We start from the raw sequence: 57,671 nt of genomic DNA, 5'->3' as shown, positions 1-57,671 counted from the left end.
ACACCTAGCATTCATCGTTTACAGCGTGGACTACCAGGGTATCTAATCCTGTTCGCTCCCCACGCTTTCGAACCTCAGCGTCAGTTACAGACCAGAGAGCCGCTTTCGCCACTGGTGTTCTTCCATATATCTACGCATTTCACCGCTACACATGGAGTTCCACTCTCCTCTTCTGCACTCAAGTCTTCCAGTTTCCAATGCACTTCTCCGGTTAAGCCGAAGGCTTTCACATCAGACTTAAAAGACCGCCTGCGTTCCCTTTACGCCCAATAAATCCGGACAACGCTTGCCACCTACGTATTACCGCGGCTGCTGGCACGTAGTTAGCCGTGACTTGCTGGTCAGATACCGTCAGCGTCATAGCAGTTACTCTATCACGTGTTCTTCTCTGACAACAGTATTTTACGATCCGAAGACCTTCTTCATACACGCGGCGTTGCTCCATCAGACTTGCGTCCATTGTGGAAGATTCCCTACTGCTGCCTCCCGTAGGAGTTTGGGCCGTGTCTCAGTCCCAATGTGGCCGATCAACCTCTCAGTTCGGCTACGTATCATCACCTTGGTAAGCCGTTACCTTACCAACTAGTTAATACGCCGCGGGCTCATCCAAAAGCGACAGCTGACGCCGTCTTTGCCCGGCCGACCATGCGGTCAGCCGGTTGATGCGGTATTAGCACCTGTTTCCAAGTGTTATCCCCCACTTTTGGGCAGATTGCCCACGTGTTACTCACCCGTTCGCCACTCGCACTTTGACCGCTGAGTGCAAGCACTCATTAGTCAAAGATTGCGTTCGACTTGCATGTATTAGGCACGCCGCCAGCGTTCGTCCTGAGCCAGGATCAAACTCTCATTTTAAAGTTTGTGACTCATAAATTTTACTAGCGAATTGACTTCGCAAATGTTGTTTGCACTTATCGTTAAGATAAGCGACCTCACACATTTGATTTGTCGAAACTTTGTTCAGTTTTCAAAGATCTACTTGATTATTACTTGCTGTGTTGCCGAAATGATAACTTTATTAGTTTACCACGCTGAGCAAAAATGTCAACAATAATTTCAAAAAAATTTAATTGAATATTTACTGGGCGTGAAGAAAAATCAAAAACTTAATAACTAATCAATCAGCATATATAAATATACCGTTTCTCTTTGCCTTCGTCAAGACGTCTTTTAACAGACTAAATCATTCACTGATCAAAAAACCAAACTTAAGTTAAATATCACGGTCAATAATTCGTGTTAGAGTCTGATTCAATCAGTGTAACTACTTCTCACCAAATAAAAGTAAGTGGAATCACAAACATAAAAAAATTGGCTTTTATTTTAAACGATCTGAATAAAAACATAAATCAAGGTTCTATTTTTCCAAAAAAATACCGCTGATCATGAGAACGATCAACGATATTTTTTAAAATATGAATTTATTTGTTTTCTTCAGGTCTCAAAGTTGGGAACAAAAGAACATCACGAATAGAGTCCGCATCGGTCAGAAGCATAACCAAACGATCCATACCAATACCTAATCCACCAGTAGGAGGCATACCATACTCCATGGCTTCAAGATAATCTTCATCGATCCCCTCAGCTTCATCGTTACCTTCTGTCCGTTCTTTAGCTTGGGCTTCAAAACGTTGACGTTGATCAATTGGATCATTCAATTCAGTAAAAGCATTAGCATACTCATTACCTAAGATGAATAATTCAAACCGATCAGTAAATCTAGGATCATCTGCATTCTTCTTAGCAAGAGGCGAGATTTCGACCGGATGACCATAAACAAAGGTTGGATCAACGATATTATCTTCACAGAAATCTTCAAAGAATTGATTAATGATATGACCGACCTGCCAGTATGCTTCATAATGAACATTATTTTCATCGGCTAATTTACGTGCATCTTCTAATGACATTTCCTGCCAAAAATCGATACCAGTAACCTCTTTGATCATGTCTACCATATGCACACGACGGAAAGGTTTGTTAAAATCAACCTCATTGCCTTGATATGTTATTTTGTTATCGTCAGAAACAACTCGGCATGCAGCCTTAAAGATCCCTTCAGTTTCATTCATAACATCCGTAAAATCAAAATACGCAGCATAAGACTCAAGCATTGTAAATTCTGGATTATGCTTAGTATCAATACCTTCATTCCTAAACACGCGGCCAATTTCATAGACACGTTCCATACCGCCCACGATCAAACGCTTCAAATGTAATTCCAAAGCGATACGTAAGTAAAGCTCAATGTCTAGCGCATTATGATGAGTTTTAAAAGGTCTAGCAGAAGCGCCGCCAGCTTGGTTATGCAAAACAGGTGTTTCAACTTCTAAGAAACCTTCTGTATCCAAATAATTTCTAACAGCAGCAACGATTTGACTGCGGTGTACAAAACGATCATAACTTTCTCGATTAGTAATCAGATCCAAGTATCGCTGACGATAAATCTGTTCAACATTTTGTAAGCCATGATACTTATCAGGTAGTGGACGTAAAGCCTTAGACAAAAATGTTAACTTACTAACACGTAATGTCAGCTCCCCCATATCTGTCTTAATAACTTCTCCTGTAACACCTAAAAAGTCGCCCAAATCAGAACGTTTAAAAACATGGTAATTATCTTCACCTAAAATATCTTTACGGACATACAGCTGCATCTTACCTGTCCGGTCTTGTAAATCAGCAAAACCAACCTTGCCTTTTCCACGTTTAGCAACCATCCTGCCAGCAATCGTCGCTGTGACTCCCTGGTCATTTAATTCCTCTTTAGTAAGCCCTTCGTATTTTTGATGAAGATCCTCATTATATGAATCTCTATCAAATCTATGTCCAAAAGGCGCAATACCTTCATCACGTAACTCATCTACTTTTTGACGTCGAACTCTTAATTGGTCATTCATTGACTGTTGATTAGCCATCGATTACCCTCTCTTTCCACTTTTACATACAAAAATAGTATAGCACACCAACCTTTTAAATATAAACTAACTTATTGATCCTTTTGCGCGGTGGCTACTTCTTATTTTAATAATTTGCCATATCTTCTCAAATTTAGCGACTAAAATAATTATGCCTGTGCCTTTTTCTCTATTTCTAACAACTCTTCTTCTGAAAATTGATATTTTGTTCCACAAAACTGACAAACTGCTTCAGCACCGTGATCTTGTTCGATCATTTCATTAATTTGAGAACTAGGTACTGACGCAAGTATTTCGGCAAAACGTTCCTTGCTGCAATCACATTCAAACTTAACAGGCATCGTGTCCAAAACTTGCACATTTTCTTTACCTAAAATCTCATATAGCATTTCCTCAGGTGTTTTCCCTGCCTGCATCATTTTTGAAACCATCGGGATCTCGTTTAATCTTTGCTCCAAATGATCCAACACTTCATCACTAGCACCTGGCATTACTTGAATCATAAAACCGCCAGCTGTTTCTATCGAATTATCATTTTGAACAAAAACTGACAACCCAACGGCAGATGGGATCTGTTCGGATTTAGCCAGATAATAAGTAAAGTCTTCACCCAGTTCCCCCGAAACAAGCGGCACTTGCCCGGTAAAAGGCTCTTTTAAGCCCATGTCCTTAGTAACTGACATCATCCCCTGTGTGCCAACTGCCCCTTTAACATCAATTTTATGTTTGTCATTTAAAGGTAAATGAACATGAGGATGCTGCAAATAACCTTTCACTGTCCCATTTGCATTACCGTCCACCACGATCCCGCCAACAGGACCATTTCCTTGGATCTTAACAGTCAGCTTGTCATCCCCAGACAAAGAAGCAGAAGATAAAAGAGCTGTTCCGATCATACTTCGGCCCAATGCCGCAGAAGCAGCACTCCAAGTATCATGAACACGTTGTGCATACGCCACTGTATTTGTAGCATCTAATGCATACGCCCGCAACTGTCCATCATAAGCTAAACTTTTTACTAAATAATCACTCATGAAAATTCTCCTTTTTATATATAAATCAACAAAAAGCAGTATTACTCTAACGAAACAAATGAGACTACTGCCTATTTAAATTCCCTTGAAAAAATATACTTACAAATTGTAGCATATTAAGTTTTACAAATAAAAAGAAATAGCGAACAGTTTTGCTATTCACAAAAACCGTCCACTATTCTAAACTTACAAATTCAATTTAACTATCATTTTCATGATGATCATCTTCATGAGGATAGAAAGTCTCAGTTTGATCAGAAGATGAAGTTTGATCATCATTTTGACGATGTTCAGCCTTCTTTTCTGCTTCTTTACGTTCAAGAGCTTTCTTAGACTCTTCGAAAGTAGCAGCTTCCTTTTCACTAGGGAACTCATTGCTTTCATCGGATGGCATCTTTCCTGTATTATACAAACTCAGGATCTGCTTTTCATCCAATGTTTCGTATTGTAACAAAGCTTCAGCAATTGTCTTATGCTGCTCTCTGTGTTCCTCAATGATCTTCTTAGCTCTTTCCATCTGTTCATTTGAGATGCGAATAACTTCATCATCGATCACATTGGCTGTTTGACCGGAATAATTCGGTTGTCCAGCATATTGACCAGGAGTCATACCACTTTGTCCTTCATACTGAACAGGACCAAGTTTGTCACTCATACCATACTGAGCGACCATCGCGCGAGCCAACTGAGTAGCTTGCTGGAAGTCATTTGACGCACCAGATGACTGAACATGGAAGATAATTTCTTCGGCAGCACGGCCACCCATCAAACCAGCAATTTGATCTTCAGCATCTTTTTTCGATAACAAGCCCTGATCTTCCTTAGGCAACATGATAGCGTAACCGCCGGCACGTCCACGAGGAACGATAGTGACCTTATGGACCACACGAGCGTCATTTAAGACCAAACCAATGATCGTATGCCCAGCTTCATGGTAGGCAACAGTCTGACGTTCCTTCTTGTTAACAACTCGATCACGTTTAGCCGGCCCAGCGATCACACGATCTTCTGCTTCGTCTAAGTCACTAGCGTCAACGGCCTTTTTATTACGCCGTGCAGCTAACAAAGCAGCTTCATTCAGTAGGTTTTCCAAGTCAGCCCCTACGAAACCAGGAGTTTGTTTAGCAATCATCTTCAAGTCGACATCTTTAGCCAAAGGTTTGTTCTTAGCGTGAACTTTCAAAATTGCTTCACGTCCCTTGACGTCAGGACGGCCAACTAAGATTTTTCGATCAAAACGACCTGGACGAAGCAAAGCCGGATCCAAAACATCAGAACGGTTAGTAGCGGCCATAACAATAACGCCCTCGTCGCCTTGGAAACCATCCATTTCAACCAGCAATTGGTTCAAAGTTTGCTCACGTTCATCGTGACCGCCGCCCATACCGCTGCCACGTTGACGTCCAACAGCGTCGATTTCATCGATAAAGATGATAGAAGGAGCGTTCTTTTTGGCATTTTCAAAAAGATCACGTACACGACTTGCACCAACACCAACGAACATTTCAACGAAGTCAGAACCTGAGATCGAGAAGAAAGGAACCCCAGCTTCACCAGCAACAGCCTTAGCCAGCAAAGTTTTACCAGTACCAGGAGGTCCCTCTAGCAAAACACCTGAAGGGATCCGGGCACCCAGTGATAAGAACTTACGTGGATCACGCAAGAATTCAACAACTTCAACTAACTCCTGTTTTTCTTCCTCTTCACCAGCAACATCGGAGAAGCGAACCTTATTGTTCTTTTTCTCGACTGGCTTAGCCTTGGATTTACCAAAGTTCATTACTTTGCCATTGCCGCCGCCTTGACCAGCCTGACCGATCATCATATAGAAGAAGAAAATCATAAAGACTACCGGCAACAAGTAAACCAGTAACTGGATCCAAATACTACTCGACTCTTCTTCTTTGGCTCCATTTTTGACTTTATTTTTCTGCGCATATTTCTGTATTTGATCAACCGAGGAATCGTTAGTCAAAATATTAGTCGTAAATGACTTAACTTGAGGGGATTGAACACTGCCAAGACCATTAAAACTATTGGACTTATTTTTAGCCTGATGAGGTTTTTTATAAGTACCAGTGATTTTATAAGTGCTGCCAGATGGCTGCATCGTAAAATCTTTGACATTATCCTTCTGAAGTTGAGTTACGAACTGACTAGACTGGATCTGCTCTGTACTTGTATTCGATTTACTACCGAAGAAGTAGTACATCACACCCATTATTCCAAGGAAAATCACAATATAAAACAGACTATTTTTTAGTAGTCCATTTTTCTTGTTGTTCATATTTTTCCTCCTTAAGCCTTTTCAACGCGTCAAAAGACGGCCGTTGAAGTTATGATAACACATTTGACCTTATTTGACTATTATTGACGTTCAATTATCAGAATAAATTTTTGGTTTTAAAACACCGACATAAGGCAAGTTTCTGTAATGTCCTAAATAGTCCAAACCATAGCCGACCACAAATTCATTTGGAACTTCAAAACCAACGTAATCCGAAGTGACCCCTTCGACCCGCCGTTCTTTTTTATCAAGCAAAGTGCAGATCTTAACGGAATTGGCTTTTCGGTGTTCAAACAAATCGACCAGAGTCTGTAAGGTCCGCCCAGTATCGATAATGTCCTCAATTATCAAAACATTGCGTCCCTCAACAGAAACGTCAAGATCTTTGATGATCTTGACAGAGCCTGAAGAAACCTGAGCGTTACCATAACTAGAAACTGACATAAAGTCTAATTCACAGTATGTATCGATCTCACGTACAATATCAGACATGAACAAAATCGCACCCTTTAAAATACACACAACGAGTGGATTTTTATCAACGTAATCTTTTGTGATCTGTTGTCCTAACTTTTTTGCAACTTGCTGGATATCTTCTTTGCTATAAAGAATCTTTTCGATATCGTCATTCATGAAGCTACCTCTTTTCCCCGCTTATTTTCCTATAAATCACTATGTAATGAATTTTATCATTTACATCTTGTCGTGACAAATTTGATTTCTTGTGCCCTACTATCCACAAAACCTCATTATTTTCATTACCAACTACCCACACCTTTGCTCTTTGGTCAGCCGGCACTTTTCTATCGATCAAAATCTTTTTTACTTTTTGCTTGCCGATCGATGTGCACAACTTGTCGCCAAAAAGTCGATGGCGCACATCTAAAGGCAAAAATTCAGCAGTTATTTCTAAAACATCGTCATTTTCCGCCGTCAACGTCCCCGCGGGAAAAAGGCCTATTTTTTCATTTGGACTCAAGTCTACCCATTGTCCTAAAGTCAGTCTTTGTTTGAAAGTGCCAATTTCGTCTGGCTGAGCAACAGTTTTGACTCCAAATAAATGATAATTTTTATAAAAGACTTTTTGGCCTTTCACGTCTATTTTCCCTTGAGGACGTCGTTCATTTTCCAGCAGTTCGATCATTTCGTTTACCTGCCCCTCATTGATCTCACCTACTTGTTGTTCACAAATCAAGCGCAACGTGGCTTTCTTTTCAGCAACAGGCCACATAAGCCATGTTTCTGTTCGATAGCCCTCAGGAGTCGAAATATCAGTGATCAACTTGCTAAGACTACGTTTGGACACTGAGAATAATTCATTCAATTGCTGTTGATAAGAATTCAAATGTTCAAGAAAGTGCGGAGATTCCTGTTTAAGCAATGGGACGACCTCATGTCGAATTCTATTTCGCAAGAATTCATCTGAACTATTTGTTTGATCTTCGAAAAAAGTCAACTGCCGTTGATTAGCATATGCATACAAACTTTTTTTTGCAAAGAATAATAATGGTCTTGATAAATAACGATCACTCATAAAAGATCTCTGGAATTGAATCCCTTTTAATTGACTCAGATCACCACCACGGATGAGTTTCATCAAGAACGTTTCTGCTTGGTCGTCTGCATGATGCGCCGTCAGCAAATGTTTGATCCCGAAGCTTGTCATGATATCCGCAAAAAAGCGATAGCGAAAATGACGACCAGCTTCTTCGATCCCTGCAGATGGATGTGTGTGTTTAGGCCATTGAATTGTATGAAAATTCAGGTCATGATCTAAACAATATTGCCGCACATATTCTGTTTCTTGCACGCTTTCCGGACGCAGACAATGATCGACTGTTGCCACGTGGATCACCGGCCTGATCGAATAAGGCAGTTGCCCTAGCAAATCTAATAAGACCATAGAATCGACTCCACCAGACACGCCTACTAAAACTGCCTGTTGTCCGATGTTTAGCTGTTCCCAAATTTGTTTAAATTTTAAGTTTAAATCCATTTTTGTCACTCTCGCATAAGATAATTTGCTTTAAATTGATTCGCTAATTAATGAATTAGGAGGCACAACATAGTTCATCCAATGTTGTACCTCCTAAAATTACTATATAAAAACGAACTTAGCTGCGTCGACCGCCGCGCCCGCCTCGTTTTCCTTCAGTATTGCGTTTCAATGAAGTTAGTCGTTCATCGCTTTGTTTCATAAACCCAGCTAGTAAAGAATCAAAATCATCCTTTTTATGTGAGTCATTTTTATGAGAACTAAAACTCCTCTTTTTATTATTGTTATGACTTGGCCGATCATTGAAATTCTTGCCGCCATTATTGTGTGTATGGGGCTTAGAATTATGTTCATTTTGATGAGACTGATGGCCATGGTTCTGAGATGAGGCGGATGCCTTTCTAATCGAAAGTGCGATCTTGCCATCGTCAGAAATAGACAAGACCTTGACTGTCACCTCATCGCCAACTGAAAGAACATCGTGAATATCTTTGACGAACCCATCTGAGATCTCACTAATATGAACCAAACCATTTTTATGCTCACCTAGATCAACAAAGGCGCCAAAGTTTGTAATACCTGAAACTTTACCAGTTACTTTTGAACCTACTTCAATTGACATATAAAATTTTTGTTCCTCCTAAGAAAATGTCTACAACAAGTATACCACGACGTTCAGCTGAATTGTAAAAAAAATAAAAAGATACCATTCAACAGCATGAAAGTTCCGACCTTTACTAAATCATGGTTGAACAACCGATGCTCAGAGCGTCAATTATCGTTCGTCACACTTTTAGACCGGTCTTCAGGTAAATTGTAGATCGTTTCATGTTTCTTAGAATAAAAATAACGTTCTCTAATATATTTCTGCAGATATTCAGGATCTTTAAGCTGTTTGACCTGCAATTTGAGATCTGCATTTTGAGATTTTTGGCCAGTTAATTCTTTTTGTGCGGTCCTTGTCTGTGTGTTAATCTGACGTGCTTGGGTATAATTTTTCACGATCTGCACAGAACAAATAAGTGTTACTATCAAGGCAAACGCCACCAAAATATGCATGTGCCGACGGTGCTTTTTCTCAACTAAGTATTCTTGCTGTTTTTTATCATTGGAAGAGGTTTGCTGACGATAGTATTCGTTATTTAGGACCTTAACATTCGATTTTTTCTGCGCCATTAAAAGCGCCCCCTAAATTTACTGATAGTAAGTTTCCACGTTAGTCTGATTATATCAAGAACCGTAATAAAATTCTATTAAGTGCTATTAAATTAAAAAACTATTTCAAACTCACTCGTGCAAAGTGAGTTTGAAATAGCCTATTATAATATGCAGAATTTAAAAAAAGCAAACATTACATCCGATAATCCTCTTTATAATCTTCTGAAATTATTTCATATAATTCTTCTGCTTCATTCTTTTTTGTTGTATCTTTTAAATCCCTGACCTTAACGGTTAAAGTTTTATTGCCGAAATTAATCACCAAAGTATCACCAACTGCTACCTCACTTGACGACTTAGCTGTCTTACCATTGATCGAGATCCTCTTTTGATCAGAGATCTGCTTAGCAACCGGACGTCTTTTAATAATGCGGGCAACTTTTAAAAACTTATCCAATCTCATATTCTCACCTCATTTATTAGAAACAATAATACTACATTAACGTACTTTAAGCTTTGCTACTATTTTACTACCACCTGGAAGCGTTGCCCACTCTTCTTTAGTAAACAACTGACTTTTTATCGCTCCTGCGACAAATAAAAATACTCCTAATAAAACATCTGCTGGAACAATGACCAGCAAACTAAGACGCGTGGTTTCAAAAAACATTGAGCACGTAAAGCTTAGTAGCCAAATACCTGCGATCATCAGCAACGTGCAGCCTGTTAACCGCATTGCAAATTGTGCCAAGGATCTGGGCTGTTGTCGAACTGACTGGGGTAAAATCAAAACTAATACCAGCAAAGCAGCACCTAAGCTTAAAAGCGTACAAAGCGAAGCGCCGCTTATGCCATAATGTCTGACAAACCAACTGTTTAAGATGACTTTGATAAACAGTGCCGCTATAACAGCCACAAACGTGCCCCAAAAGTTATCTTCGCTTTGCAAAATAGAATTGTAAATACTGATCACAGAGATCAACGGCACACTTAAAACATAAATCTCTAACGTAAAACTTAACTTGGAGTCGCCAAATAATAAGGTGTTGATCTGCGGCATCAAGATCATCATTCCCGCGGCAGCTGCCACGGATAAAGCAACGCCCACATGCAGCATTGTTTTCGCGATCCGTTGGTATTCTTGAACCTTTTTACTTGCTAAAGCAGTAGTTAAGGACGGCAAGAGCGTCGAGGAAAAACTGATCGCGATCGTCATTCCTAATTGAACTAACGGTTGTCCGCGATCATAAATCCCCTTAGTATATTTAGCCAGCGAATCTTGCAAACCAAAATCTCTTAAGGAATTCATAACTGTAAACGAATCTACTAACTGTAACAGCACCATCAATGACGAAAACAAACAAATTATCAGACCATCCTTAAAAATAAGACGGGCAACAGCTCGATAGTTTATGCGACCAGCAGTGAAATCATGCTTTTGAAAAAAATATTTCCAAAAGCTTGTAAAAGTCAAAACTGCAATAGCACCGCCCGCCACAGAACCTAACATCGCAAAAGAACCTGTCTGATAAACAGACCATTTCATCTGCAGTGACAGTAATGCTACTCCAATTATCAATGCAACCCGTACAAATTGTTCACTGACCTGTGAAACAGCCGTCGGGATCATATTGAATATACCTTGGTAATATCCGCGCGCGATCGCCAAGAACGGCATCAGCAAAAACATCCATGAAACGCTGGAAATAAGCGGAGCCAACTGCGGATCCCCCATTGACCGGGCAATTTGTTTGGCCCCTACTTGTAAACCGAAAAAGAGCAGCACAGCCAACGACAATAAAATCAAAAACGCCGTTGAAACGACCCGCATTCTTTTTTCTTCATCATCTTCTTGTGCCACTAATTTGGAAATAAACATTGGGAAGCCATTTAAAGCAAAAGTCATGCCGATCCCATAAATCGGATATATTTGCTGATAAACATAGAAACCAGTATTGCCGACGATATTTTGAAATGGGATCCGATAAACAGCACTCAAAAATTTAGCGATCAGTGCTGAGATCGTCAAGATCAGTGCCCCATTCATCGTTTTTTTCATCTGCTCATTTTTCACTATTTTTCAACTGCTTTCTGAGCGGGAACATTCAATTCTTCCGCTAAGCTTTGAGTTAGTTTCTGTAATTGAACAACCACATCACTCATATTCATCTTAGGTTGAATTACTAAAGCGATCTTCATCTGCTTTTCACCGGGCTCCAAGGTTGCACTGAATTTTGTTTCAGCAACAGCCTTCAACAACTGTTTAGCAGCAAATTTTTGCGTAGCTGCGGCGTTTAACTCAATGACAATTTTTTTACCGTTCTGCTTAATGGAGTCGACCATCGCTTGATCAGCATACATTTTCAACAAACCAATATCTAATAATATTGCGACTTCTACAGGATACTCGCCAAAACGGTCGATCAGGTCATCTTGAACTTCAAGATACTCATCTTTAGATTGCAGTTGCCGTACACGTTTGTAAATTTCGATCTTCTGCCGAGGATCTTCTATATATGTTCCTGGCAGATACGCTTCCACATCCAAATTGATCTCAGTGTCAGTTTTTTCTTGGACTTTCTTACCACGTTTTCTAGCAACTGATTCGCTTAACATTTGCGTATACAGATCATAACCCACCGAATCGATAAAGCCATGCTGCTGCTTGCCTAAAATATTTCCCGCGCCTCTGATCGACAGATCTCGCATAGCGATCTTGAAACCAGAACCCAATTCCGTAAAATCTTTGATCGCTTCGAGTCTTTTTTCACTAACTTCGTTTAATATCTTGTCTTGTTGATACATAAAGTAAGAATAAGCAACCCGACTGGAGCGCCCGACTCGTCCACGCAACTGATACAATTGGGCTAAGCCCATCCGATCGGCATTCTCAACAAACAAAGTATTAGCATTAGGAATATCTACACCTGTTTCAATGATGGTCGTAGTAACCAAAACATCATATTCTCCGTTAATAAAATTGTAGAGGATACGCTCCATCTGATTTTCGCTCATTTGCCCATGAATATATGCAATTCTAGCATCAGGAACCAAAGCCTGTAGTTCATCGGCTACTTTTTCGATATCCATGACTCGATTATGCAAATAAAAGACTTGACCGCCACGTGACATTTCTCGTCTGATTGCATCAACTACTACACCATAATTTTGTTCCATCACGTAGGTTTGAATCGGATAGCGGTTCATCGGTGCTGTTTCGATCACTGAAAGGTCTCTAACACCAAGCATTGACATGTTAAGTGTCCGTGGGATCGGTGTCGCAGTCAAAGTCAAAACATCAACATTTGTTTTTAACTGTTTCAGTTTTTCTTTGTGTTTGACCCCAAAACGCTGTTCCTCATCCACGATCAGTAAGCCAAGATCGGCGAACTTCACATCTTTCGATAACAAGCGATGTGTCCCCACGAGGATATCACACATCCCTTCTCTTGCATCTTTTATGGTCAGATCAGATTGTTTTTTTGTTACAAACCGTGATAGTAGACCGATTTCTACAGGGAAACCTGTAAAACGTTCACCTAATGTCTCATAATGTTGCTGTGCTAAAACAGTGGTTGGCGCAAGAAAAGCAACCTGCTTTCCATCTTGGATCGCCTTAAAGGCTGCCCGCATTGCAACTTCAGTTTTTCCATAACCAACGTCACCGATCAATAGTCGGTCCATTGGTTTCTCTTTTTCCATGTCTCGTTTGATCTCGTCAGCACTCCGCAGCTGATCAGGAGTTTCCGTGTAAGGAAACGCATCTTCAAATTCTCTTTGATAGCTAGTATCTTTTGAAAAAGCAAAGCCCTTTTCAGCCTCTCTTTTAGCGTAAAGATCCACTAAGTCATCCGCAATATCCTCTATCTTGCCAGCTACACGCTTCTTAGTTTTAGTCCATTCACTACCGCCTAATTTATTGATATGCGGCGTTTTTGCCTCTGAAGAAACATATTTTTGCACTCGATCAAGCTGAGTGACTGGAATGAATAACTGTGCATCATTTTGATAGTCGATAGTCAAGTAATCTTGGTGTTTACCATCGACCTCCATAGTTTTCATGCCCATAAAACGTCCAATACCGTGATTTACATGAACAACATAGTCGCCCTTTTTCAAATCAGTATAGCTCTTTAAACGTTCCGTGTTTTTCATGGTTTGGCGCTTAGGCTGCTTTTTAGTCGCCTTAGCAAATAATTCATTTTCAGTCAGAACAACCAAATTGGCTTGGGGCAGTTCAAAACCGGCTCGTAACGAACCAGACACGACCTGGACCGTGTTTTCTTGCAAACTGTCAGCTTTAGTAATAATGCTTGGGATCTCAAAATCATCTAAAGTCTGTGAAATTTTGGCGATCCTTTCGTTATCTGGAATAAAAATAACAACCGTTTGCTCTTGTTTCTTCCACCGATCTGTTTCAGTCTTCAACATCGGCATTTGTCCAAAAAATTGCTGAACAGCACGTGCTTTAATATCCAGCAATTGATTAAAACGAAGATTACCCATCCCTTTTTGAAAAAGGGAGAGAAATATCTGTGGATGCTTGTCATTTTGTTCTCTAGTTCTAACATCCACTGCCAGCTGAGTGTTTGGCAAAACACTTTGATGTTTTAACCTATCCGTTAGCCATTCAGCATTTTGTTTTTCCAAATCATTTTCTTTGTCCAACAGCCGAGAATAGTCATCAAATATGACCAAACCCTCTGGCCTTAAATAATCTAGCAAACCGGTTTTTTCTGTCAAGATACCAGCAGCGAAAACATGATAAGTATCGCTTAAATTAGCTTTTTGGAGGTCGCTTACAACCTGCTCAAAGTTATCTGCTAACTGTTTTTTATCTTCAGGATCTTTGAGCTCTTTTAAATGCTTACGATAGTTTTTTTCAATTTTTTTGCCAGCTTTTTGAAGTGTATCCTTAAAAGCAATAAAATCAGTCGCGGGCAAAACTGTAGCGTGCTCAATATTCTTGATACTTCTTTGATCAGTTGAATCAAACAGCCGCAAAGAATCTATTTCTGTATCAAATAAATCGCAACGCAATGGATATTCTTCATTCAAACTATAAATATCTAAGATCGAGCCTCTTATCGCAAAATCTCCAGGCCGTTCAACCATCTTTTGCCGTGCATAACCCATCGTTGTTAAAAGACGGGCAATTTCTTCCAAATCAATGTCATTGCCGACTTTAAGTTCAAATTGGCTTTGCTTCCACACTTCCGGCGTAGGTAAAAAACGAGTTAATCCAGCAGTCGAGGTCACAATGATTGCCGGTTGGGGGTCGATCAAAGCGTTTAAAGCTAACACTCTTTGGCTTTTAAAATCTGGTGAACTCGTTGAGATCTCTTCGGCCATCATTTCATCCACCGGGAACAAAAAGACAGAGTCATCACCTAACAAACTGCCTAGATCATCAGCAACCTGTTGTGCATGATATAGATCATCCGTAACGACCACTTGTGTTTTCCTTTTTTCCAGAAAAAGTTCAGCCAACATTACTGTTTTTGCCGAACCATTAAGTCCCGTCAATAAATGATGACCACTAGTTAATTTTTCTTGCCATTTGTGATATTCGGGGATCTGTCCAAAAAGATCCATGATCTTCATTATCTAAGTTCCTCCTAATTAAAGCGATTCATAGTATTCATAAACGTATTCCCGGCTAACCAGTACTCGACCGCATCACAAGCTTGCGTAACAGCATCTTTCATTAAAGCTTGCTCAGTCACCGAGAAACGTGATAAAACCCAATTAACGACAGACATTTGCTGGGGATGGTCGATTCCGACCTTGATCCGTTTAAACGCTTGGGTATGCACATGAGCGATCACGCTTTTTATCCCATTATGTCCGCCAGCTGAACCCTTTTGGCGTAAACGTATCCGTCCGAGTTGCAGATCCATATCATCATGAATAATTATCAAATCTTCAACCTCGATCTTAAAATAGTCCAGCAAAGGGCCAACTGCTCGACCAGAGTCATTCATAAAAGTAGTTGGTTTTACCAACAAAACCTTTTCGTTACTAATAAAAGCTGTCGCGATCAAAGCTTCGCATTTTTCTTTATTGAAATCAACATTATAACGGTTCGCTAGTTCTTCAACAACTGAAAAGCCTACATTATGCCGTGTATTTTCATACTTCTTACCAATATTACCTAATCCAACGATCATTTTCATTTTTTTACATCCCTTATTTTCATATATTATCTTGTGCACAACATAACTTTAAAAGAATATACTTTAAAAACGTTTACAGCAATATTGTGCGACAAAAAACGGCCGAGGCTGCCACCTATCCCCAGCTGCTATGATATTCTCAAGAGCCTATTATATCATATTCTTTCATATACTATTGAAAAAAAGACTCTATTTTTTTGAAATTATTTATCACACTTTCAGAAAACATGTTATACTATGAATGTGTTAAAAATGTCACTTAATTGAGAAAGGACGATCTATTGTGTCAATTACACAAAATCATCAAAAAGTTATTTTAGTAGGAGATGGAGCTGTCGGTTCTAGTTATGCATATGCCATGGCCATTCAAGGCATTGCTGAAGAAATCGGGATCGTTGATGTCATCAAAGAACGTACCGAAGGTGATGCGTTAGACTTAGTTGATGCCACTGGCTACACATATCCTAAAAAGATTTATTCTGCCGAATATTCAGATTGCTCAGATGCTGACCTGGTTGTTATTACCGCTGGTGCTCCACAAAAACCAGGTGAAACACGTCTTGACTTGGTAAACAAGAACCTTAAAATTCTTTCAAGTATTGTTAAGCCAGTTGTTGATTCAGGTTTCTCAGGTATCTTTTTAGTTGCTGCCAACCCTGTTGACATCTTAACTTATGCTACTTGGAAATTCTCTGGTTTCCCAAAGGAACGAGTTTTAGGTTCAGGTACTTCTTTGGATACTGCACGCCTTCGTGTTGCAATGTCTGACTTAACAGGCATCAAGGATCCTCGTTCAATGCATGCTTATATCATGGGTGAACATGGTGATTCCGAATTTGCTGCTTATTCTTCTGCAACTATTGGTGGTGTCCCATTCTTAAATTGGGCCAACGAACATAATATTTCGCAAGACGAATTAGACAAGATGGAAGACGATGTTCGTAACAAAGCTTATACGATCATTCAAAAGAAAGGTGCTACCTTCTACGGTGTCGCAGCCGCTTTGGCACGTATCTCTCGTGCGATCTTACGTGATGAAGATACAGTTTTGCCTGTTTCTGTCTACATGGATGGTCAATACGGCTTAGACGATATCTATATCGGTACACCAGCCGTTGTTAATGCAAGTGGTGTTACTCATATTGTTGAAGTTCCACTCAGTAAAAAAGAACATGAACAAATGGCTTCTTCTGCCAAAACATTGAAACAAATCTTGTCAGATGGTTTAGATAACTTAAAGAAAAGCCAAGAAAAATAAACAATAATTAAACAACAGTGATCCAGATCCTTTGGATCATTGTTTTTTTACGCAAATTTTCGTCCTCTCTAACACCTGCATCGATAAATTAGCAAGTCATTAAAAACTAGTTTTTGATTTGTACTTCATAAATTTAAAGAACTTGTTTTTATAGTGTTTTAGTTTAACAATGTGTTATCATTAAATTATAATAAATCATTTTTCATAAAAGCGAGGAAATCATATGCTACTCAAAACTTTGATCAAACCAAAAAACGAATTAACTACAGTTCAAGAAGATTTTACCTTGCAACAAGCTTTAGACGTCCTAGAAGACTCTGGCTATCGTTGTGTTCCCATCTTGGACAAAAGTGGAAAAATTTTCCGGGGTAATATTTACAAAATGCATATTTATCGTCACAAATCTCGTGGCGGTGACATGGCTTTACCTGTCACGCACTTGCTAAAGAATGCATCAAAATTTATTTCACTTGACTCTGCTTTCTTCAGTGTCTTCTTTACTATCCGTGACCTGCCTTATATCACTGTGCTTGATGAAAAAAATAATTTTTATGGTATTCTCACACATAACAGACTTCTAGAAATGCTCTCACAATCATGGAATGTTAACATTGGCAGTTACGTTCTTACTGTTGTTTCCAGTGATGAACGGGGCGACTTAGTGGAAATGGCAAAAATCATCACTAAATACACTTCAATTTCAAGCTGTATCACTTTGGACGTTCAAGCTGGCGAACTGGTGCACCGGACGATGTTTACTCTCCCAGCCGATGTTTCTCACGACAAACTAGATAAGATCGTTGCCAATCTTGAGCGTAAGAATTTTAAGGTGCCGGAAATCGAAGATCTCCAGTCCTAATACTTTTTGTGATTGTCACTAACAACAACTACGAGTGCTAATTTATATTTACCAAATAAACACTCAGCCTCCTGAAAATGTTATCAGGGGGCTGCTTTTGATGCCCAAAAAGGCATTTTACTTTTTAATGATGCGGGTCTTCTGAGCACTTTCCCCCAATAAATAGAGGTTAAGATGGTTCTTTAGTGTGCAAAGTGCAATAACAGAAACATAATGATCAAAAATTCTACTCTACTATGTAAGACTTGGTTATTTAAGAGATTTAGAGTACGATCTTCTTGGGACATCATTTATACCTCGCTTTGATCGTAGCATATGAGGACAAATAATGTCTTTTTTTGTATAAAAATAGTGCTGATGAGATTCATCAACACTAAAATAAGAACCTATTTTTAGTCTTCAGACAAAACGACCTCTACCACTAAATCAACAAAGTCTCGCTTAGGATGAAATTCATCATGAATTATATAAGTGACCTTGACGACTTGCCACAATGCTTGACTGTCTCCAAGCATCAAATTATCACCGGCATGGGGAATAAATGGGAGCTCCACCATCATTTTACCGGACCCCTTCACGATCGGGGCATTAGAATTAATCTGAGTACGAAACATGACCTGCTCCTCCTTTTATTACTTTAGTCCATCTGGGTAACATAAACACTTAAAATACCCACCTGTATTCCAAATGGAGAGCATCAGTAAAAATATGTAATTCTGCGTTCACAATTTTAACGGAGCTTTTTTTTATGTACAACAGATAAGCCAACGCTGACTTTTAAAGCCTGATCAACTAATTCCATATTATGTGGGTCAAGATGCATAATTTTTTCACGTAAACGCTGTTTATCGATCGTTCTGACTTGTTCCAGCAAAACAACGGAATCTCTTTCTAAACCTGCTTTGGATTTTTTCAACCCAACATGCGTCGGCATTTTTGGTTTAGCGATCTTTGAAGTTATCGCAGCGATCACAACAGTCGGACTAAATTTATTGCCAATATTATTTTGAATGATCAAAACGGGCCTCATACCGCCTTGTTCCGAGCCAACGACCGGTGACAAGTCGGCGTAATAAATATCGCCACGTTTAATTTCTTTTTCGGACATGCACTGCCCCCTCTTCCCATACTACTTTATTATTAATATCAAAAATCAGAAAGATCAATTTCGCAAGATAAGAATTCATGGCAGATTTCTGCGTTCAACTCCGCCATTTCACTATAACCCGCTACTAGATCATATAAATCACTACGTTTTTTTAAAGCATACTCAAACACTGCTTGATCATTTAGCAAGGTTTGCGGTTCAATTGAAAAATAATCGCACATCATCCTGAGCTCTTGTTCGCTGAGTGCCCCGTCTGAAATTTCATTGTTATTATCTTGCATTACTCCCCACCACGATCCTTTATTTAAGTGCCTTAAATCTTACCACTAAAACACTAAAATTTAAACTATCTTGATCAATTATTCCTAATTATTCCACACATAAACACGCTCAATTCTTTCAGTCAAAGCACTGACTATCTCATAATGGATCGTATGTGCATAATTAGCGACATCTTGTGCAGTGATCGTATGACCATTGTTTGTCCCAATCAAAGTTACCTTGGTACCAAGTTTAAAATTTTGTGGCAGCCTGACCATGATTTGATCCATACAAACTTTACCGACTATCTCACAATAATTTCCAGCAACCAATACAGAAAAGCCTTGTAATTTCCGAGACCAGCCGTCCGCATAACCGATTGGGATCGTTCCGATCCATTCATCGTGTTTTGCCACATAAGTTTCACCATAGCTGATAGCAGCACCCGCCGAGACATGTTTGACTGCGACTAACTGACTAACCAACTCCATCGCAGGACGCAAAGTACCCGGCTCCGTTAATTGAGAACCAGATGGGTTTAATCCATACATCCCGATTCCATAACGAATAACATTGCCCGTTAGCTCTGAATGCCACATAGCTGTTGCGGTATTAGCAAAATGGACATAACGCGGCTTAGGTGAAACAACTTGCAGCATTTCATTTAAGAGTGCGACCTGTTTGTTAAAGTAAGAGGTTTCTTTTGAGTCCGCACTTGCAAAATGCGTAAAAATCCCCTCAAAAACAAATTGTTTAGTAAGCTGTCCTAAAAGAGCCACGACACTTTTCACTTCATCAGCAAAACGAAAGCCGATCCGCCCCATGCCTGTGTCCAACGCTAAATGCACTTTTAAACGTAAACCTGCTTGCTTTAAAACTGGCGCCGCTTCTCTCAGAAACGATTCATCACCAACGGCCACAGACAGATCATTTTGTGCCATTATCACAGCTTCTATTGGACTATTGACTCCCAATATCAGGATAGGCTCAGTAAAACCAGCTTGTCGTAACGCCAGCCCTTCGTCGATGACGGCAACACAAAAACCGTTAGCTCCTGCTTGTTTTGCTGCTCTTGCAACTTGGATCAACCCGTGCCCATATGCATTTGCTTTTACTACAGCAAAGAGATCTTGTCCCTCTTTTAAACGTGCTTTTTCTTCCGCCACATTATGATAGATAGCACCTAAATCAATCACTGCCTTAGTTTCCCGATGTCTGCCTACGACCATAATTCCACCAAACGCTCCTTATCTTTCCAGTACCACTTCAGTCAATACCAATTTTGCTGTATGTGAAATGGACACTAAGCAATTGACGTCTTCGCCTAAAGGCTGAATGACTATTTGCGGCTGACCAGAATCTTCATTTAAAATTTCAATATCTTGAAAAGATAGATGGGAACCGATCCCTGTTCCATAGGCTTTACTGTAAGCTTCCTTAGCAGAGTAACGCCCACCTAAAAACTCAAGTTGTCTTCTTTGTGAGAGAGTTCCATAAAACTGTAATTCATTGGGAGTCAAAACTCGTCTCGCAAAATGACTGCTTCTTTCTTGAGCCCGTTTGATCCTCGAAAGATCAGTTATATCAACACCCAATCCAACTATCACCACTCGACCTCCATCTAAAACAAAGCTTTTCTCTATTCTATCAAATAATCGCGGTGATGTTTAGTAACAATCAGAAATAATATACATTTAATTAATAACATAAAGAAAGCAAGCAATTTTTAGGTTCTATAATATTTGGTACTGATAGAAAAATCTTCTCTCAGTACCAATTTTGTTTTATGATAAAAAAATAGAGATGAAGACACACTTCATCTCAAAGAAACAATCCCTACACTGAAAGGAATGTCCTACATGAAGAATTGTACACTGGATCTATTGGGAATTAAAGACTCACACCTGGAATTTGATCCAAAATATAAGAATAAAGTGATAGCTGCAGGATTTTACCAACATAAAAAAGTCCGCAAGATCCATTTGCGGCAATCTTATCCTTGTGCTTGCCCAGTTTGTGGTCAAAAAATGCGCTACAACGGTTTTAAAACCGTTGAGATGCTCGGTTTGCCTTCGGGTGGGATCACAAATGTTTTTTCGATCCGCAAACAAAAATATCTCTGCCCGGCTTCAGCTGCCTGCCCTAAAACTATTACAAAACTTGCGGAGATCAAGGACGTCAAGGCTAACGACCAAATCTCACAAGCCGTTAAATATCAGGCTATTTCTAAATTAGACCAGAATATCTCACAAAAAGATATTGCCGCTGATTTTGGGATCTCTGGAATGACAGTGATGCGCTTTGCGCAAGAGCTCTCAACTTACTTAAGGCCCAATCATCATTTCTTACCGCAAAATATCGCTTTTGACGACTTTAAAGCGGGCAACTTTTCTAGTAGCGGCATGAGTATCATTGTCATGGACATTGCGACACGCCGCACGTTAGATATCGTGCGTTCTCGGCATAATACATACTTACGAAGTTACTTTTTACAATATGACCGTCAAGCTCGCTGGGCAGTCCAAACGGTCACAGTTGATCTGTACTCGCCTTATCGATCCTTGATCCATGAGATCTTTCCGCAAGCGCTGATCATTGCCGACCGCTTCCATGTCGTAACCCAAGCTTATCGGGCCTTAAACTTAGTTCGGACACAAACCATGAAACAGGCGGGACAGGGTTCGCACAACGCACGTGCTTTGAAACATTATTGGAAATCGTTAACTAAAGACTCGACCAAACTTGATTTTAAAACCTATCGTAAAAGCAGAAACTTTCGTAATATGCAGTTATGTGAACAGGATATTGTGGAGCGTTTATTAAACATGTCCTCCGCTTTGCGACAAGCTTACGTTTATTATCAAACACTTTTACAAGCTGTCCATCAGCGAGATCCAAGGCTCTTAGAAAGTCTAACACGTTCAGCTGCAGGCATGCCTGAGCCCATCAAAAAAACTAATCGTACCTTGCGTAAACATCTACAAGAAATCAAGAACAGCTTTCAGACGACCTTTTCTAATGGACCCGTGGAAGGAACAAACAACAAGATCAAAGCCATTAAAAAGACTGCTTACGGTTTCCGGAACTTTGAAAACTTCCGTTTACGTCTTCTCATCGAATTAAAGAATAGTTATGTCAGTTTGAATTTTCATAGTCACAATCGGGTAGGAGATAGTTCACACTATCGACCTCCCACACCACCGTACGTACGGAACCGTATACGGCGGTTCAACAACTTAAGCTTTTGCTTGAATAGACTGGTACAGTTTGGACAGATTTATTAGCCCACGCTGTGCCAGTCTTTTATTAGTTATGGTCATCAACAGTGTTTTACTGTGCGCGTTGCGCCAGTATCCCTTACGAGTATTGACGTAGATTTTCGCCTGTTTAGGTGTCAAGCCTAGTTTAATCAATGCTTTATAACGGGTTCCGATATTCTTCCACTGTTTCCAGATATACTGGCGGATGCGCGAGCGCAACCATTTGTCTAGGGTCCGTCTGAAAACTACTTAAGTAAGATGCAAATTGAGGCAATGTAGACCGTAGCCAGATAAACATGAGCGAGCTTATCATAACGCGTTGCAATCCTACGAAAGTTCTTCAACTGATTGAAGAAGTTCTCAATCAAATGGCGCTCACAATAAACGTGGTAATCACAGGTCCACTTGTCTTTGGTATTTTCCTTTGGCGGAATGGTATAGACGCCTGCTTTATCTTCAATATACTGGCGAAGTTTCGCGGTGCCATAGGCTTTATCCGCGATAATATTTGATTGAGAAATATCGAAGCCTTCCAGCAACTCACTGGCAACTTGGCTATCATGTACTTGACCACCTGTTAGGCGAAAACCCAAGGGATTCCCTAATCCGTCAACGAGTGCGTGAATCTTGGTCGTTCGGCCACCTCGACTTAGTCCAATAGCTTGATTTTCGACCATACATTCGGCGTTTTTTTTTGCCCCAGTGGCCTTTTGATGCGCTCGAACGATCGTTGAATCTAAGCTCAAGTTTTCCATGTCGGGATCGTCAATCAATTCGAGAAAAACCTGTTCGAACAAGCCTGAACTTACCCAGGCTCGGAAGCGACTATACACCGTTTTCCAAGAGCCATAGCGTTCAGGTAGATCACGCCAAGGAGCCCCGCTGCGCATGAGCCAGAGGATAGCGTTGAGGGCGGTACGGTTGTCTAGGCTTGATGGACGGCCAGTCCGGTATGGCGGGAAGTATCCTTTGATTCGGTCCCACTGAGCATCTTCCAGTTCGTATCGTTTAGGTGTTATCATCGGAATGCCTCGATTCGTTTTTCCTCAGATTATACCTGAATTTTTAGTTTTCAGACAGTCCCTAGTAAATCATGGTTCACATTGTCAAAATATGACTTTAAATCAAGGTCGACCACGTAGTGATAACCCTGATTATAATAAGCAACCACCTTTTTCACAGCACTTTGTGCACTGCGGTGTGGTCGAAAACCATAACTATTATCTGAGAATACTTTTTCAAAAATAGGAGACAGTTGCTGTTGTAACGCCTGTTGAACCACACGGTCAACGACCGTTGGGATTCCTAACTGACGTTTCGAACCATCTGGCTTAGGAATCTCAACTCGTTTGACAGGTTGGGGTTCATAGCTTTCGGTTCGCAAGGCCTCGATTAGTTTTACGTTATTCTCTTTCAAGTATGGGCCAAGTTCCTCAACGGACATGCCGTCAATTCCTCCAGCCCCTTTATTACGCTTGACATGGACAAAGGCCCGATTTAAATTATTCCGGTCTAAGACCTTCTCACGTAATAAGCCATTTTGAGTTCTCTTTTCACCAGAAACAACGCTACGCGCTCCTGTTTGCTCTGACCCTTCCAGGGTTACCCTCCGCAGGTAGTCAGCTTTATTTTCTGTTTTCTGCGATTGTCGTATTGTTTCCACCTCCAGGATGAATCAAAATTATTGTTGTTCAGCCCTTCACCATTACTGGCTACTATGGCCTCGGCTGACTTCTGTCATGGACAACTCAACATTACTATTGAGCCTGTTCCTGCCAGAAATAACTTCCAGCTTGAGAGAACTACCATGACAGACCTCCCCGGGTAAGAGCAGTAGCTTTCGCATCAAACCGTTGGCTTTACTGTGACGGTTTCGAGTGGTCAGGGACTTCGATTTGTTAGGCAATCTCATCCCACCGTTTCCAGCCTTTTAGCCACTTCTTGTTCATCGATTCGATGTTTCGTCTAGGACTTCCTTCAGATTCTACCTCACGATAGACACCCTTGTCTTCGACTCGTGATACCGGCCACTACGGCTCACAGCGGACTTACACCGCCTAGTTACTGCCCATGCCGGGCGCACCTTAAAAAAGCTGCTCATTCCATTCAGGAACAAGCAGCTTGACCAAGTAGACCAATTGCTTATTATTATGGGACTTTGTCAAATAGTGTTGATGGCCCATAGAATTCTATCTTTATGGTAGGGTTCTTTTTTTACTGCCATAGCTAGATTAAAGTGTTTGGGTTGGGAGGCAGGTGCGGGTCCGAAGCGTAGCGAAATGGGCCCGCACCTGCCTCCCACAGTGTTGACCTAAATTTTTTATCTTAGGCATGGATCAATTTGATGCGGATAAAGAAATGCCTTAAGTTACTGAATCCGTAACAGCTACGTTTAAGTTCTTTGATCTTGCGATTGATCCCCTCTAACGGCCCATTAGAGTAGTCATAGAGACAAGCGTTCCTGATCCCTAAGTAGTTCTTTTGAATGGTCCTCATGACGGTATCCATTTCAGTACCATTGGGACGGTAGTTCATAACTAATTGTTGTAAAGTAGCCCGATCGCGGTTGCGAATAAAGGTTAAGATCGTTTGATAGGTCTGATAGTTTTCTGCGAACTGTGGAAAATTCTTGAGTCCCAGATCGACCACATTTTGGGCAGTCGTGTATTCATTTAATCCCCGATAATATTTAACCTGGGAGGTCTCAAGTTGATTTTCAGCTAAGTGGAATAAGCGCCAGTTGCTTTTTAAAACTTTATAGTTGCGGTCGTGGTGGTCGTTGATCCCTTTTAAAACACGCAGCCGTTCATGGTCAAGTGCCCGACCCGCTAACTGAACAATATGGAAACGGTCAAAGACGATCAGTGCGTTAGGAAAAAGACGACGGACGAAAGTCTGATACTGTGCATTCAGATCCATGGTCACCAGTTGAACTTTTTGACGCTCAGAAAGTGTATAAGTATTGGTGAAATACTCGCGGATCGTCTGCGAGAGACGATCTGGCAATAAGGTGACCAAATCATGGGTTTTTGCGTCAATGCAGATAAAAGAAAAGCAGTTCTTAGTTGAACGAAATTCGTCAAAACTGAGAGCTGTCGGCAGCTCTTTGGGCGTTACTAAAGCTCGCTGATCCTTATACAAGATCCGTTGAACCGAGGAAGCTGAGATTCCCACGGTCTGGCTGATCGTTTTGACTGGCAGTGAGTTCTTAGCCAAAGTCGCGATTTCGTGGACTGCTTGGCGGGTGATCGAGTGCCGAGGTGGAGCGAGCTGCGTCTGCGCGCTAAAAGTATGGTGGCAAGTTCGGCACAGATAACGCTGTTTGCGCAAGTTCATGCGGAGCGGTTGTTCACCTAGGCTGGGTAGTTTCATCTTGGTCAGGCGGGTCCCATTCTGAACAAGATTCGTGGAACCACAATTAACACAGCGTTCGACGGGGTAAGTCAGCGTAGCTGAAAGCAGTTTTTCGTGAACTCCGGCCTGTGAAAAATCAGTACAAGCTGAAATTTTGATATTTGGGTCTTGGATATTGAGTAAATTTAGGATAGAATCAGTTTGGGACATCATTTATACCTCGCTTTGATTTGGTTTTATCGCTTTAATCATAGCATATGAGGACAAATGATGTCCTTTTTTGTACAAAAATAGTGCTGATGATTTTACCATCAACACTAAAAAGTGTAGACCCATTATTTTTAATAATTCATTTCATCAGTACCACTTGATAAAGAACCAATTTTTAAAACTTACAAAATTGCTTGCTTTCTTCTTATTATTCATTATTTCTTTCTGATCGTATATTTGCGCTTAGAAGATTGATCACGATCATATCTTTTCCGTGCGCGATCCTTGTGGCTGTATCGATTACTGTTGCTACCACCCTTGCGACCATGCTGCTGACGGCCATTATATTTACCGCCGCCGCGACCGCCACGATGATAACCGCCAGACGAACGACGGCCCTTCTTATGTGGTAAAGGACGTTCTGGAGTGATCTTAACGGGCACATTTTGTGCATCGTCTTTAGTAAGATCATTCAATAAAGCCGCTGCGATCTGTTTAGCATCATATTTTTCTAAAAGCTGTTCGGCCTGATCTTCATACTTAACAGAATCAGGATCATCGATCAACTCTTGAACATCATCAAATGCTGAAGAAACCTGGCCAATAAATGCTTCTTTTTCTGTTGGTGGTTTCAACGGCAGCATCCGTTTTTTAGTTAAATGCTCAATAACACGCAAATAATCCATTTCATTTGGGGTCACGAATGTTACAGAAACACCATGATGCCCTGCACGACCTGTCCGGCCGATCCGGTGAACATAGCTTTCAGGATCTTGTGGGATATCATAATTATAGACATGTGTAACTCCGGAAATATCCAAGCCTCGAGCAGCCACATCAGTAGCTACTAAAATGTCCAATTTACCAGCCTTGAACTTATTCATAATAGTCATCCGTCGTTGCTGTGTGAGGTCACCATGAATCCCTGCAGCATTATAACCGCGTGCCTCAAGTCCTTTGGACAACTCATCGACCCGTCGCTTAGTCCGGCCAAAAATAATCGTTAATTCAGGTGCCTGGACATCGATGATCCTTGTCATCGTATCAAACTTTTCAAATTCACGTGCTTTAACATAGTATTGATCAACTAAGTCAGTTGTTAATTCCTTAGACTTGATCTTGACAACACTTGGATCTGTCATAAACTTCTCGCCGATCTTTAAGATCTGCTTAGGAATTGTGGCAGAGAACAACAAGGTTTGTCTTTCCTTAGGAACTGAAGAAATAATAGATTCAATATCTTCTAAAAATCCCATGTCTAACATTTCATCAGCCTCATCCAAAACTAAGGATCGAACATGACTTAAATCAACCGTCTTGCGCCGAATATGATCCAATAAACGTCCGGGTGTTCCGACCAAGATCTGTGGAGCATTCTTTAAGTTCTGGATCTGTCGTCTGATATCAGCACCACCATAGACGACCTGCACTTTACCATGCTTATCCTTACTCAAACGGAATAATTCTTCTTGAGTTTGGATAGCTAATTCACGAGTTGGCGAAATAATTACTGCTTGAATCTGACGTTTTGATGTATCAATATTTTGAATGATCGGCAAACCAAAGGCCGCAGTTTTACCTGTCCCTGTTTGAGCTTGTCCAATAACGTCTTTTCTTTTTAAAACCAGCGGAATGGTTTCCTCCTGAATCGGTGTAGCTTCCTCAAAACCGCTGCGTTTGATTGCTTTTAATATATCAGCATCCAAACCTAATTCACTAAATTTCAAATAACATTTCCTCCTAAACTGCACTTATACAGTTGTTCATGATTTGTCTGAAAAAACAAATCTACTCCACAATACAGCCAGTTGGAATTGTCCTTCTTCTGTCTTGCAAAGTTTTTCTCTCTAAAACACATAACCCTAAAATACTAGCACTTTTGAATACAAAAATCAATCTCTAATCAACATTGCCAAAACTTTTTCTAAAGCTATCCCATGACTGCCCTTCAGCATGACCAAGTCATTTGGAGACAACTCTGCGTCCAGATCGTTAAACAATCGTTCTTTTTCATCAACTTTGTAATGATGGACCTGATCGTTAGAAAATTTAGTCCGCAAGGCGTCTGCCAAGCTACCCATTAAATCTCCACACAAATAAACACTGGCAATTTTTTGCGGATCAATGGCTTGTGCTAGCCCGGCGTGCATAGCAGCACCCTGATCGCCTAATTCAAGCATGTCACCTAAAACCACGATCCTTTTGCCAGAAGTTGTGACCTGACTAAAGGCCTCGAGCACTTTTCTAGCAGCTGTTGGGTTTGAATTATAAACATCACTCAAAATTTTTTCGCCTTTTTTACCAGTGACCCACTCAGCACGATTTTTTGTGATCTCGAAATTTTTCAGTGCTTGACTCATATTGTCAGCTGAGATCTGAAAAATTTTACCGACACTGATCGCAGCTAAGGCGTTGTTAACATTGTATGTTCCGATCATCGGGATATTAAACGGTGTCTCAGGATAAGCAGCAACTTTAAAAGAAGTTGAGTTCTCATGACCTTCAATGTCAGTTGCCACGATATCATTGCTCTCATTATTGCCAAATGTCAGTTGCGGCATCGTTTTATCTTTAGCACGTTCTAATAACAACGGCTCATCGCCATTATAAATAAAATAGCCGTCCTCTTTTAAGCCATTGAGGATCTCCATTTTAGCATCGGCGATTTTAGCTCTGGTACCAAAAAATTCAATATGTGCCTCACCGATCATTGTGATCACGGCAACATCAGGAGAAACTAAACGACTCAAACAATCCAGCTGACCAAAATGATCCATCCCAAGTTCAACCACAAGAACTTCGGTATTTGGTTCCATCGTCAAGCAAGTCATTGGCACACCAATTTCATTATTAAAGTTTTCCGGCGTTTTCTTGACATGAAATTGAGTACTTAAAATCCCAGCGACCATATCTTTGGTCGTTGTTTTCCCGTTGCTGCCAGTGATGGCTACGACACGTGGATTGATTTTTTGTAAGTAATAAGAACCTAATTTTTGCAAGGCTTTTAATGAATCTTCAACCTGCAAAAACGGCAGTTCAGTCGGCGTGTTTGGATGATCTTCTTGCCATAAGGTAGCAACTGCCCCATTGTCTTTGGCAGACTCAACATATTGATGACCATCTTTTTCATCTATCAATGGCACAAACAAAGCCCCTGCAGAAATTTTACGAGAATCAAAGCTGACACTTGTTACCGTAATATCATCCCAACCATTTTGTGGTTCAATATCCAGTGCTTGTGCAATTTCAGCTAATTGCATTTTCATAATATTTTTTCTTCCCTTCAAATCATCGTGATCTTCAGTCACCACGACACTTTACCAATCGCAATTGTATCACAATTTTTACAAGTAATGAAACAATGTTGGTCAAGTGAGGCCTGCAACCACTGATTTATGGGCGTCTGATCATTATCTTGTAAAAAAAACCTGAGTAAAAGATAACTTTCACCCAGGTCTGAATACGGTGCTTATTGAATAATAAACAGAACTAAAACACTCCACAATGTTTTAGCCCAGACACACTGCTTCCTGCAGTAAAACGTGCCCCGTTTCGATCAAACCGCTAGGCGCCGCAGCGCAACAATTAAATTGTCCGGCTATATCTCGACTCATCGCATACATACACTTTACTCGTTTTCTTTATTCTTTTCAAGTTAAATTATACTAATCGATCATTTTATCCATTCTGTGATGCTTGATCCCTGCCTCAAGGAAAACCGCTCCTTGAACCTTAAAGCCTAATTTAAGATAAAAGGTTTGTGCCTGATCCTGTGCACCTAAAGTTAACAGTCCGATCCCCTTTTTTCTGGCATTGTCTTCAATTTCAATTATGATCCGACTGCCCAGTCCTCGTTTACGAACACTTTTTTTCACTGCAACTCGCTGAATATGCCACGTTTTTGGAGTTTCCTCAAAAACTCGGGCAGTTACGAGCGGCTCATTGTTTGAATAACCGACAAAATACAGTGGTCCACTTTCACCATCGATCTCATCAGCTTCGGCAACATTTTGTTCCTTAACGAAAACCTCTTGTCTGAGTTTTAGCGCATCATGATAAACTGAGCTGTCAAGATCAATTGTTTGTTTAAATATCAGCATCAAATCACCTCTTGTCTTTTAAAAATAAAAACAAAGTTAGCTTATGTTAATATCTTACCAGATTTACTTTGCTCTATTCTAACAAAAACTTCACACTTGCCTGACCATAACGACCCAACTTACTAATGCGTAAATTTAAAAATACCCTTAAAAAATAGTTTTTCTTTAAATGCTTTTGCATTAAACGAAAACTTTCACAACTAGGTTTAAAAAATTTGAAACTGACCGAAAAAAAACTATAATGAAGGTGAAGTAAAAAACTTCAACTTATAGAAATTGAAAAGAGGCGAAGAAACGTGGCTAAAAAGTTAAGCAAAGAAGAACGCAAAGCTATGGCCCGTAAGGCGATGGAAGATCGCGCAAAACGTCCGAATGAGTCCAAGGGCTCCGGCTTCGCTAAATTAGATGAAGATGCTAAAAAACTTCATTAATTAGACTTAAAAATTTCTATATTCTTTTGTGCCTAAGTGCACAAAAAAGGCCGACTTCAAAGCCGGCCTTTTTTTAGTTATTTTTAGTTGTCAAAACATCTTGAAAAACTTTGAGAGTCGCTGGATCTTGATAGATATCAAAATAGACTTCGTCAAAAACCCCCAAAAATTCGCTTCGCGCTAATACATCACGAAATAACTCAGCCGTAAGTTTTGGATCATTTTGAAAAGTCCCGCATCCAAAAGCCCCTAAGATCAGATTATGCACTCTTTCATTTTTGAAAGCACGTAATGTCCGCAAGATCTTATCAAAAAGATCGATCTCAACATGCTGTTTGCTGACGGGTAAACCTGCCTTTTTCATGGCAGCCACATTGGGCGCAGAGATCGAAACAACATCAGGATACTTATAATTGTTAGCCAGTCCTTCTTCTCGTTCGTCGCGTAAAACCTTGACGTGATGAGAATATATCAATGCGCGGCTATAATAAAATCCATTATCATTCCTTTTATTTTCTGCATAATACGTTTGTTTAAATTTCAACAATTCAGGATATAAAAATGAATTGCGGCAAAGAGTCTGCTCTTGAGCATTAAGGCCATCTTGAAACCGGCCTCCTGGCTCAACCGGATCAGCAAAATTCATCACACCTAATGAGCGTTGATCGGTAAAACGTGCGATCCGATATAATATATTTTCAGCACGAACTTTTATTTCTGGAGGTTTAGTACCCAAAGAGCCAGATTCATCTTGCCGGTTTATAATCAACATCGAGTCCTGTTTCAAATTATTCATTTCAATTTGATATAGGTTCATCGCTTTATGTCCTAATGATTTACGATATTTGAGTAAATCTTTTTGTGCATTAGCAGTTTCAGCTATTTCTTCTGCCATACTGAATGTGTCAACCCCCCATATTGCTGGACCTCAGTCAAGGAAACGTTGGGTGCTTTTAAATCTGTATCAAAGAGAGGCTTGCCTCCTCCTAATTGTACTGGGACCGTTGTTAAACGGATCTCATCAACGCTATTTACACTTGTCAATTGATTAATGATCGATGGTCCGCCAGCGATCCAAATATTACATTTTAGCTGAGCTTGCACCTTTTTTAAGGCCAATGGTAAATCCCCTTTGATTCGAATTACACCGGAGAGTGCTTCCATGTTTTGGCGAGAAGCTACTATTAGTTTTTGCCCCCGTTTTAATAAGGACTCAACTTCTTTTGGATATTGTTCATATGTTTTTCGCCCTAATAAAACTGCACCACAGTCTGACGGGTAGATTAACTCGGTCCCTGCCGGAATGAATTCTTGATAATATTGCTGTAATAATGAAATACTGCCGTTGATCGCACACACGTATCCATCTACACTTACCATTATCGACAGTATTATCTTCTTCTTTGCCATTATGATCTTCCCCATATTATGTAATATTCTCCAAAGCAACTCTAATTTTACACTAGATAAAAGAAAAAAAATAGTGACGAATCTTAAATCAGCCTTGAGCAAAAAAATGAAACGTTTATTGCAAAAAAAGAAATGCCAGCCGCAGCCGCATTTCCTAAATTTATTATTCAATTATTTTTCACGCGAAACTACTCGACATTCAAGATCCACAAGAACACTAAGAATACAAAGAACATCGCGTACATCAAAGCAGGAACTTCCTTTCCCCGCTTAGCAGCGATCATTGTGATCGGATAAGCAATGAAACCTAATGCCAAGCCATCTGCAATACTATAAGTCATAGGCATTCCGGCAATTATCAAAAATGCAGGAATAGCGATCTCAAGGTGTTGCCAGTCAATTTTAGCCATGTTTTGAGCCATCAAAACCCCAACAATAATCAAAGCCGGTGCTGTCACTTGAGAAGTAACTACTCCAAGTAATGGAGAAAAAAACATGCCAACAATAAATAACAAACCTGTTACAACGGCAGTCAAACCAGAACGGCCGCCAACTGCAATACCTGCAGAGGATTCGACATATGCTCCAACCGGTGAGGTCCCAAATAATGAGCCAGCTAACATGGCTGTTGAATCGGAGATCAGCGCCTTACCAACACGAGGCATTTTATTATTTTTCATAAAACCGCCCTGTTGTGCTAACCCAACTAAAGTACCGGCAGTATCAAAGAATGTCACCAACAAGAATGTCAAAACAACAACTACTAATTGTAAGGAATTAATGTCACCAACATGTTTGATGGCCACTAAAAAGGTGGGCGACATGCTGGGGATACCAGCAACAAATGAATGTGGCATTGGGATGAAACCTGTTGCGATCCCAAAAATCGAAGAAAGGAGCATTCCAACAAAGATAGCTCCTGGTACATTCAATACCATCAAAATCACGGTTACCAACAAACCAAAAATCGTGACCCAGGTAGTTCCTGAAAGAGAACCTAAGGTAACTAAGGTTGACTTGTCAGCACCAACGATCCCGCCGCCTTGCAAACCAATAAAAGCAATAAAAAGTCCAATACCTGATGAGATCGCATACTTTAAATCAGCAGGGATCGAATCGATAATTTTTTCACGTAATTTAAAAACTGTGATCAAGATGAATAGCAAAGCAGCAATAAACACTCCTGCCAGAGATGTTTGCCACGGAACCTTCATACCGATACAAACCGAATAAGCAAAAAAAGCATTGATCCCTAAACTTGGAGCAGTCGCGATCGGATACTTTGCTAAAACGCCCATTAGCACACATCCTAAAGCACTAGCTAAAGCCGTAGCGGTAAAGACCGCTCCTTTATCCATGCCGGCATCACCTAAAATAGATGGATTAACAAATAATATGTATGCCATAGAAATAAATGTGGTAAAGCCAGCAAGTACTTCTCTTTTGATGGTTGAATTTAGTTTATCGATACCAAAAAATGAAGTAATAGAATTTTTCATTTTGAAACTCCTCGTCTTTTTAAATATATAGCAAAAATTCGCAAAGTTATCTTCTCAATGTAAATAGCCTCATCCCTTAACTGAATGAAAAGCAGAGTCATTGAGCGAAGACTTTTAAAAATGTGAAAGCTTCGTTCTTTTTTGCGTAAACACGAACATTAATAAACTTAATGTCTTAACAAACAATTTATACTATACATCACTCGCAAATAAATGTAAATAAGCATTAATACAAAAGTAAATGTTCGTGTTTATAGTCCCTAGAAATCTGCAAAAATTGCCAAAAAATGATAATCTATTATGGTAAAAGAATACTAAATTGAAAGGTTGACTACTATGAACCGAAAGTCAGTCGGAATCAGACAAATGGTTGAATTTGTGTTACGCGGCGGAGATCTAGATCCGGCTTCCACGGGTTCACAAAATACTGCTTTGGAAGGTGCGCGGATCCACCGCAAATTACAAAAAGAGTGGGAAAAAACAACTAAAAAAGAAGTCTACCTTAAAACTGAATTTGAAGCAGCTCAAGAAAAATGGCTGCTTCATGGTCGTGCCGATGCACTACACCTGAAAGACGATAAATATGATGAAGTTCGTGAGATCAAAACTTCTGCTCTGAAATTTGAAGACCTAAGTCAAAACACCCTGACCCTTTATTTTGGGCAAGCCAAAGTTTACGCCTATCTTTTGATGGAACAAAATGACCTAGAACAGTTGAAGTTGTCACTCTATTATTTTCAGACAACTACCGAAAAATTAACTATTAAAACTATTGATTACACTAAAGACGAGGCAACAGAGTTTTTTGAGAACTTATTGAAGGAATTTACTTGGTGGATCGAATTTAAAGCAGAATTACGATCAAAGAGAAATATTTCTTGTCAAAAATTATCCTTCCCGTTTCCGCAGTACCGGCAAAATCAACATGAACTTTCTGCTGCTGTTTACAAAACAATTTATTCGCATAAGCGGCTTTTTGTGGAGGCACCAACAGGTACTGGCAAAACCATTTCAACCTTATTTCCAACAATTAAAGCATTAGGCGAGAAGCGGGCTGAGCGGATCTTTTATTTTACCGCTAAACAAAGTACTCGGCGTGTGGCTGAAGAAACATGTGCCTTACTGGGAGATAATGGTTTGTACATGCACTCGATCACCCTGACGGCTAAAGATAAGATCACTTTTGCAGAAGAACAAGATATTGCAGATACTGAAAACCCCTATTTTTTAGGGTACTATGATCGTATCAAACCCGCCATGAAAGACATTTTAACCAATGAAACACTGCTTACCAGAGAGGTGATCGAAAAATACGCTGCTAAACACACCGTTGATCCTTTCGAGTTTTCCTTAGATGTCAGTTTATTTTGTGATACCATCATTTGTGATTACAACTATTTATTTGATCCGCTGGTTTATTTGCAGCGCTTCTTTCCAGAAAAAGATCCTGGAAATATTTTTTTAATAGATGAAGCGCATAATTTAGTCCAAAGAGCACGTCTCATGTACACCAAAGAAATTTCATCCACTCAATTGGATAAACTAATAGAAACTTATTCACCCCAGACAAAAAAAGCTTCTCGGCTGCTTGATAAAATGAAACAGTTGCGTGAACAATTTCAAATATTGAAAGAACCTATGCGTAATTATCGTCAAGATTCGTTGATAGTTGAGGAAGAATTTGAAGGCTTTAAAAATAAATTGCAGCATTTCACAGACTTCATAAATGATTGGTTGCAAGAGCATCCTGAGGATGAATCACGACAAGAGGTCCTTGATTACTTTTTCCAATGCCATAGCTATTTAAAAATCAGTGAATTTTACGGACCAGAATTTAGAACTAAACTAACATACGAACAAGATCAAGATGAACTGCGCCTTAAAATATTCTGTATAGACCCCAGCGAACTTATTGATCAGCAACTGCAGTTAGGCGGCGGCAGCATTCTTTTCTCTGCTACATTATCGCCGCTCGGTTATTATCAAGAAATACTCGGTGGAAAGGACAGTAGTTTAGCTTATCGGCTTCCCTCGCCCTTTTCTCCCGCCAATTTGGCTATTCTTGTTCCTGAATATATTCAAACAACTTACAAAAAACGAGCTGAAAATCAAGCCAACATTTTGCAAGCACTAAAAATGATGACTTCGGCCAAGAAAGGTAATTATCTCGTCTTTTTGCCTTCATATTCTTATTTAACGACGATCGTAACAGCCTTTTGTCAAGAATATCCTGAACAAAAAGTCGCCGTTCAAAAAAATGAAATGGACGCTAAAAAACGCGAGCAGTTTTTAGAAAACTTCCAAAGCGATCTTGTTGAGCCCATTCTCGGTTTTGCAGTACTAGGAGGTATTTTTAGTGAAGGGATCGATCTGAAAGGAGACCGGTTAAGTGGAGTGGCGATTATTAGCGTGGGGCTTCCTCCTAATGATCCAGAATTAGATACTCTTAAAGAATACTATTCACATCAAGGTAAAGACGGCTTTCAATATGCTTATCAATTGCCGGGTATCAATAACGTTTTCCAAGCAGCCGGTCGTGTTATCCGCGACGAGCAAGACCATGGGGTCGTCATGCTGATCGACGCTAGATTCAATCAGCGTCGCTACACGAGTTTTTATCCACCGCATTGGCAAAATTATCATGCTGTATACAGCAGCACAGAATTAAAAACAACTTTAGCTAATTTTTGGAAGCATAAATAAAAAACTCATTGGGACTTCTGATAACGTAGATCATCCAGCTATCAGCAAGCTCCCAATGAGTTTTTAAATACAATTTATTCCTGTTCACTTGTGCTCTTGTGGAAAAAGAAATTTTTTAAAGAACCGGGATCTTTCTTGAACTTGAAATATAAATACAAGCAAAAAATCAGTGCTCCGATGACGTCAGCAATCAAATCAGTCATTGTGTCCATAAGTGCCGCGCGCCCAACTTTGGGCTGTCCGTGCGCCATATATCTCTGCAAATTCATACCAAAACTGTCACACGTAAATTCATAAAATTCCCATAGGACCCCGCAAAAGGCTGAAAAGCAAAAAGCATACAAAGTTACAAAAGTCCGCGAAACCTTAGCTTGAACTTCAGGGGTCAACAAAAAACCAAATATAGCTAAGCCTAAGCAAACTTCCAAGCTGGAGCTGACCAAATGCAACATTTTGTCCCACAAAGGTAGTCTATAAAAGTGACGCAACGTTCCCAAATAAATTGAACCGAAAAGAAAAACTACATAAAGTATAAATAATTGCTGGGGCAATTCGATATTAAGTCTTTTAGCGATCCAGACTGGTAGATAACCAATCAAGATCCCGGCTATGATCTCAACAACTGTTAAAAAGTAGTCACCCTTCGCGCTGGAAGTCAACAAGTCTTTAAAACTAAATATCAGCGCGATCACCATCAAAATTTCATACACTCCAAGAAAAACCGTACTAACAGAAAAGCTGTCTTGTTTTTTTACCATATTCTCTCACACCACCCATTATTTAACTATTACCAATCAATCATAGCCTGATTTTCGATTAAACTAAAGCAATATGCCATTAGCATCACGGAAATATTTTAATTATATAGTCAAGATTTAAGGCACAAAAAAACACTTGACTCATCATGAACCAAGTGAAAACTTGAATAAAATATTATTCTTGTGTGAAACCATATTTCTTGTTGAAACGATCGATACGACCATCGACTTGGTTGAACTTTTGACGTCCTGTGTAGAAAGGATGTGAATCACTAGAAATTTCAACACGGATCAATGGGTATGTTTCACCTTCAAATTCAACTGTTTCATCAGAGTTTTTTGTTGAACCAGAAACAAACTTATAGCCTGTTGCTGAGTCCATGAAAACAACTTGATGATAATCTGGATGAATTCCTTTTCTCATTATCAATACTCTCCTTTGCCCTGAGTCATTTGCTGAGACAGAGTTGATATTTATATTGTACATATTATTACAACAACTAACATAGTAACATGAAAGAACGTGTCACGCAATCGTTTATTATCAAAACTAAAGTTTAGTTATTTTAAGCCTCGCTTAGCGACGATTATTCTTTTTTCTCTGTGTTAGTTCCCATTTAGCAGCTTGATCATAGAATTCTTGATTATCTTTAGTTTTTCGAAGCATACTTAAAACTTGTGGCGTATCATTTTCAGGTTCACCACTCAATACCTTGCGTAGTTTCCAAATATTGTTCAAAACTTCAGCAGGCAATAACAGCTCTTCTTTTCTTGTACTTGATCGTTTAATATCAACAGCCGGAAAAATACGGCGCTGAGCCAATCCCCGATCCAACTGAAGCTCTTGGTTCCCTGTTCCTTTGAATTCTTCAAAAATAAAATCATCCATGCGACTGCCAGTATCAACTAAAGCAGTGGCTAAAATAGTCAAACTTCCGCCTTCTTCAATATTTCTCGCAGCACCAAAAAATCTTTTAGGCTTAAATAAAGCCGCTGGATCGATCCCGCCTGAAAGTGTTCTTCCACTCGGCGGCTCAACCAAGTTATATGAACGTGTTAGTCGTGTTAAGGAATCAAGTAAGATCACAACATCTTCTTTTTCTTCAACCAACCGTTCAGCTCTTTGTAAAACTAACTCAGCCACTCGAACATGATTTTCAGGTTTCTGATCAAAAGTCGAATACACGACTTCACCATCGATCGTACGCTCCATCTCAGTCACTTCTTCAGGACGTTCGTCTATCAACAACATGATCAACTTTGTTTTCGGATAGTTTTTTGAAATGCCCCGTGCTATTTGAGCCAGTAGATTTGTTTTCCCAGTTTTGGGCGGTGCAACTATTAACCCTCTTTGACCAAAACCGATCGGGGCAAAAGCATCGATCACACGTGTTGCTAGCTGAGCGCCGCTAGTTTCCAAGTGCATTTGTTTATTAGGGAACAATGGCGTCAGCGCTGGAAAATGAGGCCTTGTTTTAGCTCCCTCAGGATCCTTGCCGTTAACAGAATCAACATGCATCATGCCGTAATAACGCTCATTTGTTTTAGGTGCACGTACTTTGCCCGCAACAAGATCTCCGCTTCGTAAACCAAAACGTCTGATCTGTGAAGCAGATACATAAATATCTTCTTGTGAATGCCCATAATTAATTGGACGTAAAAATCCATATCCTTCCTCATGTGAAACAACATCAAGGACCCCATTCATATAATAAAAGCCCTCTTCTTTAGCCTGGGCTCGTATTATAGCTACAGATAACTCTTTTTTATTCATCTGACTATAGTAAGGGATCTTCAATTGACGAGCAAAATTGTAAATTTCTTTTAAGGTCTTACCCTCTAAATCAGCCAAAGTTAAATTTTCTGGCATTTTTTGCGCTCCTTCATTCTATTGTTTCTACTGAGTCTGGCGTTGTCACAACTTTTAATTCAACATGCAAGCCGCGGAATTTATCTACTATTCTGTCATAACCCCGTAAAATATTATCTGCTTTTAATATAGTCGTCGTCCCCTCAGACATCATTGCCAGTCCCACCAAAGATACACCGGCTCGGATCTCATCAGCTTCCACTGTAGTACCAACTAGTTTTTCTGATGGCCCGACAGTTATGACACCTTCTTCACTCTTGATATTACCACCCATACGGTTCATTTCAGGGATATGTTTGATCCGCTTCGGATAAAGAGTGTCAACGATCGTTGATTTGCCCCGTGCTTTCATAAGCAATGGTGTTATCGGTTGCTGCAGATCTGTGGCAAAACCGGGAAACGGCGAAGTTTTAATTGAAATTGGTGCCAATTGGTCATTTCCAGGAATATAGACACTGTCTTCATCGATCTCTAAAGTAACACCCATTTCCTGCAATTTTGCAAGAAATGGATCTAAATGCTCCGTAATTACATTTTTAACTAAGACCCCTTGACCATTTGCCGCAGCAAATGCGATATAAGTACCAGCTTCGATACGATCGGGAATTATGGTATGCGTGTTGCGTGCTCGCAAATGATCCACGCCTTCGACACGAATCTCATTTGTACCTGCACCACGAATATGGGCACCCATATTATTTAAGAAAGTTGCCAAATCAATGATCTCCGGTTCGCGAGCAACATTTTCCATGATAGTTGTCCCTTTTGCTTTGACAGCGGCCAACAAAACATTGATAGTTGCTCCAACTGAAACCAAGTCAAAGAAAATCCTTGCTCCGTGCAAGCCTTCGGGTTTTGTTGTGATCTCAACTGAATTTTTTTTCTTTTTTACCTGTGCGCCCAAAGCTTCAAAGCCTTTAATATGCTGGTCGATCGGTCTGGGGCCAATGTTGTCTCCCCCAGGAAAGCCAACTTCAGCATGACCAAATTTACCCAATAAAGCACCCATGAAATAATATGAAGCACGCAAACTTCTAATAGCGTCACCAGGCAAAGGATTCGGTTCGATCCTTGTCGGGTCAATTTTCAAGATCCCATGGCCAAAATGTGAATCAACATTCATCGATTTTAAAATCACCATTAAATTATGAACATCTAAAATATCTGGAACAGAATCAAATGTTACTGGAGTATCAGCTAAAATCGCTGCCGGTATCAATGCAACAGTACTATTCTTAGCACCGCCGATCGTGACCTCTCCGACCATTTTCTGTCCGCCTTTTACGATCATTTTTTTCATTTTATAAGTCCTCACCAAAATAAAAACAATTATTAGTCTAATATCATCAAAAAGCACGCTTATTCACCAAATGGTTTCAGCGTACAGAGACACAAAAATGCGCCTTATTTCATAATACAAGATACTAATAATTGTTTCAATTGATTTTGACAAGTTCTCTTAAATTTTGTAAAAAAATATTTCTTACACTTAGGCACGAACTGAATTTGTCCGCATAAATCTTTCTAGAGCAGTTTCTTCTTCCTGGGTAGGCGCAGCTCCTGTCATAGATTTAAAACCGTGGATCTTTTCAACAGTAAAATGACTTGCTAAAGCAAACTCAGCATCAGTCATATGATGCTTTTCCTGATAATCAATAATTTTCAAAGCGATGTTATCGAATCCTTCAGATTTTTGCATTTCAATCATCCTTCCTGATCAGTTAGACCTTTATCACTCCGAGCATATCATAAATAGTTTAATTTGCTCAAATATTACTCCTATTGAGGATAGTGTCAACTTTGTGTGGGTAAATTTTTAAAGGGCCTGTTCCTCTGCTTTTTGTAATTGCTCTATTTATTTTTAGTCCAATGCTGTGCTTGAATTGAGCGTCTTTGAACTACCAGCCAACTTGCAGACCATGTTGCCACAAACTCCGATGTCCTCGCAAATGCCCACTGAACGCAGCTTGTGCTTGTTCATAATACTTATTTTTAATGTTTTTTCTGACATTCAAACGCCGGTCGAACTGGCTGATTTTTTCTTGCTTGAGCGCTTTTAGCTGTTCTGCTTGTAAGAAATTGGTGATATTGCCGCCATTCAGCTGAAAGATCCGTGTTCGGGCGACACTTTGCGCACCCACTAAACTCCAACCTTGCGGACGTGAGCTTAAGCGCCGGGACAGATAATGACTGATATGGCCCTCAGCCGAACAGCCATGATAATCCTCTAAGCGGTTATCGCAAATCGCTGCGGCATTGTTGGTCAGATATTTAGCGGCTTGTTTCAAGCTGTGACATTGGCTGACAGTTACCGTTGGGTCACTAAAACGGACCCTAAAGTAATCCTGGATAAAATTAGTTTGTCCAGCTAAAGCCCAATGGTATAAAGTCCGGTCCAGACCAGCGATCCCTACGGAAGCTTTTTTACAATATTTACGTAAGTGAAACCGATCCAAAATGAACGTGCAGTGCGGAATAAAGTCGGCTCCGTGCTTGATCCATTGAGCACCGTCACCGCTTAAATAAACTTTTTCTGGCCGATAGTTGGTCTCTATATAATCTAGAACTTCTGTCCATAATTCTTCGTTGTCTTTGCCCGGATAGTTACCCGTAAAGTAATGCGCTTTGATCAGTGGATGGCGCGGATCAGTTACGTCATAACCTTCATGAACATAAACTAGTTTCATGAAACGATTAGTACTGTCCTGATAAGCAACATGATCTTCGTCAGCTTCAATAAATAGCGTTTGGATCGGTTTGGGGGCGGGCTTCTCAGTCACAGAAGGCTCATTGGGCAGTTGTTGACCTTCACGGTGAACAATGTTCATGACTGCTGTTTTAGAGTGGATCCCCAAATGGGGGATCATCGTGAGCGCTTCTTGGTAAGTATGTCCAGCAACATTTTCTAAGATCTGCGCTTTGACTCCCAGCGTCATCCGGCTATATTTTTGCCAGCCTAAGACTTTATCCAACAAAAAGAAATACGCCCGGGTTTCTTTATTTTGATAATATGTCCGCTTCACTGTGAGATCACCGTACAAAGTCGACTTAGTCGTTTCACGGATCGCTTTGATCGCAAATTTATCCTTGCGGATCTCAGACTCCTTAAACTGCCGGTCGGCTTCTTCTAAAAAGACCCTGATCAAGTTTAGGCATAGTTTTCTCCCTGCGGCCATTGTATTTTCGATCCAGTCATCAAAGGCAAGATCTTGGTACAGAACTTTTTCACCATTTTTTGTAAAATTCGCCCACATTTGTTCGCTCATCTGTTGTAAAATATTCATTGGGAAATAACTCTCTCTTTCATTGTTTTGTCGTAATTACAATTGTAACAGAGAGTTATTTCTCTTTTTTTGTCTTTTTAGACTTCCACCCACAAATACTTTACGCTAACTCCTATTGAACAATCGGGTAGGAGATAGTTCACACTATCGACCTCCCACACCACCGTACGTACGGAACCGTATACGGCGGTTCAACAACTTAAGCTTTTGCTTGAATAGACTGGTACAGTTTGGACAGATTTATTAGCCCACGCTGTGCCAGTCTTTTATTAGTTATGGTCATCAACAGTGTTTTACTGTGCGCGTTGCGCCAGTATCCCTTACGAGTATTGACGTAGATTTTCGCCTGTTTGGGTGTCAAGCCTAGTTTAATCAATGCTTTATAACGGGTTCCGATATTCTTCCACTGTTTCCAGATATACTGGCGGATGCGCGAGCGCAACCATTTGTCTAGTTGTTGGAGAAAGTTTTTCATCTTCCCAATGGAATAATATTGGATCCAGCCCTGCATTTTCTGCTTAATTTCATGCAGAATCCTATCAAGGCTGACGCCTCGGCTTCTCTTGGTGATTCTTGTCAATTCCTGTTTAATTCTCTGTTTAGGTTTTTGATGAGGACGCGGGTAGGCGCTATTGCGTCCCACACCCAGAGAAAAACCTAGAAACTTCAGTCTTAGTGGAGAACCAACTTGCGTCTTTTCTGCATTCACTTCAACTTTGAGTTCCTTTTCTAAAAACTGGGTGATGCTTTTGAGAACCCGTTCACCCGCACGCTTACTTTTAACATAGATATTACAGTCATCCGCATAGCGTACAAATTTATGTCCTCTTTTGGTCAATTCTTTGTCCAGCTCGTTCAGATAAATATTTGCTAGTAATGGTGAAATATTGCCACCTTGCGGTGTACCTTTAGCGGACTTCTCGAAAAATCGACCATTCATAACACCACTCGTCAAGAACTTACGAATCAAATGCAAGACCCATGGCTCACTAATGTAATTTTCAACAAATTTAATTAGTAAATCATGGTTCACATTGTCAAAATAGGACTTTAAATCAAGGTCGACCACGTAGTGATAACCCTGATTATAATAAGCAACCACCTTTTTCACAGCACTTTGTGCACTGCGGTGTGGTCGAAAACCATAACTATTATCTGAGAATACTTTTTCAAAAATAGGAGACAGTTGCTGTTGTAACGCCTGTTGAACCACACGGTCAACGACCGTTGGGATTCCTAACTGACGTTTCGAACCATCTGGCTTAGGAATCTCAACTCGTTTGACAGGTTGGGGTTCATAGCTTTCGGTTCGCAAGGCCTCGATTAGTTTTACGTTATTCTCTTTCAAGTATGGGCCAAGTTCCTCAACGGACATGCCGTCAATTCCTCCAGCCCCTTTATTACGCTTGACATGGACAAAGGCCCGATTTAAATTATTCCGGTCTAAGACCTTCTCACGTAATAAGCCATTTTGAGTTCTCTTTTCACCAGAAACAACGCTACGCGCTCCTGTTTGCTCTGACCCTTCCAGGGTTACCCTCCGCAGGTAGTCAGCTTTATTTTCTGTTTTCTGCGATTGTCGTATTGTTTCCACCTCCAGGATGAATCAAAATTATTGTTGTTCAGCCCTTCACCATTACTGGCTACTATGGCCTCGGCTGACTTCTGTCATGGACAACTCAACATTACTATTGAGCCTGTTCCTGCCAGAAATAACTTCCAGCTTGAGAGAACTACCATGACAGACCTCCCCGGGTAAGAGCAGTAGCTTTCGCATCAAACCGTTGGCTTTACTGTGACGGTTTCGAGTGGTCAGGGACTTCGATTTGTTAAGCAATCTCATCCCACCGTTTCCAGCCTTTTAGCCACTTCTTGTTCATCGATTCGATGTTTCGTCTAGGACTTCCTTCAGATTCTACCTCACGATAGACACCCTTGTCTTCGACTCGTGATACCGGCCACTACGGCTCACAGCGGACTTACACCGCCTAGTTACTGCCCATGCCGGGCGCACTCAAAAAAATATCCGTAGGCTCTAAAAGCCTACGGATATTATCAAAATTCACTAAATTTTATTATTAACTATTCGGCACTCGCCTTGACAAAGTCAGCAAACAAACCTTCAGGGCTTTGTGGTCGTGACAAAAATTCTGGATGGTATTGGGAAGCCACGAAGAATTTATGATCAGTTAGTTCTACCACTTCAACCAAATGGTTATCAGGAGACGTTCCGGCAAAAGTCAACCCTTTTTCCGCTAATATCTCACGATAAGCGTTGTTAAATTCATACCGATGGCGATGACGTTCTTGAATCACTTCTTGTCCCTTATAGGCAGCAGAAGCTTTGGTATTCTTACGCAACTTACATGGATAAAGTCCCAAACGCTGAGTCCCGCCCATTTCTTGGATATTTTCTTGGTCAGCCATTAAATCGATAATGTTGTTTTTACAATGCGGATCAACCTCTGTTGAGTTGCTATCCTCTAACCCCGCAACATCACGGGCAAACTCAATACATGCCAACTGCATCCCTAAACAAATTCCCAAGAATGGAACATCATTTTCACGTGCATACCTAATTGCCTGTATCATTCCTTCAAGTCCACGATCGCCAAATCCGCCCGGTACGATAATTCCATCATAAGCAGCTAATTTTTCAGCTACATTAGAACTATCCAGTTCCTCAGCATCAACGTACTCGATTTTAACCTTTTTCTTGATCTGATAGCCGGCGTGTTTTAAGGCCTCGTTGACAGATATATATGCATCAGGTAATGAAGTATATTTACCGATCAAAGCAATTTTCACTTGTCCAGATAAATTATTGACTGTGTTCAAAAGATCCTGCCATTTAGACATATCAGCCTCAGGCGTGTCTAAATGTAATTTTTGACAAACAATGTCATCCATATGCTGCGCCTTTAAATTCATCGGGATCTGATAGAGAGTTGGAACATCTAGAGATTCGATCACAGCTTCCGGCTCAACATCACAAAAGTTAGATATTTTGTTACGAATTTCTTGTGAAATCGGTTTTTCTGTCCGTAAAACCAAAATGTTTGGTTGAATCCCTAAGCCACGCAATTCCTTAACACTGTGCTGCGTTGGTTTAGTTTTCATTTCGCCAGCGGCCCTTAAATATGGGATCAATGTTGTATGGATATACAAAACGTTTTCCGGTCCAACATCAGCGCGCATTTGTCGTAATGCTTCCAGGAAAGGTAATGATTCAATATCGCCAACTGTTCCGCCAACTTCTGTAATCACTACATCGGCGTCTGATGACGTACCGGCTCGCATGATCTTTTCTTTGATCATATTAGTAATATGGGGTATCACTTGGACAGTTCCCCCTAAATAGTCACCACGACGCTCTTTTTTAATAACTTCTGAATAAATCTTACCGGTAGTCACGTTGGAATACTTGTTCAGTCGAATGTCGATAAAGCGTTCGTAGTGTCCAAGGTCTAAATCAGTTTCTGTACCGTCATCTGTTACAAAAACTTCGCCGTGTTGATATGGGCTCATTGTACCTGGATCAACGTTAATATAAGGATCAAACTTTTGAATGGTCAGTTTTAGACCACGATTTTTTAACAAGCGCCCTAACGAAGCAGCAACGATCCCTTTTCCTAAAGATGATACAACTCCACCAGTTACAAAAATATATTTGGTCATTACAAATGCCTCTCCTCTGGATTAAATTTTTATGGGGAAGATTAAAAAAAGAAATAAGCTCCCTATCCATTATTATGAATAGAGAGCTTACTTTTACCGTTCATTTGACTCCAGCATCTAACTGAAGCGCCCAGACAGTATAATACAGAATAATTTACGCTACGTCAAGTCTAAATCTTAGATAACTATAAATTCATTTTGCAAAATTACTCTTCGTTGTCGTCATCTTCGTCATCATCATCAAGTTCGGAAAGCTGCCCTTCAATTCCATCGGGAAGCTCATCATCATCCTCATCATCAGTTGATTCGCCAATATCACTTAAATCTTTACCATATTTTTTTAATTCAGCAGATTCTTCATCGTCTTCAGTATCTTCATTATCATCAAAGTACTGATCTTCAGGATCATCATCGTCATAATCGATCACATCATCGTCATCACTTTGATCATCGAGAAAGGCGTTGACCTTTTTGCGACTTTTACGCTTTGGACGTTCTTCATCTTCATCATCAGAATGAACAAGTGCTTCATCGATAGATTCATATGGATACCAGGAACGCAAGCCCCACAGATTATTCCCTAATGAAATGAAGCTGCCATCAATGTTTAAATCCGTATAAAATTGTGGTAAACGATCACGGATCTCTTCATCGCTTTTACCAAGAAATTGTTGAATTTCATTTGTCAAATCTGCAAAGCCCATTACATCACCCTTTTGGTTTAAAATGGCCCGCGCAACTTCGATCATTGATAATTCTGTTTTATTCGCACCTTTGAATCTTTCTAGCTCCAAACCGGTACACGTCCTTTCCACAGTTTACTTTCTATCATACAATATTAGGCTGTAAAATGCAATCGTATTTTATACTCTCCCAGCCCCTTTCCATTTGAGATCAAATCATAATCGATCGAAACTTTTCCACTAACTGGATATTCAGATAAGGTCACATTCATTTTAGGAGTAACAGTGATCAGTGGTACGACACCATAAGGTGTCTGATAACGTGCTTCCAGCTTTTTATTTACCACAAAAAACATCTGCGACCTATTTTGCCCCTGCTGTCGCGTCAGTTGAATTTCGCCAACAGCATTGATCTTAAAAGTAACCATCGCAGGATCTTGGCCTTTTAGCTTTTCTTGATAACGTAAATAAATCGTTTTTCCCATATTGAAAAACTGCCCAGGTACATCTTGAACTAAATTATTAACTTCTCCTTCTTGTACACTTTGCGTTTCCAAATGAATCATGACATTAGATTTTTCTGTTGCCGTTTTTATCTGTCCTTTCTGCATTTATTTGGATGTTTCAGGATCTTAGTTGCAAATTTCTTCTACAAGAAACATGCAAAACCCCACTTTTCCTTTTCTATTATTAAAATGTTTTACATTAGTATTATATATTTTTAATCGCAGACACAAAAGTCTTTCGTACTAATTATGTTATAATTAGTTCAAAATCACTTAACGAATTATCCAATATTCATAATGTCTGACACACTATTACATTGAATTATCCGGCTAAGATATTTTAGTTAATTCACACATATTATTCAAGTAAAATGGTGAGGAGCAAAAACAATAAGTTATTGTTTATATCTAGTGCTGACAATTCTGTTGTTTTTAAAGGAGGGTTCTACTTATTACTCAGTATAATGTTCAAAAATTACCTATGGAAAAAGTCTTGCGTGACCCGATCCATAATCATATTTATATTCAACAGCAAGTTATCCTTGATTTGATCAATACTAGGGAATTTCAACGGCTCCGTCGGATCAAACAGCTCGGCACTACGAGTTATACCTTCCATGGTGCAGAACATTCACGTTTTTCACACTCTGTTGGTGTCTATGAGATCACGCGCCAGATCTGTGACCTGTTCGAGAGAAACTATCCCAGCCAAAAAAAAGATGATGGGTTTTGGGACGATAATGAACGGATCGTAGCACTTTGTGCAGCTTTATTGCATGACTTGGGTCATGGGCCATACTCGCATACTTTTGAACATATTTTTTCAACCGATCACGAACAAATGACTACCGACATTATCACTTCTCCGCAAACTGAAGTGAATCAAGTCTTAAAAAAGGTCGGGCCAAATTTCCCTGAAAAAGTAGCCAGTGTAATTCAAAAAACCTATCCTGATCCTCAAGTTGTTCAAATGATCTCGAGTCAGATCGATGCTGACAGGATGGATTATTTACTACGTGATTCTTACTTTACAGGAACAAAATATGGTAATTTCGATTTGACTAGGATCTTGCGAGTGATGCGCCCTTATAAAGAAGGGATCACTTTTGACATTTCAGGAATGCACGCTGTTGAAGATTACATTGTCAGTCGTTTTCAAATGTATCAGCAAGTGTACTTCCACCCTGTTTCACGCTCAATGGAGGTTATTTTAAGCCATTTGTTAAAGCGTGCAAAGTACCTCTACACTGTTAATAAGCTTCAGTTAAATGGCGCCACAGACCTGCTAGTTCCGTTTTTGACCGGAGAATACAGTTTAAATGACTATTTACACCTCGACGATGGGGTCTTGAATACTTGTTTTGCAGTCTGGCGCGACTCAGGCGATGAAATACTAAGTGATCTGGCACACCGTTTCTTAGACCGGCACCCACTGAAATCTGTCCGTATATCACCAGAAACTAGAAAGTACATCCCTACCTTAGAAAAGTTAGTCACACAAGCTGGTTACTCTGCTGAATACTACATGGACACTAATGATAGTTATGACCTGCCATATGATGCCTATGATCCTCATTCGCAAAATCCACGGACTCAAATCGAATTAATACAAAATGACCAAAGTTTGGTAGAACTATCGGCTATCAGTCCACTTGTCAACTCGATCACCGGCAAAGTTTCTGGTGACGAACGTCTCTTTTTTCCTCGAGAAATGTTAGCGGCAAATAAACAAAATGATCTTTTTTTACCAGTTTACGAAGCTTTTGACCGTTATATCCACAATGATCAAGTAGTTGCGCCTGAATAAAAAGGCAGCAGTTTTAGTAAATTTTCTTACTAAAACTGCCGTCTTTTTTATTTAACATATTTCTCTACCCTGTGATCAAGACAGCGCAAACAATCAACCAAAGTGAGAGCAAAAGGCTGTTGACCGAGAACCTATCAAAATGGATCGGTTTATTTTTTTTATCAGCTATTTTATGGACATCAATTTTTCGGGCTTGGTATTCTTCATCAGTCTCACCCTTATGTTGATGTTGAAACCAACCAGAGATAAGACTGGCATGTAGTAAGATATCCGTAATTGCCAGACATAACAACACTAGACCAGCCATAAAGTAAATATCAGAAACAAGGATATTTTGTTTGGCTAAATAGCCAATTAACGCAAGGACTGCTGTAACACAAATTGTAGACAGATCTAACTTGATCATGATCTTGCTTTTAAAATTTGCCATTTAATTCATTACACCACATTTTTTCAAAAATTAAAGTTGTTCAAATGAGCTTGACTGCTCCATAATTAACTTCTATTAAAAAATTATACCATGATTCGATCTTTTTTCACTTCCAAAATGATAAGTTGTTCTTACTTTAAACAAAAGGGCTTAGGGGATCCTTATTTTCCTCGATCCACTGACCTTTTCCTACCCATCAACCAAGTGGTGAAAAAAATCACTAAAATTACAGAGATGACTGAATATAAAACTAACATGCATTCACTCACAAAGATTTTGGAATTTAGATAATAGCCAAAACTATTGTGCAACTTGTTAAGCAAAATAAATAGTGCAAGGTCACCACCAAACATTCCAAAAAATAATGTGTTAAAGGTCATTCCCATGATCTGAAAGCCGATATTCTGCCCACTTTCATACAATTTTCCCCGCTCGATCTGTGGATCTTGCTCAATAACCTCATTTAAGCCGCTGGCAATTGCAATTGCTGCCTCAGCAATAGCTCCAAGAGTACTCAAAACAGTCGTTGATATTGCAATTTTTTCAAAATCAACACCTACCATTAAATTAAAAGCCTCGATCTCTTCAGATTGTTCGTTAGCAAAGCCCTTGACTTGCACCACATGATCTAAGGGGATGATCAAAAGCAGCATCACGATCATCACACACAGTGTTGCTAAAAAAACAACGTTAGCTGACTTTTCATCAGAAGTCCCCATATAAATCGTGATAGCCAAAATACAGACCCCGCTAAAAAGCGATGTCCACAAGGGAGGAAATCCAGATGAGATCAAGATGATCGTCAAAAATAATAAACCGAAGTTTAACAAAACAGAGAAAAAGGCTGAAAAGCCTTGCTTACCACCGATCAAAACCATCAATACCGCGAGGATCACAGTTAAAATACTAATCGTTTCCAACTTTATGCCCCCTTTTAAAGGTTAATGATGCTAAGCCGCTTGCGGCGGGGACTACCAACGCTATACCGATCCCACTGATCAAAGACTGTACGATCCCCAATGACATCGTCCATTCAAAGGTATAGCCGATACTATTACCTGTTCTGAAAAATAACACTCCCATCGCAAATGTCTCCGCAAAAAAGATCAGCAGTAATACGTTGATCAATGGTCCTAAAATCGAACGACCGACTTCCAAGCCTGAAGAAAACAATTGCTGCTGTTTAATGTGTGGATGGGCACGACGAATTTCAAAGACTGTAGAAACAATATCTGTCGCTGCATCCATCACTGCTCCTAACAAACCGATCACAGTCGCCGATAAGAACAGTTGTTTAGGTGACTGAGTCGCGAAGTCCAAGGCTTCGTAGTGTAAATCGTCGCCCGTATAATTTAATACTAAAATACCAATTAGCAAGCCTGCCGCAGTTCCGGCCACGATAGCCCCAAAAGTTACCGCACATTGCTTGTTCCAACCGATAACTATTACCAACGATAAGGCAGTAAATATAAAAGCACTCACAACAAACAACCAAAAAAAGTTGGTCAAATTCAGTGTGACATCCAAGTTAACAAAAATTAGAAACACGACAAAATTTAAAGCCACGCTCAACAAGGTTTTCAATCCTTTAAATCTCATGGTCAAAATTAATAAGGAAACCACGAGCCAGCTTAGCATTATTAAATAGGTGTCGCGTTTATAATCTGAAATTTGTGCTGTAAGACGACCATTCTTTTTTTGCAAGTCAACAAAAACCTGCTGTCCCGTATGAAACTTCTGGTCGAACGCACCTGAATCTGTCCACGAATTAGCAGCGTAAACTTTTTTACCTTGATACTTGCCGTTTTTGATGACCATGACGATTTTTTGTGAATGTTGATGATCGATATTTTTAAACTCGTCCTCAGTTCGCTTGGTAGTGCCATTGCTGATTCGAGTTATTTGTCCAATATCACGGTCATACATGAAGGCATCATGTATTGTAAATATGTAGACAAAGGCGCCTACCATGAGCAATATCAGAACTGTCACTAAACTTTTCATATTTTTGCCAGACATTTGATCAATTCCCTTCAATTCTTCCAGCTTAGCACTATCATTCCATAACATAAAGATAAGCAGGAACGATTTAAGTTTCTTTTTAACCACTAAAAGGTCAACCTGGATTAAATTTTTAGTTTACGATATAATTCTATTTGAATAAAATAAAGGATGATATTTACGATGAAAACCACTGATAATGTCTTAAGATTACTAGAAAACAACACGCTTCCTCTTTCTGGCCAGCAAATCGCGGATAATCTGCATATCTCACGGACAGCAATTTGGAAGGCAATCAAAAGTTTACAAGAAAATGGCTATGAGATCGAAAGCAAGCCGCATGTCGGTTACCTTTTATTAGATCCTCCCATGTTGTCCGAAGCTTTTATTAGACGCAACCTAACTAACAAAGTCCCACTAAAATTCGAACTCCACGATAGTTTAGGATCAACTAATCTGCGAGCTAAAGAATTAGGGACCTTGCTACAAACAAATGAACCACAGATAGTCATAAGCGATCAGCAGACTAAAGGCTATGGCAGATATGGCCGTTCATTTGCTTCACCTAAACAAACCGGGATCTATTTAAGTATCTTATTACAAAATCAGCAAAAGCATTTCAATGCCGGTCTACTGACAACCGCCACGGCAACTGCACTATGTCGGGCGATCGAGAAAAAGTTGGACATGAAGCCTGGGATAAAATGGGTCAACGATGTTCTCTGGAAAAATAAAAAAGTCAGTGGGATCTTAACTGAAGGGATCACCGACATTGAAACTGGAAACCTCAAACAAGTTGTGATCGGTATTGGTATCAATTATCTGACCGATCCTGACACTTTTACACCTGAATTGCAACAACGTGCGACCTCTCTACGTTCTGCCGTTCTTGCAAAAAATGTTTCCAGAAATGTCTTTATTGCTGCTTTTTTGGATGAATTCTTTAACTTGTACCCTAATTTTAACAGTTCTTCTTTCATTCAAGATTATCGAAAGTATTGTACAACACTAGGTAAGCGAGTCACGATCACTCAGGGCAGTCAAACGACAACTGGTACCGCACAAAATATCACCGACACGGGTGAACTGGTTTTAAATGATGGGAGGATCTTTTCTTCCGGTGAGATCACAAAAATTAGAAGTACACAAGATTAAAAGCTGTTGCGCTAATTTCTTTTTATTGCCCTTTTCCCATGATAAAATAGGTTTAGGTATAAGAACAAAAATTGCGAGGTGGACAAGATGAGTGAGAATGCTTTTTTCAATCCTGGGCAATCAGTTTCCAGCGATTATGATTTCGATAAGGCTTACGTAGCTGCAAAAATTTATCACGACAAATCAAAGAAACCTGTTGTTGTTGTCCGAGAAAAAGATGGTCAACCCTACTTGATTTTCGATGAACAAGCTGCGCAAAATACAAAGCTCGATGAAAACTCTGAATATTCGATCATCAAGAGAGTCGACGACTAAATAAATTCAAAATCAGCTTTATTCATCTAAAATCAAATGTAAAAAAGCAAAGCAGATATAATGTCTGCTTTGCTTTTGTTTTTCTAAGAGTCTGAACTTAATTATCCGAATGAAAACGATTCTTAAATAGTGGACTAACAGGTTTATTTTCATGGATCCGCTTAATTGCGTCACCGATCAACGGTCCAACAGAAATCTGGATAAGTTTGTCAATTTGTTTTTCTTTCGGCAAATTGATCGAATCTGTCACGATCAATTCTTTGATTGGAGATTTTTCGATCCTTTCGATCGCAGGACCAGATAAGACTGGATGCGTTGCTGAAGCATAAACTTCAGTAGCTCCCGCGTCCATCAAAGCCTGTGCAGCTAACGTGATCGTACCGGCTGTATCGATCATATCATCGATCAGGATACATTTCTTACCTTCAACTGATCCGATAATATTCATAATTTCAGCCACATTCGCCTTAGGCCGTCTCTTATCAATAATTGCGATCGGTGCCTTTAAAAATTCAGCCAATTTACGGGCTCGTGTAACCCCACCATGGTCAGGTGAAACAACAACTGCATCCTTATCAATGCCCTTTGTCATAAAATAATCAGCCAACAACGGAGCACCCATCAAGTGATCAACGGGAATGTCAAAGAACCCCTGGATCTGAGCCGCATGGAGATCTAATGCGATCACACGGTCACAACCAGCTTTCTCTAACATATCAGCAACTAATTTTGCTGTGATCGGTTCACGGGAACGTGCTTTGCGGTCTTGACGAGCATAACCATAATACGGGATCACGGCGTTGATCGTATGAGCACTGGCACGACGTAAAGCATCGATCATGATCAACAATTCCATTAAATTATCATTTACTGGAGCAGAAGTTGATTGAACGATAAAAATATCGCACCCACGAATACTTTCTTCAATGTTGATTCGGATCTCACCATCGCTAAAACGATCGACAGATGTTCTCCCCAATGGTACACCAACAGCATTGGCAATTTTCTGTGCTAACGGTTTATTTGAATTCAAAGCAAAAATTTTTAACTTTGAATCGTTATATTGTTCAGACATAACAGCCTCCATCAGTCCTTAATATTCTTATTAACTCTCACATTAATCTTAAAGCATTTACTGCCTTAAAAGCAAGTCTTGCTAACCAAACTGTTAATTATTTTTTCTTGGCTGCTTCAGTTTCCTTAGCTGCCTGTGCTACTGGATATTTATCATAATAGCCGTCTTTATTTACTTGTCTGCCACGCGCAATAGCCATATCATGAGGCTTAACATCCTGTGTCACTGTTGAACCAGCAGCGATATACGCATGATCCCCAATTTCTACTGGTGCGACCACGTTACTGCCGCTGCCAATAAATGAATAGTCGCCAACATTGGTGTGATGCTTATTTATTCCATCGTAGTTAACAAAAACTGTGCCGCAACCAACATTGATCTCCTCGCCAAGTGTCGCATCGCCAACATAAGTTAAATGCCCAACTTTAGTATTTTCACCAATCGTTGCTTTTTTTACTTCAACAAAGTTACCAATGTGGACACCCTCACCAATATCAGCTTGAGGGCGAAGGTGACTGTACGGTCCAATATCTGAGTTATCATGCATTACTGAATTTTCGATCGTAGAAGAAGTGACCTTTACAGAATCACCAATAACTGAATCAACGATTTCAGAATGAGCGCCGATCACACAATCGGAACCAATTGTTGTCTGACCTTTTAAACTGACACCTGGTTCAATAATTGTATCTGAACCGATCTTAACATCAGTATCAATATAAGTATTATCCGGATCAACGATCGTTACGCCGTTTTGCATATGTTCTTTATTGATCCTTTTGCGCATGACTTTGGCAGCATTGGCTAAAGCAACACGATCATTAACACCCATTGATTCTTCAAAATCTTTCATTTGATATGCAGCAACGACCTTGCCTTCCTTTTGGAAGACCTCCATTAAATCTGTCAAATAGTACTCACCTTGAGCATTATCGTTGTTGATCTTATGCAAAGCTTTAAATAATTCTCGGTTATTAAAACAATAAACCCCAGTATTTATTTCCTGGACTGCAGCTTCTTCTTTAGTTGCATCTTTTTGCTCAACGATTTTCTCAACAATGCCTAAATCATTACGAATGATCCTGCCATAACCAAACGGAGCAGCAGTGTGTGCAGTAAGTACTGTAGCTACAGCACCTTTGGATTGATGATACTGAAATAATTCGGAGAAAGTTTCCGCAGTAAATAATGGTGTATCACCGCATGCGATCAGTGTGATCCCATCTTTATCACCTAGTAACCTTTCAGCTTGCATGACTGCGTGCCCTGTCCCAAGCTGTTCAGATTGAACAACATAATTTGTTCGCTCTTTTAAAGTTTTTTTGACCATTTCAGCACCATGTCCGATAACAGTCACGATTTGGTCCATATCATTTTTCTCAATTTGTGTTAACACGTGGTCGACCATGGGTTTACCACACACTGGATGCAAAATCTTGTACAATTTTGATTTCATTCGGGTACCTTGACCAGCAGCCAGAATCACAGCATATTTTGAAGACATTAATTATTACTCCTCTATTTTGAAATTAACGGAGCGAGTAATTAATTTATTTAAAATTAATTAGCTCATCCATAATTGGGTCACAACATCCCTGAAAATTACACTATTATACACTTTTATTGCGAACAAATAGCTTTAAGAGCAGACCCTTCTTTTGAATAATAACCCAGTTTTTACCAGTATGCAACTAGCCATCCTATTCTAAGCAAAACAAGCTTTAACTTTAATGATGATTTTTAGTGAATTTTTATCTATGAAATATTTTCTCTCGAAAAAAAGCTTCTATCAGTTGAGTTAACTTGATAGAAGCCTTTTAATAGTATGTCGATCAAAATCGCAGACCTGGTTATTTTGGTAAATAACCGATCTCAGTCAGGATCTCACTAGATTTCTTGATGTTTTCCTTATTATCAGTGAATGTTGCAAATACCCATGACTTTAATAAATATTTAATACCATCCTTGGTCCACTCTCCATTCTTATCATGAAGAACTAAGGCATTTGTATAATAAAGCGAATCAATAAAGACTGGGGTAAAGTGCCTGTTCGAAAATTCTTCGGCTTGAGCCAAGATCTCAGCACATTTATCAAAGTCCATCATCCGGTAATAATACAAGGTCAGATTCTTCCAGATAAAGAGTGCCCAAAAAACATAATCGTCAAGATTGATGTTTTCTAACAAGCCAGGGACCTGTTCAAAATAAAAACTGGCCTTGTCATTTTCTTTTCTTTCCAAATAAACCACGCCCAGTTCACAAGTAGCTAAGACGGTGAAAATATCAACTTGCTTATTCCGCATCTGCAAGATCCGATTAAAACCAAATAGCGCATCTTCAAAATCACGGGTCTTCCACATCTTAGCATTAGTCTTTAAGAAAAGATAATGAGCCTCTTGCTCGTTGTCGCTTAACTTATCAATTTTATCGAGAGTTTCTAATGCTCGATCATACTCATTGTTCATACTAAATTTATCGGCTTCATCTAAAAAACGTTGGGCGGTTAAAACTTCATTATCAACCACAACATCCTCAAGTTTCAAACCTAAACGTGCAATGATCTTAGCTAAAATATCCCCTCTAGGAGAGGTAGAATTTCTTTCAAGCAAACTGATCGTCCCTTGAGTTGTGATCCCCTTTGCCAGATCTTGCTGAGAGATACCTAACTTTTTTCGTGTATCTTTAATTTTTTGGCCATCTATCATAATGATTTCCCCTCTTAATAGGTACATTTTCTAAAATAATAATTACAGCTTAATGCTGAATTAAAATTTCTAGCTAGCACTACTTTATAAACTAGATAGTTTATAGCTATTTGTCAAATAGTATGACTCCTATACTTAAAAAGTTTAAACAATTTTTGCATAAATTGCAAAACATAAGGTTTATAAATCAAATATCTTATCTTTTTTACCCTATTAAGATATTCTCAGTACTCCAAACAACTTTTATATATATGCTTATTCTCTTTAAATATTGCTTAATTGTCAAGTAAAGCATTCCATAATTAATAATAATCAACTTTAATCATATTAAATGAGAGCCATTTACTTCATAAAGGCTCATTTTATAGTTCATTAAATTATATCCAAGTTAATATCTACTAATATTTAATACACAGTTTAAGTTTGGGCTAGTTTAATTATTTCTTTTAGAAGGCTAAAAGTATGTTGCCCACTAGTTTATATTTTGTTTTTAATTACAAAAAAACTGGAACAACAATATTGCCATTCCATTAAGAAATTAAAATTTATTTATCAAAAACTTTCTCTAGATAATTTCCAGCATCAACATGTATCGTCTTATCTTCTGAGTTAACTTGGTCAACTTTCAATAATGAAGTGTAATTATCCACCAATCTTTGACCTGTAAATGATCCTTCAGCAAAAACTGTGATGCCAACCAATTCAGAATCAAATTCTTCGATCATTGACTTCATTCCGTTAACAGTTCCGCCGCCCTTCATAAAATCATCAACAACTAAAACGTGCGAACCTTGCTTCAAACTCCGCTTGGATAACTCCATTTTTTCGATTCTTTCACTTGATCCAGAAACAAAATTAACGGAAACTGTCGCACCTTCGGTAATTTTAGAATCACGACGAACTATCACAAATGGGACATTGAGGTATTCAGAAACGCTTTGCGCGATCGGAACTCCCTTAGTTGCAACTGTCATAACGGCATCGATCTGTTTATCGATATATTCCCGCGCGATCACGCGACCTACACGCCGTAACACATCTGGCCGGCCTAAAAGGTCAGACAAGTAAACATATCCCCCTGGTAATAAGCGACTTTCTGAAGACATTTCAGTTACCATTTCATTAATAAAATCACGTGCTTCATCTTCGACGATCGACGGAATAAAACGTGCACCACCAGCGGCACCAGGAATTGTTTCTAAGATGCCGATCCCTCTATTTTTAAAAGTCCGCTTAATGATAGCCAGATCTTCAGAAATCGAAGATTTAGCTGATTCATATCTATCCGCGAAAAAAGTTAATGAAATTAGTGTGTGCGGCCTTTCCATTAAGTAATTAGTCATGTCGATCAAACGATCGCTTCTTCTTGTTTTCAAATTTCA

Annotated in this window: 48 protein-coding genes, 1 rRNA gene and 3 pseudogenes (1 of these 52 cut by a window edge); 8 read left to right on the top strand and 44 right to left on the bottom strand. The window is 39.7% G+C overall.

Annotated elements, in window-relative coordinates; translation table 11 throughout:
• The 12 genes from BQ5903_RS03845 to pth all read right to left on the bottom strand — a co-directional run.
• Positions 1–855, bottom strand: a 16S ribosomal RNA gene (locus tag BQ5903_RS03845); it reaches 709 nt to the left of the window's first position.
• A gap of 566 nt (positions 856–1,421) precedes the next feature.
• Positions 1,422–2,918, bottom strand: coding sequence for a lysine--tRNA ligase (gene lysS, locus BQ5903_RS03840; RefSeq protein ID WP_010499609.1), 1,497 nt, complete (start codon positions 2,916–2,918; stop codon positions 1,422–1,424).
• 149 nt (positions 2,919–3,067) lie between these two features.
• Complete coding sequence (gene hslO / locus BQ5903_RS03835; protein ID WP_010499610.1) at positions 3,068–3,952, bottom strand: Hsp33 family molecular chaperone HslO; 885 nt, start codon at positions 3,950–3,952, stop codon at positions 3,068–3,070.
• A gap of 199 nt (positions 3,953–4,151) precedes the next feature.
• Complete coding sequence (gene ftsH / locus BQ5903_RS03830) at positions 4,152–6,239, bottom strand: ATP-dependent zinc metalloprotease FtsH (RefSeq protein WP_010499612.1); 2,088 nt, start codon at positions 6,237–6,239, stop codon at positions 4,152–4,154.
• A 90-nt stretch (positions 6,240–6,329) separates the two neighbouring features.
• Positions 6,330–6,872, bottom strand: a complete 543-nt coding sequence (gene hpt / locus BQ5903_RS03825) for a hypoxanthine phosphoribosyltransferase (protein ID WP_010499613.1) — start codon at positions 6,870–6,872, stop codon at positions 6,330–6,332.
• 4 nt (positions 6,873–6,876) lie between these two features.
• A complete protein-coding gene (gene tilS / locus BQ5903_RS03820) occupies positions 6,877–8,235 on the bottom strand; it encodes a tRNA lysidine(34) synthetase TilS (RefSeq protein ID WP_056988162.1) in 1,359 nt (452 codons plus the stop codon).
• A 118-nt stretch (positions 8,236–8,353) separates the two neighbouring features.
• Complete coding sequence (locus BQ5903_RS03815; RefSeq protein WP_056988161.1) at positions 8,354–8,857, bottom strand: S1 domain-containing RNA-binding protein; 504 nt, start codon at positions 8,855–8,857, stop codon at positions 8,354–8,356.
• A gap of 149 nt (positions 8,858–9,006) precedes the next feature.
• Positions 9,007–9,411 (bottom strand): FtsB family cell division protein, encoded by a 405-nt coding sequence (locus BQ5903_RS03810; RefSeq protein WP_010499622.1) that lies wholly within the window; start codon positions 9,409–9,411, stop codon positions 9,007–9,009.
• A 175-nt stretch (positions 9,412–9,586) separates the two neighbouring features.
• Positions 9,587–9,856: an RNA-binding S4 domain-containing protein gene (locus tag BQ5903_RS03805; protein WP_010499623.1), complete on the bottom strand. Its 270-nt coding sequence runs from the start codon at positions 9,854–9,856 to the stop codon at positions 9,587–9,589.
• A 36-nt stretch (positions 9,857–9,892) separates the two neighbouring features.
• The gene (locus BQ5903_RS03800) at positions 9,893–11,452 is read right to left on the bottom strand and encodes a putative polysaccharide biosynthesis protein (RefSeq protein ID WP_231920917.1); all 1,560 of its coding nucleotides are present in this window, start codon (positions 11,450–11,452) and stop codon (positions 9,893–9,895) included.
• Between the two features lie 14 nt (positions 11,453–11,466).
• Complete coding sequence (gene mfd, locus BQ5903_RS03795) at positions 11,467–14,997, bottom strand: transcription-repair coupling factor (RefSeq protein ID WP_010499628.1); 3,531 nt, start codon at positions 14,995–14,997, stop codon at positions 11,467–11,469.
• Between the two features lie 14 nt (positions 14,998–15,011).
• The gene (gene pth / locus BQ5903_RS03790; RefSeq protein ID WP_010499630.1) at positions 15,012–15,569 is read right to left on the bottom strand and encodes an aminoacyl-tRNA hydrolase; all 558 of its coding nucleotides are present in this window, start codon (positions 15,567–15,569) and stop codon (positions 15,012–15,014) included.
• Positions 15,570–15,852: 283 nt separating this feature from the next.
• On the opposite strand from pth, the gene BQ5903_RS03785 reads away from it, so the two are divergent.
• A complete protein-coding gene (locus tag BQ5903_RS03785; RefSeq protein WP_056972137.1) occupies positions 15,853–16,827 on the top strand; it encodes an L-lactate dehydrogenase in 975 nt (324 codons plus the stop codon).
• 223 nt (positions 16,828–17,050) lie between these two features.
• On the top strand, positions 17,051–17,686 hold the full coding sequence (cbpA, locus tag BQ5903_RS03780; protein ID WP_010499634.1) for a cyclic di-AMP binding protein CbpA: 636 nt from the start codon (positions 17,051–17,053) through the stop codon (positions 17,684–17,686).
• 392 nt (positions 17,687–18,078) lie between these two features.
• Here cbpA and BQ5903_RS03775 read toward each other — a convergent pair whose 3' ends face one another.
• The 5 genes from BQ5903_RS03775 to acpS all read right to left on the bottom strand — a co-directional run bounded on the left by BQ5903_RS03775 (position 18,079) and on the right by acpS (position 20,662).
• A complete protein-coding gene (locus BQ5903_RS03775) occupies positions 18,079–18,300 on the bottom strand; it encodes a hypothetical protein (protein WP_010499636.1) in 222 nt (73 codons plus the stop codon).
• Between the two features lie 116 nt (positions 18,301–18,416).
• Positions 18,417–18,794, bottom strand: coding sequence for a type II toxin-antitoxin system PemK/MazF family toxin (locus BQ5903_RS03770; RefSeq protein ID WP_010499638.1), 378 nt, complete (start codon positions 18,792–18,794; stop codon positions 18,417–18,419).
• A gap of 38 nt (positions 18,795–18,832) precedes the next feature.
• Positions 18,833–19,075 (bottom strand): hypothetical protein, encoded by a 243-nt coding sequence (locus tag BQ5903_RS03765; protein WP_010499641.1) that lies wholly within the window; start codon positions 19,073–19,075, stop codon positions 18,833–18,835.
• An 84-nt stretch (positions 19,076–19,159) separates the two neighbouring features.
• Positions 19,160–20,284 (bottom strand): alanine racemase, encoded by a 1,125-nt coding sequence (alr, locus tag BQ5903_RS03760; RefSeq protein WP_010499643.1) that lies wholly within the window; start codon positions 20,282–20,284, stop codon positions 19,160–19,162.
• Positions 20,285–20,302: 18 nt separating this feature from the next.
• On the bottom strand, positions 20,303–20,662 hold the full coding sequence (gene acpS, locus BQ5903_RS03755; protein ID WP_010499646.1) for a holo-ACP synthase: 360 nt from the start codon (positions 20,660–20,662) through the stop codon (positions 20,303–20,305).
• A 252-nt stretch (positions 20,663–20,914) separates the two neighbouring features.
• On the opposite strand from acpS, the pseudogene BQ5903_RS03750 reads away from it, so the two are divergent.
• Positions 20,915–22,213, top strand: a pseudogene (locus tag BQ5903_RS03750) (ISL3 family transposase); the annotation flags it as partial.
• A gap of 78 nt (positions 22,214–22,291) precedes the next feature.
• On the opposite strand, the pseudogene BQ5903_RS03745 reads toward BQ5903_RS03750, so the two are convergent.
• From BQ5903_RS03745 to BQ5903_RS03715, 7 genes and pseudogenes are all read right to left on the bottom strand, one after another.
• A pseudogene (locus BQ5903_RS03745) lies at positions 22,292–22,558 on the bottom strand (group II intron reverse transcriptase/maturase); the annotation flags it as partial.
• A 2-nt stretch (positions 22,559–22,560) separates the two neighbouring features.
• Positions 22,561–23,337: an IS5-like element ISLpl3 family transposase gene (locus tag BQ5903_RS03740; protein WP_079578896.1), complete on the bottom strand. Its 777-nt coding sequence runs from the start codon at positions 23,335–23,337 to the stop codon at positions 22,561–22,563.
• Between the two features lie 62 nt (positions 23,338–23,399).
• Positions 23,400–23,969, bottom strand: a pseudogene (locus tag BQ5903_RS03735) (reverse transcriptase domain-containing protein); the annotation flags it as partial.
• A gap of 671 nt (positions 23,970–24,640) precedes the next feature.
• Positions 24,641–25,882 (bottom strand): ISL3 family transposase, encoded by a 1,242-nt coding sequence (locus BQ5903_RS03730; RefSeq protein ID WP_079578890.1) that lies wholly within the window; start codon positions 25,880–25,882, stop codon positions 24,641–24,643.
• A gap of 212 nt (positions 25,883–26,094) precedes the next feature.
• A complete protein-coding gene (locus BQ5903_RS03725; protein WP_010499698.1) occupies positions 26,095–27,606 on the bottom strand; it encodes a DEAD/DEAH box helicase in 1,512 nt (503 codons plus the stop codon).
• A 165-nt stretch (positions 27,607–27,771) separates the two neighbouring features.
• Entirely contained in the window at positions 27,772–29,145 is a 1,374-nt protein-coding gene (locus BQ5903_RS03720; protein WP_056988122.1) for a UDP-N-acetylmuramoyl-tripeptide--D-alanyl-D-alanine ligase, read from the bottom strand.
• Between the two features lie 399 nt (positions 29,146–29,544).
• Complete coding sequence (locus BQ5903_RS03715) at positions 29,545–29,979, bottom strand: GNAT family N-acetyltransferase (RefSeq protein ID WP_010499695.1); 435 nt, start codon at positions 29,977–29,979, stop codon at positions 29,545–29,547.
• A gap of 296 nt (positions 29,980–30,275) precedes the next feature.
• Here BQ5903_RS03715 and BQ5903_RS12440 point away from each other — a divergent pair, with 296 nt between their 5' ends.
• A complete protein-coding gene (locus tag BQ5903_RS12440) occupies positions 30,276–30,410 on the top strand; it encodes a hypothetical protein (protein ID WP_010499693.1) in 135 nt (44 codons plus the stop codon).
• Between the two features lie 73 nt (positions 30,411–30,483).
• Here the strand turns inward: BQ5903_RS12440 and BQ5903_RS03710 are convergent, their stop codons facing one another.
• The 3 genes from BQ5903_RS03710 to BQ5903_RS03700 form a co-directional block, all read right to left on the bottom strand.
• Positions 30,484–31,305, bottom strand: coding sequence for a TIGR02452 family protein (locus BQ5903_RS03710; protein WP_010499691.1), 822 nt, complete (start codon positions 31,303–31,305; stop codon positions 30,484–30,486).
• Positions 31,290–31,820, bottom strand: a complete 531-nt coding sequence (locus tag BQ5903_RS03705) for a dihydrofolate reductase family protein (RefSeq protein ID WP_056972050.1) — start codon at positions 31,818–31,820, stop codon at positions 31,290–31,292. Before BQ5903_RS03705 ends, BQ5903_RS03710 begins: the two co-directional genes overlap by 16 nt.
• Before the next feature lie 188 nt (positions 31,821–32,008).
• Positions 32,009–33,319 (bottom strand): NCS2 family permease, encoded by a 1,311-nt coding sequence (locus BQ5903_RS03700; protein ID WP_010499688.1) that lies wholly within the window; start codon positions 33,317–33,319, stop codon positions 32,009–32,011.
• Positions 33,320–33,655: 336 nt separating this feature from the next.
• Here BQ5903_RS03700 and BQ5903_RS03695 point away from each other — a divergent pair, with 336 nt between their 5' ends.
• Positions 33,656–36,022, top strand: a complete 2,367-nt coding sequence (locus tag BQ5903_RS03695) for a helicase C-terminal domain-containing protein (protein ID WP_010499686.1) — start codon at positions 33,656–33,658, stop codon at positions 36,020–36,022.
• A gap of 74 nt (positions 36,023–36,096) precedes the next feature.
• On the opposite strand, the gene BQ5903_RS03690 is transcribed toward BQ5903_RS03695, so the two are convergent.
• The 10 genes from BQ5903_RS03690 to BQ5903_RS03645 form a co-directional block, all read right to left on the bottom strand.
• Positions 36,097–36,780 (bottom strand): hypothetical protein, encoded by a 684-nt coding sequence (locus BQ5903_RS03690; protein ID WP_010499684.1) that lies wholly within the window; start codon positions 36,778–36,780, stop codon positions 36,097–36,099.
• Positions 36,781–36,955: 175 nt separating this feature from the next.
• On the bottom strand, positions 36,956–37,204 hold the full coding sequence (locus tag BQ5903_RS03685) for a type B 50S ribosomal protein L31 (RefSeq protein WP_010499682.1): 249 nt from the start codon (positions 37,202–37,204) through the stop codon (positions 36,956–36,958).
• 153 nt (positions 37,205–37,357) lie between these two features.
• The gene (rho, locus tag BQ5903_RS03680; RefSeq protein ID WP_010499680.1) at positions 37,358–38,650 is read right to left on the bottom strand and encodes a transcription termination factor Rho; all 1,293 of its coding nucleotides are present in this window, start codon (positions 38,648–38,650) and stop codon (positions 37,358–37,360) included.
• A 13-nt stretch (positions 38,651–38,663) separates the two neighbouring features.
• The gene (locus BQ5903_RS03675) at positions 38,664–39,950 is read right to left on the bottom strand and encodes a UDP-N-acetylglucosamine 1-carboxyvinyltransferase (protein ID WP_079578888.1); all 1,287 of its coding nucleotides are present in this window, start codon (positions 39,948–39,950) and stop codon (positions 38,664–38,666) included.
• Between the two features lie 189 nt (positions 39,951–40,139).
• Positions 40,140–40,349: an LBP_cg2779 family protein gene (locus tag BQ5903_RS03670; RefSeq protein WP_035631537.1), complete on the bottom strand. Its 210-nt coding sequence runs from the start codon at positions 40,347–40,349 to the stop codon at positions 40,140–40,142.
• 199 nt (positions 40,350–40,548) lie between these two features.
• On the bottom strand, positions 40,549–41,934 hold the full coding sequence (locus BQ5903_RS03665) for an ISLre2 family transposase (RefSeq protein ID WP_079578614.1): 1,386 nt from the start codon (positions 41,932–41,934) through the stop codon (positions 40,549–40,551).
• 199 nt (positions 41,935–42,133) lie between these two features.
• Entirely contained in the window at positions 42,134–43,519 is a 1,386-nt protein-coding gene (gene ltrA / locus BQ5903_RS03660; RefSeq protein ID WP_079579651.1) for a group II intron reverse transcriptase/maturase, read from the bottom strand.
• Positions 43,520–44,016: 497 nt separating this feature from the next.
• On the bottom strand, positions 44,017–45,612 hold the full coding sequence (locus BQ5903_RS03655; RefSeq protein ID WP_079578886.1) for a CTP synthase: 1,596 nt from the start codon (positions 45,610–45,612) through the stop codon (positions 44,017–44,019).
• A 206-nt stretch (positions 45,613–45,818) separates the two neighbouring features.
• A complete protein-coding gene (rpoE, locus tag BQ5903_RS03650; protein ID WP_079578884.1) occupies positions 45,819–46,406 on the bottom strand; it encodes a DNA-directed RNA polymerase subunit delta in 588 nt (195 codons plus the stop codon).
• 44 nt (positions 46,407–46,450) lie between these two features.
• Positions 46,451–46,906 carry a DUF1934 domain-containing protein gene (locus BQ5903_RS03645; RefSeq protein ID WP_231920916.1) on the bottom strand — a complete coding sequence of 152 codons (456 nt, stop codon included), beginning with the start codon at positions 46,904–46,906 and terminating at the stop codon, positions 46,451–46,453.
• 376 nt (positions 46,907–47,282) lie between these two features.
• On the opposite strand from BQ5903_RS03645, the gene BQ5903_RS03640 reads away from it, so the two are divergent.
• Positions 47,283–48,608 (top strand): HD domain-containing protein, encoded by a 1,326-nt coding sequence (locus BQ5903_RS03640; protein ID WP_079578882.1) that lies wholly within the window; start codon positions 47,283–47,285, stop codon positions 48,606–48,608.
• A 64-nt stretch (positions 48,609–48,672) separates the two neighbouring features.
• On the opposite strand, the gene BQ5903_RS03635 is transcribed toward BQ5903_RS03640, so the two are convergent.
• The 3 genes from BQ5903_RS03635 to BQ5903_RS03625 form a co-directional block, all read right to left on the bottom strand.
• Positions 48,673–49,038, bottom strand: coding sequence for a hypothetical protein (locus tag BQ5903_RS03635; RefSeq protein ID WP_010499412.1), 366 nt, complete (start codon positions 49,036–49,038; stop codon positions 48,673–48,675).
• Between the two features lie 161 nt (positions 49,039–49,199).
• Positions 49,200–49,958, bottom strand: a complete 759-nt coding sequence (locus tag BQ5903_RS03630; RefSeq protein ID WP_056988140.1) for a YibE/F family protein — start codon at positions 49,956–49,958, stop codon at positions 49,200–49,202.
• Positions 49,945–51,057 (bottom strand): YibE/F family protein, encoded by a 1,113-nt coding sequence (locus tag BQ5903_RS03625; protein ID WP_154022054.1) that lies wholly within the window; start codon positions 51,055–51,057, stop codon positions 49,945–49,947. The genes BQ5903_RS03630 and BQ5903_RS03625 overlap by 14 nt, the downstream gene beginning before the upstream one ends.
• 165 nt (positions 51,058–51,222) lie before the next feature.
• Here BQ5903_RS03625 and BQ5903_RS03620 point away from each other — a divergent pair, with 165 nt between their 5' ends.
• Complete coding sequence (locus BQ5903_RS03620; RefSeq protein WP_079578880.1) at positions 51,223–52,194, top strand: biotin--[acetyl-CoA-carboxylase] ligase; 972 nt, start codon at positions 51,223–51,225, stop codon at positions 52,192–52,194.
• A gap of 87 nt (positions 52,195–52,281) precedes the next feature.
• Positions 52,282–52,509, top strand: coding sequence for a hypothetical protein (locus BQ5903_RS03615; protein ID WP_010499405.1), 228 nt, complete (start codon positions 52,282–52,284; stop codon positions 52,507–52,509).
• Positions 52,510–52,606: 97 nt separating this feature from the next.
• Here BQ5903_RS03615 and BQ5903_RS03610 read toward each other — a convergent pair whose 3' ends face one another.
• The 4 genes from BQ5903_RS03610 to purR form a co-directional block, all read right to left on the bottom strand.
• Positions 52,607–53,584 carry a ribose-phosphate diphosphokinase gene (locus BQ5903_RS03610; protein WP_010499404.1) on the bottom strand — a complete coding sequence of 326 codons (978 nt, stop codon included), beginning with the start codon at positions 53,582–53,584 and terminating at the stop codon, positions 52,607–52,609.
• Between the two features lie 97 nt (positions 53,585–53,681).
• Positions 53,682–55,088: a bifunctional UDP-N-acetylglucosamine diphosphorylase/glucosamine-1-phosphate N-acetyltransferase GlmU gene (gene glmU, locus BQ5903_RS03605; protein WP_079578878.1), complete on the bottom strand. Its 1,407-nt coding sequence runs from the start codon at positions 55,086–55,088 to the stop codon at positions 53,682–53,684.
• Between the two features lie 346 nt (positions 55,089–55,434).
• A complete protein-coding gene (locus BQ5903_RS03600) occupies positions 55,435–56,289 on the bottom strand; it encodes a helix-turn-helix domain-containing protein (RefSeq protein WP_010499394.1) in 855 nt (284 codons plus the stop codon).
• Between the two features lie 545 nt (positions 56,290–56,834).
• The gene (gene purR / locus BQ5903_RS03595; protein WP_010499392.1) at positions 56,835–57,665 is read right to left on the bottom strand and encodes a pur operon repressor; all 831 of its coding nucleotides are present in this window, start codon (positions 57,663–57,665) and stop codon (positions 56,835–56,837) included.
• Between the last annotated feature and the right edge of the window lie 6 nt (positions 57,666–57,671).

It is taken from the genome of Ligilactobacillus acidipiscis, from assembly GCF_900116935.1.
Classification (GTDB): domain Bacteria; phylum Bacillota; class Bacilli; order Lactobacillales; family Lactobacillaceae; genus Ligilactobacillus; species Ligilactobacillus acidipiscis.
This window is presented reverse-complemented; position numbering and strand designations above follow the sequence as displayed.

Coding starts and splice junctions, on each gene's coding strand:
- BQ5903_RS03775 (WP_010499636.1), bottom strand. CDS start 18,300: ATGTTTCGTACTCAGATTAATTCTAATGCCCCGATCGTGAAGGGGTCC.
- BQ5903_RS03710 (WP_010499691.1), bottom strand. CDS start 31,305: ATGGCAGAAGAAATAGCTGAAACTGCTAATGCACAAAAAGATTTACTC.
- BQ5903_RS03705 (WP_056972050.1), bottom strand. CDS start 31,820: ATGGCAAAGAAGAAGATAATACTGTCGATAATGGTAAGTGTAGATGGA.
- BQ5903_RS03765 (WP_010499641.1), bottom strand. CDS start 19,075: ATGCAAGATAATAACAATGAAATTTCAGACGGGGCACTCAGCGAACAA.
- BQ5903_RS03655 (WP_079578886.1), bottom strand. CDS start 45,612: ATGACCAAATATATTTTTGTAACTGGTGGAGTTGTATCATCTTTAGGA.
- tilS (WP_056988162.1), bottom strand. CDS start 8,235: ATGGATTTAAACTTAAAATTTAAACAAATTTGGGAACAGCTAAACATC.
- BQ5903_RS03600 (WP_010499394.1), bottom strand. CDS start 56,289: ATGATAGATGGCCAAAAAATTAAAGATACACGAAAAAAGTTAGGTATC.
- rho (WP_010499680.1), bottom strand. CDS start 38,650: ATGCCAGAAAATTTAACTTTGGCTGATTTAGAGGGTAAGACCTTAAAA.
- pth (WP_010499630.1), bottom strand. CDS start 15,569: ATGAAAATGATCGTTGGATTAGGTAATATTGGTAAGAAGTATGAAAAT.
- BQ5903_RS03715 (WP_010499695.1), bottom strand. CDS start 29,979: ATGCTGATATTTAAACAAACAATTGATCTTGACAGCTCAGTTTATCAT.
- ftsH (WP_010499612.1), bottom strand. CDS start 6,239: ATGAACAACAAGAAAAATGGACTACTAAAAAATAGTCTGTTTTATATT.
- cbpA (WP_010499634.1), top strand. CDS start 17,051: ATGCTACTCAAAACTTTGATCAAACCAAAAAACGAATTAACTACAGTT.
- BQ5903_RS03800 (WP_231920917.1), bottom strand. CDS start 11,452: ATGAAAAAAACGATGAATGGGGCACTGATCTTGACGATCTCAGCACTG.
- BQ5903_RS03815 (WP_056988161.1), bottom strand. CDS start 8,857: ATGTCAATTGAAGTAGGTTCAAAAGTAACTGGTAAAGTTTCAGGTATT.
- BQ5903_RS03810 (WP_010499622.1), bottom strand. CDS start 9,411: ATGGCGCAGAAAAAATCGAATGTTAAGGTCCTAAATAACGAATACTAT.
- BQ5903_RS03670 (WP_035631537.1), bottom strand. CDS start 40,349: ATGCAAAAATCTGAAGGATTCGATAACATCGCTTTGAAAATTATTGAT.
- BQ5903_RS03645 (WP_231920916.1), bottom strand. CDS start 46,906: ATGCAGAAAGGACAGATAAAAACGGCAACAGAAAAATCTAATGTCATG.
- BQ5903_RS03610 (WP_010499404.1), bottom strand. CDS start 53,584: ATGTCTGAACAATATAACGATTCAAAGTTAAAAATTTTTGCTTTGAAT.
- BQ5903_RS03675 (WP_079578888.1), bottom strand. CDS start 39,950: ATGAAAAAAATGATCGTAAAAGGCGGACAGAAAATGGTCGGAGAGGTC.
- BQ5903_RS03635 (WP_010499412.1), bottom strand. CDS start 49,038: ATGGCAAATTTTAAAAGCAAGATCATGATCAAGTTAGATCTGTCTACA.
- lysS (WP_010499609.1), bottom strand. CDS start 2,918: ATGGCTAATCAACAGTCAATGAATGACCAATTAAGAGTTCGACGTCAA.
- glmU (WP_079578878.1), bottom strand. CDS start 55,088: ATGTCTTCAAAATATGCTGTGATTCTGGCTGCTGGTCAAGGTACCCGA.
- BQ5903_RS03690 (WP_010499684.1), bottom strand. CDS start 36,780: ATGGTAAAAAAACAAGACAGCTTTTCTGTTAGTACGGTTTTTCTTGGA.
- hpt (WP_010499613.1), bottom strand. CDS start 6,872: ATGAATGACGATATCGAAAAGATTCTTTATAGCAAAGAAGATATCCAG.
- BQ5903_RS03640 (WP_079578882.1), top strand. CDS start 47,283: ATGGAAAAAGTCTTGCGTGACCCGATCCATAATCATATTTATATTCAA.
- alr (WP_010499643.1), bottom strand. CDS start 20,284: ATGGTCGTAGGCAGACATCGGGAAACTAAGGCAGTGATTGATTTAGGT.
- mfd (WP_010499628.1), bottom strand. CDS start 14,997: ATGAAGATCATGGATCTTTTTGGACAGATCCCCGAATATCACAAATGG.
- BQ5903_RS03695 (WP_010499686.1), top strand. CDS start 33,656: ATGAACCGAAAGTCAGTCGGAATCAGACAAATGGTTGAATTTGTGTTA.
- BQ5903_RS03620 (WP_079578880.1), top strand. CDS start 51,223: ATGAAAACCACTGATAATGTCTTAAGATTACTAGAAAACAACACGCTT.
- BQ5903_RS03700 (WP_010499688.1), bottom strand. CDS start 33,319: ATGAAAAATTCTATTACTTCATTTTTTGGTATCGATAAACTAAATTCA.
- hslO (WP_010499610.1), bottom strand. CDS start 3,952: ATGAGTGATTATTTAGTAAAAAGTTTAGCTTATGATGGACAGTTGCGG.
- BQ5903_RS03685 (WP_010499682.1), bottom strand. CDS start 37,204: ATGAGAAAAGGAATTCATCCAGATTATCATCAAGTTGTTTTCATGGAC.
- BQ5903_RS03625 (WP_154022054.1), bottom strand. CDS start 51,057: ATGTCTGGCAAAAATATGAAAAGTTTAGTGACAGTTCTGATATTGCTC.
- BQ5903_RS03740 (WP_079578896.1), bottom strand. CDS start 23,337: ATGATAACACCTAAACGATACGAACTGGAAGATGCTCAGTGGGACCGA.
- BQ5903_RS03665 (WP_079578614.1), bottom strand. CDS start 41,934: ATGAATATTTTACAACAGATGAGCGAACAAATGTGGGCGAATTTTACA.
- BQ5903_RS03720 (WP_056988122.1), bottom strand. CDS start 29,145: ATGAAAATGCAATTAGCTGAAATTGCACAAGCACTGGATATTGAACCA.
- BQ5903_RS03730 (WP_079578890.1), bottom strand. CDS start 25,882: ATGATGTCCCAAACTGATTCTATCCTAAATTTACTCAATATCCAAGAC.
- BQ5903_RS03770 (WP_010499638.1), bottom strand. CDS start 18,794: ATGTCCGAAAAAGAAATTAAACGTGGCGATATTTATTACGCCGACTTG.
- BQ5903_RS03805 (WP_010499623.1), bottom strand. CDS start 9,856: ATGAGATTGGATAAGTTTTTAAAAGTTGCCCGCATTATTAAAAGACGT.
- BQ5903_RS03615 (WP_010499405.1), top strand. CDS start 52,282: ATGAGTGAGAATGCTTTTTTCAATCCTGGGCAATCAGTTTCCAGCGAT.